Origin of the sequence: Sporosarcina highlanderae (genome assembly GCF_030433715.1) — a bacterium.
In the GTDB taxonomy this organism is placed as follows: domain Bacteria; phylum Bacillota; class Bacilli; order Bacillales_A; family Planococcaceae; genus Sporosarcina; species Sporosarcina highlanderae.
Genome location: NZ_JAROCC010000008.1, coordinates 1 through 57671, shown reverse-complemented (window position 1 = coordinate 57671; position 57671 = coordinate 1). Strand labels below are relative to the sequence as shown.

The 57671-nt window shown below is 43.2% G+C and carries 51 protein-coding genes (1 of these 51 running past the window's edge); 37 read left to right on the top strand and 14 right to left on the bottom strand.

Going from position 1 to position 57671, the window contains the following annotated elements:
• Positions 1-736 carry the 3' portion of an AAA domain-containing protein gene (locus tag P5G49_RS11210; RefSeq protein ID WP_301243833.1) on the top strand. It extends 3098 nt beyond the left edge of the window, so the window shows 736 of its 3834 coding nt (coding positions 3099-3834); its start codon lies off the left edge, out of view; it ends in the stop codon at positions 734-736.
• A complete protein-coding gene (locus tag P5G49_RS11205) occupies positions 737-1480 on the top strand; it encodes a hypothetical protein (protein WP_301243832.1) in 744 nt (247 codons plus the stop codon).
• A gap of 48 nt (positions 1481-1528) precedes the next feature.
• Here the strand turns inward: P5G49_RS11205 and P5G49_RS11200 are convergent, their stop codons facing one another.
• Positions 1529-1951, bottom strand: a complete 423-nt coding sequence (locus P5G49_RS11200; protein WP_301243831.1) for a YflT domain-containing protein — start codon at positions 1949-1951, stop codon at positions 1529-1531.
• Between the two features lie 161 nt (positions 1952-2112).
• Positions 2113-3429, bottom strand: a complete 1317-nt coding sequence (locus P5G49_RS11195) for a PQQ-dependent sugar dehydrogenase (protein ID WP_301243829.1) — start codon at positions 3427-3429, stop codon at positions 2113-2115.
• 103 nt (positions 3430-3532) lie between these two features.
• Between P5G49_RS11195 and P5G49_RS11190 the strand changes: the two genes are divergently transcribed.
• Together P5G49_RS11190 and P5G49_RS11185 are read left to right on the top strand one after the other, a co-directional pair.
• Positions 3533-4099, top strand: coding sequence for a YybS family protein (locus P5G49_RS11190; RefSeq protein WP_301243827.1), 567 nt, complete (start codon positions 3533-3535; stop codon positions 4097-4099).
• A 69-nt stretch (positions 4100-4168) separates the two neighbouring features.
• Positions 4169-4642 (top strand): hypothetical protein, encoded by a 474-nt coding sequence (locus P5G49_RS11185; protein ID WP_301243825.1) that lies wholly within the window; start codon positions 4169-4171, stop codon positions 4640-4642.
• Between the two features lie 722 nt (positions 4643-5364).
• Here the strand turns inward: P5G49_RS11185 and P5G49_RS11180 are convergent.
• Complete coding sequence (locus P5G49_RS11180) at positions 5365-5985, bottom strand: YflT domain-containing protein (RefSeq protein ID WP_301243824.1); 621 nt, start codon at positions 5983-5985, stop codon at positions 5365-5367.
• A 167-nt stretch (positions 5986-6152) separates the two neighbouring features.
• Between P5G49_RS11180 and P5G49_RS11175 the strand changes: the two genes are divergently transcribed.
• Complete coding sequence (locus tag P5G49_RS11175; protein WP_301243823.1) at positions 6153-7073, top strand: patatin-like phospholipase family protein; 921 nt, start codon at positions 6153-6155, stop codon at positions 7071-7073.
• Between the two features lie 42 nt (positions 7074-7115).
• Here the strand turns inward: P5G49_RS11175 and P5G49_RS11170 are convergent, their stop codons facing one another.
• Positions 7116-7796, bottom strand: a complete 681-nt coding sequence (locus tag P5G49_RS11170; protein WP_301243822.1) for a C40 family peptidase — start codon at positions 7794-7796, stop codon at positions 7116-7118.
• Positions 7797-8091: 295 nt separating this feature from the next.
• On the opposite strand from P5G49_RS11170, the gene P5G49_RS11165 reads away from it, so the two are divergent.
• The 9 genes from P5G49_RS11165 (at position 8092) to P5G49_RS11125 (ending at position 20476) form a co-directional block, all read left to right on the top strand.
• Positions 8092-8223 (top strand): hypothetical protein, encoded by a 132-nt coding sequence (locus P5G49_RS11165; protein WP_301243821.1) that lies wholly within the window; start codon positions 8092-8094, stop codon positions 8221-8223.
• A gap of 578 nt (positions 8224-8801) precedes the next feature.
• Positions 8802-10535, top strand: coding sequence for an AAA family ATPase (locus P5G49_RS11160; protein ID WP_301243820.1), 1734 nt, complete (start codon positions 8802-8804; stop codon positions 10533-10535).
• Between the two features lie 267 nt (positions 10536-10802).
• Entirely contained in the window at positions 10803-13601 is a 2799-nt protein-coding gene (locus tag P5G49_RS11155) for a lamin tail domain-containing protein (protein WP_301243818.1), read from the top strand.
• A gap of 180 nt (positions 13602-13781) precedes the next feature.
• Complete coding sequence (locus P5G49_RS11150; protein WP_301243817.1) at positions 13782-15365, top strand: ABC transporter substrate-binding protein; 1584 nt, start codon at positions 13782-13784, stop codon at positions 15363-15365.
• Between the two features lie 97 nt (positions 15366-15462).
• Positions 15463-16380, top strand: coding sequence for an ABC transporter permease (locus P5G49_RS11145; RefSeq protein ID WP_301243816.1), 918 nt, complete (start codon positions 15463-15465; stop codon positions 16378-16380).
• A gap of 13 nt (positions 16381-16393) precedes the next feature.
• Positions 16394-17317, top strand: a complete 924-nt coding sequence (locus tag P5G49_RS11140) for an ABC transporter permease (RefSeq protein ID WP_301243814.1) — start codon at positions 16394-16396, stop codon at positions 17315-17317.
• 12 nt (positions 17318-17329) lie between these two features.
• A complete protein-coding gene (locus P5G49_RS11135; protein ID WP_301243812.1) occupies positions 17330-18307 on the top strand; it encodes an ABC transporter ATP-binding protein in 978 nt (325 codons plus the stop codon).
• Complete coding sequence (locus P5G49_RS11130; RefSeq protein WP_301243810.1) at positions 18307-19374, top strand: ABC transporter ATP-binding protein; 1068 nt, start codon at positions 18307-18309, stop codon at positions 19372-19374. The genes P5G49_RS11135 and P5G49_RS11130 overlap by 1 nt, the downstream gene beginning before the upstream one ends.
• Positions 19343-20476 carry a M20 family metallopeptidase gene (locus P5G49_RS11125; RefSeq protein ID WP_301243808.1) on the top strand — a complete coding sequence of 378 codons (1134 nt, stop codon included), beginning with the start codon at positions 19343-19345 and terminating at the stop codon, positions 20474-20476. Before P5G49_RS11130 ends, P5G49_RS11125 begins: the two co-directional genes overlap by 32 nt.
• Positions 20477-20553: 77 nt before the next feature.
• Here P5G49_RS11125 and P5G49_RS11120 read toward each other — a convergent pair whose 3' ends face one another.
• From P5G49_RS11120 to P5G49_RS11105, 4 genes are all read right to left on the bottom strand, one after another.
• The gene (locus P5G49_RS11120) at positions 20554-21048 is read right to left on the bottom strand and encodes a VanZ family protein (RefSeq protein WP_301243806.1); all 495 of its coding nucleotides are present in this window, start codon (positions 21046-21048) and stop codon (positions 20554-20556) included.
• A 63-nt stretch (positions 21049-21111) separates the two neighbouring features.
• Positions 21112-22548 carry an S-layer homology domain-containing protein gene (locus P5G49_RS11115; RefSeq protein ID WP_301243804.1) on the bottom strand — a complete coding sequence of 479 codons (1437 nt, stop codon included), beginning with the start codon at positions 22546-22548 and terminating at the stop codon, positions 21112-21114.
• A 26-nt stretch (positions 22549-22574) separates the two neighbouring features.
• Positions 22575-23402 carry a hypothetical protein gene (locus P5G49_RS11110; RefSeq protein WP_301243802.1) on the bottom strand — a complete coding sequence of 276 codons (828 nt, stop codon included), beginning with the start codon at positions 23400-23402 and terminating at the stop codon, positions 22575-22577.
• Between the two features lie 97 nt (positions 23403-23499).
• Complete coding sequence (locus P5G49_RS11105; RefSeq protein WP_301243800.1) at positions 23500-23667, bottom strand: sporulation histidine kinase inhibitor Sda; 168 nt, start codon at positions 23665-23667, stop codon at positions 23500-23502.
• Positions 23668-24086: 419 nt separating this feature from the next.
• Between P5G49_RS11105 and P5G49_RS11100 the strand changes: the two genes are divergently transcribed.
• The 21 genes from P5G49_RS11100 to P5G49_RS10995 all read left to right on the top strand — a co-directional run bounded on the left by P5G49_RS11100 (position 24087) and on the right by P5G49_RS10995 (position 48624).
• Positions 24087-24638, top strand: a complete 552-nt coding sequence (locus P5G49_RS11100) for a DL-endopeptidase inhibitor IseA family protein (protein WP_301243799.1) — start codon at positions 24087-24089, stop codon at positions 24636-24638.
• Between the two features lie 261 nt (positions 24639-24899).
• On the top strand, positions 24900-26567 hold the full coding sequence (ilvD, locus tag P5G49_RS11095) for a dihydroxy-acid dehydratase (protein ID WP_301243797.1): 1668 nt from the start codon (positions 24900-24902) through the stop codon (positions 26565-26567).
• A gap of 381 nt (positions 26568-26948) precedes the next feature.
• Entirely contained in the window at positions 26949-28673 is a 1725-nt protein-coding gene (gene ilvB / locus P5G49_RS11090; protein ID WP_301244004.1) for an acetolactate synthase large subunit, read from the top strand.
• On the top strand, positions 28670-29185 hold the full coding sequence (ilvN, locus tag P5G49_RS11085; protein ID WP_301243795.1) for an acetolactate synthase small subunit: 516 nt from the start codon (positions 28670-28672) through the stop codon (positions 29183-29185). The genes ilvB and ilvN overlap by 4 nt, the downstream gene beginning before the upstream one ends.
• A gap of 36 nt (positions 29186-29221) precedes the next feature.
• A complete protein-coding gene (gene ilvC / locus P5G49_RS11080; RefSeq protein WP_301243794.1) occupies positions 29222-30256 on the top strand; it encodes a ketol-acid reductoisomerase in 1035 nt (344 codons plus the stop codon).
• On the top strand, positions 30243-31793 hold the full coding sequence (locus P5G49_RS11075; RefSeq protein WP_301243792.1) for a 2-isopropylmalate synthase: 1551 nt from the start codon (positions 30243-30245) through the stop codon (positions 31791-31793). Before ilvC ends, P5G49_RS11075 begins: the two co-directional genes overlap by 14 nt.
• 64 nt (positions 31794-31857) lie before the next feature.
• Positions 31858-32958, top strand: a complete 1101-nt coding sequence (gene leuB / locus P5G49_RS11070; RefSeq protein WP_301243790.1) for a 3-isopropylmalate dehydrogenase — start codon at positions 31858-31860, stop codon at positions 32956-32958.
• 24 nt (positions 32959-32982) lie between these two features.
• Positions 32983-34392, top strand: a complete 1410-nt coding sequence (gene leuC, locus P5G49_RS11065; RefSeq protein WP_301243789.1) for a 3-isopropylmalate dehydratase large subunit — start codon at positions 32983-32985, stop codon at positions 34390-34392.
• Positions 34393-34410: 18 nt separating this feature from the next.
• The gene (leuD, locus tag P5G49_RS11060) at positions 34411-34995 is read left to right on the top strand and encodes a 3-isopropylmalate dehydratase small subunit (RefSeq protein ID WP_301243788.1); all 585 of its coding nucleotides are present in this window, start codon (positions 34411-34413) and stop codon (positions 34993-34995) included.
• A gap of 205 nt (positions 34996-35200) precedes the next feature.
• Positions 35201-36481: an isocitrate lyase gene (gene aceA, locus P5G49_RS11055; RefSeq protein WP_301243787.1), complete on the top strand. Its 1281-nt coding sequence runs from the start codon at positions 35201-35203 to the stop codon at positions 36479-36481.
• A gap of 63 nt (positions 36482-36544) precedes the next feature.
• Positions 36545-38119, top strand: a complete 1575-nt coding sequence (aceB, locus tag P5G49_RS11050) for a malate synthase A (protein WP_301244002.1) — start codon at positions 36545-36547, stop codon at positions 38117-38119.
• A 286-nt stretch (positions 38120-38405) separates the two neighbouring features.
• On the top strand, positions 38406-39572 hold the full coding sequence (locus P5G49_RS11040) for a pyridoxal-phosphate-dependent aminotransferase family protein (protein WP_301243784.1): 1167 nt from the start codon (positions 38406-38408) through the stop codon (positions 39570-39572).
• A gap of 187 nt (positions 39573-39759) precedes the next feature.
• Entirely contained in the window at positions 39760-40998 is a 1239-nt protein-coding gene (locus P5G49_RS11035; protein WP_301243782.1) for a hypothetical protein, read from the top strand.
• 26 nt (positions 40999-41024) lie between these two features.
• Entirely contained in the window at positions 41025-42209 is a 1185-nt protein-coding gene (locus tag P5G49_RS11030; protein WP_301243781.1) for a hypothetical protein, read from the top strand.
• 23 nt (positions 42210-42232) lie between these two features.
• Positions 42233-43126 (top strand): ATP-binding cassette domain-containing protein, encoded by an 894-nt coding sequence (locus P5G49_RS11025; protein WP_301243779.1) that lies wholly within the window; start codon positions 42233-42235, stop codon positions 43124-43126.
• Positions 43098-43832, top strand: a complete 735-nt coding sequence (locus P5G49_RS11020; protein WP_301243778.1) for a hypothetical protein — start codon at positions 43098-43100, stop codon at positions 43830-43832. The genes P5G49_RS11025 and P5G49_RS11020 overlap by 29 nt, the downstream gene beginning before the upstream one ends.
• Before the next feature lie 198 nt (positions 43833-44030).
• Positions 44031-45269: a hypothetical protein gene (locus P5G49_RS11015; RefSeq protein WP_301243776.1), complete on the top strand. Its 1239-nt coding sequence runs from the start codon at positions 44031-44033 to the stop codon at positions 45267-45269.
• Between the two features lie 27 nt (positions 45270-45296).
• Complete coding sequence (locus P5G49_RS11010) at positions 45297-46454, top strand: hypothetical protein (protein ID WP_301243775.1); 1158 nt, start codon at positions 45297-45299, stop codon at positions 46452-46454.
• 23 nt (positions 46455-46477) lie between these two features.
• On the top strand, positions 46478-47182 hold the full coding sequence (locus P5G49_RS11005; protein ID WP_301243774.1) for a hypothetical protein: 705 nt from the start codon (positions 46478-46480) through the stop codon (positions 47180-47182).
• Positions 47183-47238: 56 nt separating this feature from the next.
• On the top strand, positions 47239-47415 hold the full coding sequence (locus P5G49_RS11000) for a hypothetical protein (RefSeq protein WP_301243773.1): 177 nt from the start codon (positions 47239-47241) through the stop codon (positions 47413-47415).
• 129 nt (positions 47416-47544) lie between these two features.
• A complete protein-coding gene (locus P5G49_RS10995) occupies positions 47545-48624 on the top strand; it encodes a CapA family protein (protein ID WP_301243771.1) in 1080 nt (359 codons plus the stop codon).
• Positions 48625-48654: 30 nt separating this feature from the next.
• On the opposite strand, the gene P5G49_RS10990 is transcribed toward P5G49_RS10995, so the two are convergent.
• A complete protein-coding gene (locus tag P5G49_RS10990) occupies positions 48655-49548 on the bottom strand; it encodes a C40 family peptidase (RefSeq protein ID WP_301243769.1) in 894 nt (297 codons plus the stop codon).
• Positions 49549-49913: 365 nt separating this feature from the next.
• Here P5G49_RS10990 and P5G49_RS10985 point away from each other — a divergent pair, with 365 nt between their 5' ends.
• Both P5G49_RS10985 and P5G49_RS10980 read left to right on the top strand, forming a co-directional pair.
• Complete coding sequence (locus tag P5G49_RS10985) at positions 49914-51017, top strand: glycosyltransferase (protein ID WP_301243768.1); 1104 nt, start codon at positions 49914-49916, stop codon at positions 51015-51017.
• Between the two features lie 82 nt (positions 51018-51099).
• A complete protein-coding gene (locus P5G49_RS10980; protein WP_301243767.1) occupies positions 51100-52203 on the top strand; it encodes an amidohydrolase in 1104 nt (367 codons plus the stop codon).
• Positions 52204-52247: 44 nt separating this feature from the next.
• On the opposite strand, the gene P5G49_RS10975 is transcribed toward P5G49_RS10980, so the two are convergent.
• From P5G49_RS10975 to P5G49_RS10955, 5 genes are all read right to left on the bottom strand, one after another.
• Entirely contained in the window at positions 52248-53822 is a 1575-nt protein-coding gene (locus P5G49_RS10975) for a SulP family inorganic anion transporter (protein ID WP_301243766.1), read from the bottom strand.
• Positions 53823-53946: 124 nt separating this feature from the next.
• Entirely contained in the window at positions 53947-55623 is a 1677-nt protein-coding gene (locus tag P5G49_RS10970) for an ABC transporter ATP-binding protein (protein WP_301243764.1), read from the bottom strand.
• A complete protein-coding gene (locus P5G49_RS10965) occupies positions 55620-56387 on the bottom strand; it encodes an energy-coupling factor transporter transmembrane component T family protein (protein ID WP_301243762.1) in 768 nt (255 codons plus the stop codon). The genes P5G49_RS10970 and P5G49_RS10965 overlap by 4 nt, the downstream gene beginning before the upstream one ends.
• A 24-nt stretch (positions 56388-56411) precedes the next feature.
• On the bottom strand, positions 56412-57014 hold the full coding sequence (locus P5G49_RS10960; protein ID WP_301243760.1) for an ECF transporter S component: 603 nt from the start codon (positions 57012-57014) through the stop codon (positions 56412-56414).
• 125 nt (positions 57015-57139) lie between these two features.
• The gene (locus P5G49_RS10955) at positions 57140-57487 is read right to left on the bottom strand and encodes an SCP2 sterol-binding domain-containing protein (RefSeq protein ID WP_301243758.1); all 348 of its coding nucleotides are present in this window, start codon (positions 57485-57487) and stop codon (positions 57140-57142) included.
• Between the last annotated feature and the right edge of the window lie 184 nt (positions 57488-57671).

Genomic DNA, 57671 nt, shown 5'->3' with positions numbered 1-57671 from the left:
CTTGCCGAAGCAAAACAAGGCGATGTTGGCTATTCAATACAGGATGCATGAGGAAATCATGGAAACGATCACTCCGTTTTATGTGGACGGAAATTATCGCCTGCAATGCGGGTTGATGGATTCGGACGCGGCGCGTGATCATATGCTTTCATCACAGTACGTTAGACGCGATGACCATCTGCTTTGGTTTGATATGCCAAACGAACCTTCATATTTTGAAGCGCAAGTAAAAGGCGGAACGAGTCTTTTTAATGAAGCGGAATTGCGGAGGATCAGGGAGTTGCTCCTTGATATCGAATCGGGAACGGAACTTGCGAAGCGCGAGGGACGAATGAAGGCGGATGCGAAGAAAAGTGTTGGTGTAATTAGTTTTTATGGTGAACAGGTGAAGCGGATTGACCGCTTAATCGAACAGGAACTCATGCCGAAGCATTTACACTGCCGGACGGGTTCCGTCGATAAATTCCAAGGGATGGAAATGGATATCATCATATTGAGCTTTGTCCGGAATCACCATCAGCCAAGTGGAACAATTGGATTTGCCGAAGATTACCGTCGATTGAATGTCGCATTATCGCGTGCCAGGGAATTGCTGATCATTGTCGGCAGTTCTGAAATGTTCATGAACCGGCCGAAAAAGGCAGAGACGAAGGCGATGTATACAAGATTGGTCGAAAAGGTGAAGCAAGGCGGGGGATTCAAGGAGTTTGAGTTGGCTGCGGAAAGGAATGGCTAAATGGATGGTCTAAAAAAACATCTTCGGAATGAAATACTACGGGACCCGAATGTGAAACTGCTTGCTACGGAAGAATGGACATTGCCGATTCAAACGATCGATGTCGAATTTGAAACAGTAAAGCGGACGAAGATGGATGTCCTGATGAAAATGTTGTTAATCGCATTTCGGACTTCGGGGTTTTCTGCAATCGAAGAAGTGAGCGAAATATTGGTCGTTGAACCTTTATTCATTCAAGATAGCATTGACCGGATGAGCCGGGCAGGATTGATAGTTATGAATGGCGACGTTTATTCCTTGACCGAAGCAGGCAGGCAACAATTAGATTCTGGTACTTTTGTCGAGTCCCCTGAGATAGAGGAAGCTACTGTCCATTATAGCCCGTCGCATGAATTGTTTTTGACAGGCGAGCCCGGGGATGACGAAGGGAAGACATATCGTTATGCTGCGGAATTCCGTCATGTAAATAAAATCAGGGAAAGTGAATGGCGGGCGGCGCTTGATCAGTTGGATATAACAATTTCGGAAGGTGATTCGCAAAAGGTTGTCCATGCCATACTGTCTGTGAATGAATTGGAGAGGGTATCGGTTCCATGTCTTGAGTTCCGTTTGCATCAGACCGCCGAGGACAGGTTGTTTGCGAGGGTTTGGAACACGATGACGGGTCAGTGGGATGAAACGCTTGAGAAACAGATTATGGAGAAGGAAATTGCAGAGTGGCGTGAGAGGTATTTGAAGGACTAAAAAATGAAGCACCCATGGAGTTAGTTGTTCCATGGGTGTTTTACATAGTCAATTTTCAAGCCCCACTTCCGATTCATCCAAAGGGATCAGTCCATAGTCTTCATAGCCATTTTCAATTGTCGGGCGTTCAATTTTACGCGCCTTTTCAAATACTCCATTCATGTAAAGTAATAGTGCACCTTCCTGAATGGCATTGAAATACTTTTTTGCCTCTCCATCCGTGAATCCGGAATCGTGAAGCATGCTGCGAACGTTTCTTTCGCCTGCAAGGAATCCCATGAAACGATTGAACAGATTGAAGGGGGAGTCCGCGCCAGCTTCGAATGCATGCCGCCTTAGCTCATCCACTGCTTTTTCATCTTTCATGACGACATACAAATCCTGCTCTTCAACGCCGTCGTCCATCAGTTCTTGAATTTTATTAATTAAACGATCTCGATTTGGAAAACTGCCGATAAATGTCTTTCTCATGGTTCTACCTCCTTGTCCATCGTTGTTTTCGAAAATACCCTTGTTGACGGAAAAGGAAACAAAATGATTTATTTTTATGAATGGGGCAAACTAAACTTAGATTTTGCTACGGCGCATTCACCTTGTGAAACGCCGTAACATGTTGTTCATCCTGACCTCACTCAAATCGTCTTTCTTATCCTCCAGATCACGCCGGATCGAGGCAATACTGAAACTTCCGAAAATACTCCGAAATCCGCTACATATAGGACATCTCCTGTACCGAAAACAGCATCGATTGGTCGTTCGAAACCACCGCTGTCCGATAAGGAGGCCGGGAGTCCTGTACGGTTGATTGCAAAAGGAAATATCTCTCCTGTTCGCATATCAATGCGGGAAATTCGATGCCCGACAATGGGAAGTGGTTCTCCTCCTGTTGTGACCGGTTCGTCTGCGCCAAACTCAGCAATATACACATCCCCGATTGGGCCGAATGCGGGTTTTTCATTGAAGCTGAAACCCATCGTTGCGGAGTGGGGAGCGAATACGGTGACCGGCATAGGTGGTTGCATCGGATGTTTCGCCAATAGGAATTCGGGTTGTGGCCCGTTTTCTGGCTTGAACTGTGGCATTGTGAGAGGAAGACCACCTGTGAAATCAGGGAATCCATACCACATTCCGGGACGGATCCATTGGAACTCATCAGGGGAGTTTGCGACGGGGCGGCTGCCTCTAACATCCATTCCATGGTTTGTGGAGAATAACCGGTCGAAACTGTCGAAATGGATTCTGAATGGGTTCCGCAATCCCCATGCGACAAGTTCCAAATCCGAGCCGTCAGGATTTGCACGCAAAATGCTACCGCTCGCTTGAACGATGCCATTCACCTTCTCCCCGGGATAGCTTGGGATTCCAAAAGGCGAATAAGCACCCGTCGTGGCTTCATGATTTCCAACAAAGGTTGTGGTTGTAAAGTTTTCCCCATTTAATGTAACATCGCTGCCCGGGTAATCATGGAAAAATGGATGATCTTTCACCCAGTCATTGTCTAATCCGACTACTCCGCTATTTGTTGCAGTTCCTTGGCCGAAATACATTTTTCCGTCCCGGCCGAACACTACGCGGTTATTATGGTGATCGCCATTGCTTGGCAGCCCAGAGATAATGTCCTTTTTTGTTCCGTCGGGCAGAATCATCGTAACAAACCGTCTGTGGGCCACGTAAATATTTCCTTGATACACGGTAATCCCCGTCAATGGTGGATTAAACCCATCTGCAATAACCGAAAAGCCATTCTCCGTCTGTTTTAACACTTTTCCATTCCCATCCGCTATACCTGAATCTGCGACAAGCATTTCCCCATTTTCTGTAAACGTTATGTTGATCGGCGTAGTTAAACCCGTTGCAAATACATCAATTTCAAAGCCCTCAGGAACTAAAATATCATCAGGATTCAGCTTTCGCGACGACAAATTAGTAATCAATTCTTGGTTAATCAAAACACGATGCCTCCCTTTTATACCTCTACCAATCTATTCAATAATCGGGTAACAGGTACCTATTGGGAAGGAATATAGTAGTAAGATGAAGAAAAAAGGAGGAATGGTTTTCCGGTTATCTAAATCCATGCCCTTTTATCCAAGGGCTGTTCATAGATCGATGTATTTCAAGTGGACCATAAATGAAAAAATGATGTTTGCAGCACTGATGTCTGCTCTTGCGGCGGTTCTTCAATCGGCTGGTGGTTTTTTGCCGGGAGTCGGATTTTTCATAAGCCCCCTTGCGACCGCTCCGGTGCTTATGGCAACGCTCATTACCTTTCGGTGGGGAAGTATGTCTTATTTATTAACAATCTTCCTATTGGTTTTAATTCAACCGAGTGAATTATTCATTTTTCCATTCACGACAGGTGTGTTAGGCATCGCATTGGGATGGGCATTACGTACACAGTCTAACCGACTGAATGCAATCTTCGTTGGTGGCATAGCGTTATTTATAGGTATTTGCATCCCGCTTTACGTGCTTGGTTTCCCTGTATTCGGCCCGGGCGTCTCTTCATTTAATTGGACCACAATCATTATCATTTTGGCTTTTTCACAAATTTACAGTTGGATTTGGCTGGAATTCGGCCTGTTATTAATACGTAGGCTGAAGCGATTTTTAACTTAGGACCGGAAGTGCACTTGACAGATAATTCGACATACAATAGGAAGAAGACCCAGTAGAGGAGTTTGGAAATTGGGAGAATCGAAAGTTCATTTAAACGGGTGGGTGGATGATTATTTGTCGAATCAAAGCCGGTTCGTTTGGAATCCATATTTGGCATTCATGAAGGAACAGCGTGAAACGAATGAGCACCTTGTCATTGTCGTCAATCGATTGGAGCAGCTCTGTGGGAAAATTCTCGATAGTGTCAGCCGCCAACAGATTAGTCATCGAAATCGTTACTTTCAATTACGAGACCGAATTTGGGAGGTCCATGAGAAACTGCAGTCGGATTCTGTTAAGCAAGATACGATACGGGAAGAGTTAGGCAAGCAAGGGGAGGCGGTTTTCCGTCTGCGGAAAAGCTTGCAAAATCACCGGGTGTCAATGCGCGAATTCACACTGAACCAGTATGATGACCTAGATGATATCCTAAGCATGTTAGAGCGAATTGATGCTGATAACGCGAAGATTATCAAGAAATTGGAAGATCAGGATCGTAAATAAAGCAAGAGGAAGCAGGCTAATAGAGCGGCTTGCTTTTTTATTCCAAAAGCGCATAAATTCGTGGAATCACGCATAAAGCCGGCCGAAAACGCATAAATCCGTAAATATACGCATAACTATTTTTTATGCGCTTTTTGGAAGATTTATGAGCTTTTAGTGGGATTTATGCGTCCTTAGAGGCATTTATGCGTTTTCCTTCTTAAAGAATAAATTATTTTCCGGACTGCCGTGTCGGCAACCTAAACAAAACAAGATCACTGTAATACAGTATAGAGATCCCTATTTTCGTAGGGATTATTAGTAGGTATAGGGTGAACAAGCTATGAGTAACATGACTATGATAAAAATGATCATATTTGCGAGTTGCTGTCGACATTGCCGCCGACCTAAACGTTGAAACAAATTGTTGTTATTGGCTCTTATGGACTTGCCCTGGACAAGCAACCCATAATTGTAATAATACGAAAAAACGGGCAGAGATAGCATCCAGCCAACTGAATCCCTTCAACCTAATGGCGTTAATGTCAATTAATACTGCAATGTCGTAAAAATGTCTGAAAATCATCTAAATCGGCAAGGCACTCGCAATTCATAGAATTGAGCTCACAAATTCACCCTTACCAAAGCATCACATCCTCATTGTGTCTGTCTCACCCTAAACGGACGGGGCACAAATAAGCCCGCAAAGCATGTCTGACTTTGCGGGCTCCCTCATTCAACGACTACTCATTATCCGGTTTATTTCGCATTATAGGTTCATCAACGAATTCTTCCCGTATATCGATTTCGCCATCTTTCTCGGTCTCATTGTCTTCATAGCCGCGGAAAGCTTCGCCACCGACTCGTCCGAAATTCGTGTCAGTCCCTTCGTACAAGGAGGAATCCTGGAAAGCCCCAGAAGTATAATATAATTCATTGGACTCGTAATCTGAAACCCGATTCGCACCTAAATTAGGATCGGATCCGGTATCCGATAGTCCAAAGCGACTAACGGAATTTGTATGAAAAAGATTCACTTCTCCTTGGTCAACGTAAAGCAGTTTCCCGCCATTCTTAATTTGAGTATAATAATTATCCATATCTCCCTCTGAAACACCGACCTCTTGAAGCATGCTTCTAACATGATCCTCGCCAGTCAGGAAATCAATGAATCGATTGAACCATGATTCTGGCGTTGTTTGTACATCCCCATATTTCATGCCTTGGAACATTCTCACATCACTATCATCCTGTGCAACCACGTAAATGTTCTCACCTTCAAAGCCTTGAGATTTTAATTCGTCTATTGTCGACATCAATTCCGAATCGTTATGGTACATGCCTACAAATTTCTTTTCTTTCATGTAGATAGCCTCCTTCTTACGGTGATGCTTAACCAAATACCCGTATTGGAAAATATGAAAACATTTTTCGTTACGAGTAAAGTGCAGGATCTGAACAACATATAACAGGCGGGTTCTACATTTCCTTTTCAAAGATTATAGTATAACAACGCCATGGGAGGGATGCTGTGGAAATAGATGGGGTATTTGCTGGTGGCGGGTTGAAAGGATTTGCTTTAGTCGGTGCGTATCAAGTTTTGGAAGAGAAAGGGTATTGTTTTAAGCGATTGGCCGGAACAAGTGCCGGTGCGATCATTGCAAGTTTCATTGCAGCAGGGTATTCTGGCCAGGAAATCGAGGTTATGATGCAAGAGGAGGATTTGCAGACTCTGTTAGATCCACGCAAAACGATTATTCCAATACCTTTTCTGAAATGGTTGCGATTGTATAAGCGCATGGGACTTTATCAAGGAAAGGCTTTGGAGGATTGGTTTTTCGAAAAGCTATCTGCAAAAGGGCTCTATACGTTTTCCGATTTGCCGCCGGGGTCGTTGAAATTGGTTGCGTCGGATTTAACGCATGGGAAGATGATCGTTCTTCCAGACGATCTCGTTCATTATGGCATTGAGCCTATGATGTTTCCTATCGCGAAAGCACTTCGGATGAGTTGCAATATCCCATTTTTTTTCGAACCAGTACGTTTCAAGGCGCCATCTGGTGAGACGATTGTGGTGGATGGGGGTGTACTCAGCAATTTCCCGATGTGGATTTTCGATGACGCCGAAGGGAAGCGTGAACGTCCCCTCATCGGTATGAAACTGAGCAGTAGCAGTGATGAGATGGGTGGAAAGGAAATTACCAATGCACTCAATTTGTTTGAAGCACTATTCTCGACAATGAAAAACGCACATGACGAACGATATATTTCACGAAAGCATGAAAAAGACATCATTTTCATCCCTGTTGAACAGTACAGCGCAACCCAGTTCAATATGGAGGACGAACAAAAAGATGCACTGATGGAAATAGGTCGATCACGAACAAACCAATTTCTGCGGACTTGGGAATATGCCAATAATGGAAACAGAAGGAATTTCAAAGTCATCTAAAATAAAACCGCCGGTACATATCCTGTACCGGCGGTTTTGTTATTAAAGACGTTTGAAACTATGGAATTTTGATTTCCAATAACTATTGCTCAAGCTTACCACTTGTGATTGCTTACCACCTGCATGAACGAATTTGTTATTCCCGACATAAATTCCCACATGTGAAATGCCTTTGCGGTATGTATTTTGGAAGAATACCAAATCGCCTGGTTTCGGGTCGCTCACTTTTTTGGATTGTGCAAATTGCCCCAATGTATCACGGGCAACCGATTTGCCGGATTGCTTATAAACATATTGGACAAACCCACTGCAGTCGAACCCTTTAGTAGTAGTTCCACCGAATTTGTAAGGAATGCCAGTCAATGACTTCGCTTTTTGAACGACTGTTGGATTGCTTGCAGCTACTTTAGTAGTTGCCCCATTCTTTGTTAATAAAGAGCTAAGCGCCCAGCCTGTTTTGCCGTTCACCTTAACATTATACCAAACTTCTTTTCCGACTTTTTTCTGGCCAACAACCGAAACTTTTGTCCCTTTTTTCGCCAATAGAACAACTTTATTGTTCGTTCCTGCACCGGAACGGATATTTACATTATACGCTGTTGTGTACGTGCCGTTATTTACTGATACCGATTGGGATGCTGGTGAACTTGCTTCTGCATCTCCAGTTGTAAATCCAAATGCCAATGAACCTGCTACGATTAACGATAAAGCAACTTTCTTCATGCTTTCCCCTATCTACCACTGATCTTAATGGCTTTTTATATTTTTTATAGTACGAAGCGGCAAATGCCCTTCGCTTTTGATTTGATCACCTTTCCAATTGTAAAGATTAAACATTACAAGTTGGGGGCAATTAAATTACAAATAGATTACAGCGGGGTTACAAAGTCCGGTTATTCTTGTAATCTAATTCATCCAAATAATTGACCACTTCTGAAAAGAATTATATTTTAACGATGTGTATCCTTTCTATTTTCAGCACATACTATGTAATGAACACTGGATTGGAGGGGTTACAATGGTTCAACTTATCTACATGATGGCTTCTGCAAACGATCATAGAAGAATTACAGAAACTATCCGCAAAACTACAGGGAAGATAAAAATAGAGGCGATGAAAGTGGAAGAGAAACGGTTGAGTGGGCGATAAGTCCATTCGACCGTTTTTTTATATAGAAAAAGAAATTGGAAAAGGGCTGCTCTCATTATGAGAAGCAACCCTTTGATTTATAGTAACTTTTTTAGTTGAAGTTCGTGTTCATCTTATGAATCCGTGATCCGAATTAGATTGAAAATGATCAGTGCCGCGGTCATTTTCCACTGGATGTCTTCTATCCTTAAGCAACGCAAGCCCTACCTACTCTTGCGTCCTTGCGACCCTTTAGCCGCGCCAGTGTGAATAAGTGTCTTCAAAAACAGTACGTAGAATGCCAAATGTCAAATATAAAGTTACTACGTTGTTAACCGATTTATTATAGCATGGAATTGATGCGGGCGCAAGTCCTTAGTTTCCCCGCAAACCGGGCAAGTCTCCCCGCACCCACTCTATTATATAAAAAAGTATACTATTTTCATTGCATAAACATTTTTTTACATAACAGTAAAATTAATAGAAACCTTACAAGCAAGTAAGTTAGCGAAATAAAATTGTCATTATTTCCACCTGTTCAATATATGTTTTTTATTATATAATAATAACATCTTACAGAAGGAGTTGGGGATGGCCTAATGCCTATTTCGAAATTTGCAACGAAGATTGTCGTCCTTGTCGTCTTAGCCATTGGGATTGTAGCAAGTGTCGGATGGTATGTTTCGGGTGCAAATAAAGGGATGAATGTTTCGTTTTCAGAGTTCGAGAAGACGATCCAAACCCAAAATGGCCAGCAGTTGTCTTTAAAAGAGAAGGCTGATGGTACATTGTATCTGCAAACGGCAGATGCAAAGTACGTTACGCAAGTCCGTCCGCAAAGCCAGTTAGCTGAACAATTAGTGGAAAAATATAACCTTTCATATAAATTTGTCGATAATAGCCAATACAGCGGCTTGATTATCGGTGGTTTGATTATTGCAACTTTCTTTACTTTGTTGATCCTTCATAAAAAAGGGAAGTTGGGTGCTGGTATTTCTTCAATGAAGAATGGAGCGTCTAAAGCGACTCCACTTCCAACTATTACGCTCGAAGACATTGGTGGACTTCCTGAAGAAATGAAAGACGAGATCCACCAGACTCTGTCGATTATTAAAGACCCAGTGCGCGCAACTCAATTAGGGATTCAGGCGCCAAAAGGGCTATTATTGTACGGACCTCCTGGAACAGGGAAAACATTGCTTGCCCAAGCGATTGCTCATGAAATCGGAGCAACTTTCTATTCGTCAAGCGGGTCCGCGTTCACAGAGTTGTTCGTCGGTGTTGGTGCATCCAGGGTAAGAACTTTATTCCAAAATGCACGAAAGCAACGCCCGGCCGTCATTTTCATCGATGAAGTCGATGCACTGGCAGGTAAACGTAAAGAGCATGGCGGGGAAGAATCGGAGAAAACATTGACGGAGCTGCTTGTTCAACTGGACGGTGGCAATGACAATGAAGGGATTCTTTTCATCGCAGCAACGAACAGGAAAGATATGTTAGATGAAGCATTCCTTCGTCCAGGTCGTATCGACTATACATTTAATGTGCCGTTGCCAGATACAAACGGACGCCGGGAGATCATCGATATTCACACGAAAGGCCGTCTGCTTGCTGATGAAGTTTATGCATCACTTGATGTATTGGCGGAAAGCACTTCCGGATTTTCGGGTGCGGAGCTTAGTTCTTTGTTTGAAACGGCAAGTAAACGTGCAGTCCGGGATGGACGTCAGCAGATTGATAAGGGCGATCTTGATTTTGCGATTGACCGCACAATCCTTGGTAGTACGTCCCGTGCATTGAATGATATCGAAACGAAAAGAAGAGTTGCAATCCATGAATCTGGTCACGCACTTATTGCAGCTCTGACGAAACCGGGTTCCGTTCGTAAAGCGACAATCATCCCGCGTGGACAAGCGCTTGGATATGTCGCCCCGATCCAGAAGGAACTTCATTTACAAACTGCGAGTGAATTGATGGACCAAGTAAGCATGATCCTGGCAGGTGGAGTTGCAGAACGACTTTACCTTGGTGAGCATAGCATCGGCGTCAGCGGTGATGTGCAGCAAGCGAAAGACATTATCGAGCGGATGGTGGACACTGGTCTATACCAAGACAGCTTTACATTGACGTTCAATAAAGGCGAGAAAGAAATGAAAATGCAACAGATTTTCGGTGAAGCGTTGCGTAAAACTGAAACGCTCATCCAGGAAAACACTGCGCAGTTTGAAGAGTTGGTCGAAGTTTTATTCCTTAAAGAAACATTGGATGGAACTGAAGTGCAACAGATTGTTGATAATAAAGCAGCAAAAATTGAAGAGTTAGTCGTCGTGTAAATAGGATAGATTGAAACATTAACACTCCCAATTGGGGGTGTTTTTTTAATTCTCTCTGCAACTAACCTCACCCATCCATTGGAATAAAATACTTCGAAAGCAATATGCAGTAATAGCGAAATATTACAAAAAGTCGCATGGTCATTGGGTGTAAGCAATGTTAGTATGAATATGCAATTCTATTAATCTGTCAATGGAAGGAGCGGTTTTCTTACGATCTATGACGCGCAGCACCATAATTTCGAAGGATGAGAGGAGAATGGTACCATGCGAAGTAAGAGATGGAGAAAGCGTTTGAATAGTTTTTTAGCGGTTGGATTGGTGGCAAGTATGTTAGTGCCTTCAATACCGGCGATTGCAAAGGCAGAGCCGGCTGTGTCCGATTTGTTCATTTCAGAGTACATTGAAGGCAGCAGTTTCAATAAGGCGGTTGAGCTTTATAACGGAACAGGGCAGACAGTGGATTTAAGTCAGTATTCGTTGGAGCTTTACGCAAATGGTGCGACCGTGGCGACCTCAAAGCTGACGTTGTCGGGGACATTAGGTCCAAATAAGACATTTGTCGTGTATCATCGCGACGCAGTTGCAGGAATTAAAGACAAGGGTAATCTTGAAAATATGAGCGTCATCAATTTCAACGGGGATGATGCGCTTGTTCTTAAAAAAGAGGATAAGGTAATCGATTCATTTGGACAAGTAGGGGTACGGAACAACTGGGGTATGGATGTCACACTCGTTCGAAAGGCTGCAATTACAAGCGGGGATTCGGTTCCGAATGATGCATTTAATCGGAATGATGAATGGAGCGTCTATCCGAAGGACACATTCGATTATTTAGGGTCACATGAAATGGATGGTACTGAACCGGGTGAACCAGGAAATCCGGATGAGCCTGGAGAAAGTTTGTTAATCCATGATATCCAAGGGGAGGGGCATGTATCTCCTTATAACGGTCAATCCGTGAAAGGCGTCGAAGGAATTGTCACATACAAGTATGTTTTGAACGGCTCGACATACTATCATATCCAAACTCCGGACGATAAGCGTGACGGCAATATGAACACCTCCGAAGCAATCGTCCTTTACAGTGGAAGGGATGCATGGAATCTTTCCGTTGGAGATTTAGTTTCCGTTACTGGAAAAGTAAGCGAGTATGCGATTGACGGGTATGCGGACCGCCAGGAAACGGACTTGAAAACGACACAGATCAATGTCCGTGATGACCAAGGTGGCAAAGTGAAAATTCTTGAACGCAACGTTCCACTTCCAACTCCTTTCATTATTAATGAAAGGAACCTGCCGCAAGATAAAATCGCAAGTTATCAGTTCATTGAATTCGATCCGACGAAATATGCGGCAGATTTCTGGGAAAGCCGTGAAGCGATGCTTGTGCAAGTCGGCAATGTGAAAGCGGTCGGACCTCAGGAGCACGGTGATCTTGTCACGGTGTTCGAAAATGCGGCAACGGAAACAGTAAATGGCGGCATCCTGTTGAAGGAAGACGATCAGAATGCAGAACGTGTCCAGTTCCGATTGGAGCCGAATGGACCTGCCCGTGATTTTGAAGTCGCGACTGGCGACCGTTTTGAAGGGCCGATTACAGGTGTTGTCGGCTATTCATTCCAAAACTATAAGATCTATACGTCTTTGAATGACATGCAGCAAGCGCATGTGAAAGGTGATGCAATTCCAGAGAAGACGACGATTGTGAAAGCGGAGGACAAGCTGACTATCGCTTCCTACAACTTGGAGAACTTCTCAAACAATACAAAAACAACTTCGATTGATAAAGCGAAAAAACTGGCAAGAGCATTCGCAGTCGATATGCAGAGCCCGGATATTATCGGCGTAACGGAAGTCCAGGACAATAACGGCCCGGATGCAGGTGATTCGAAGGCGAATCAAAGTTATGAGCGTCTAATCCAGGCGATTGTCGATGCAGGCGGTGTTAAGTATGAATACGTCAATATTGATCCGGTGAACAACGAGGACGGCGGACAGCCAAACGCGAATATCCGTGTCGGGTTCCTTTACAATCCTGCCCGTGTTTCATTGACGGAAGGAATTCCGCATGGCGATGCAACGACGGCCGTGGGATATGAAAATGGCAAATTGACGCTTAATCCCGGACGGATTTCGCCGAATGACCCTGCATTCAACAGCAGCCGGAAACCGTTGGCAGCGCAATTCGATTTCCAAGGGGAGTCCATTGTCGTGATTGCGAACCATTGGAACTCTAAAACCGGTGATACGCCATTATTCGGTTCCACTCAGCCGCCGATCTATGGCAGTGAAGTCCAACGGAAAAAGATTGCGCAACTTGTTTATGACTTTATTTCTGAAATCAAAACGGATAATCCTGATGCGAATATCGTTTCCCTTGGGGATTTCAATGACTTCCAATTTGCGGAGCCTTTGAAAATCCATGAAGGCAGCATCATGACGAATATGATCAATCATGTCGAAAAAGCTGACCGTTATTCGTACGTCTATCAAGGCAACTCTCAAGTGTTAGATCATATTTTAGTGTCGAATAATCTGGTGGACCAAACAGAAATCGACATTCTGCACATCAATGCAGACTTCACGGACATGGCTGGCCGTGCGAGCGATCATGACCCAGTCATGGTACAGATTGGATTCGAAGCCCCTGTCGTTTGGGAGCCGGTTCCAATTAAGAAAGTGTATAACCTCATTAATTATCATAAAAAGCAAGTGATGATTGCGGAACCAAATGTAGCCGTTTATATGGACGCGCAATCGTCTTTGAAGGACGGCATGTACTTGAAAGGGGACTATGCCGAGCTGACAGGTGAAGGATTTAAGACGAATACAGTCATCCTACAGCCTAAGAAAAAAGGTTTGATCGTCGATATGAAAGGGACGGAAATGAGCCATGTCATCGTAGAAGGCTCTAATCCGCTCGAAATTAGAGGCGCTGAAAACATTAAGAAGATCGATTTTGTAAAAGGGGCAGACGCTTCTAAAGTCATCTTCTACAACTCCAAAGGGAAGCGGATTACAGAGCCTACCTTTAATACGGAAAGTTTAAGAAAAGCCTCGTAATAAAAATGGCCCGGGGAGTGACATCCTCTGGCCTTATTTTAAAATCAGTGTTAGATATCAGTTGATTAAAATAATTAACTATATTCAGAGAAAGGGTATTGTACAATTCTGATAGTTCGGTTACAATTTGAATAAATATTCGCCCAACGAGGAAAATGGGTGTTGATAAGGGGGAAAAAGATGAAGATTAAAAGTCTACTAGTTATGGGAATCTTATTAGCCGTTCTTGCCCTAACGGCTTGTACCGGCAAAGAGGCCACTGACAAGCAACCATCACCAAATAAAGGCAATGAGACTCAAAAACCAACTGGCAAAAGTGAAGAGAACCGGGTTTTGACGATTGCAATGGGTTCGGATATCGTCAGCTTTGATATTCACAATCACAATAACACTTCTACAGAAGCGGTACATGATAATATGTTCAACTACTTATTCAAAAGGGATGATAATAACGTCATTCAACCTGAATTAGTGGATACATTTGAACAATTGGATGAATTGACTGTACAGATGAAATTAAAGCCTGGGGTGAAATTCCATAATGGGGACCCACTGACTTCCGAGGATGTAAAGTTCACACTTGAGCGTGTCGCCACTGACGACACGTTGAAGGAATTCCCGAACTATAAACAAATTAAGCAAGTTGATATTATTGATGAATTAACGTTTAAGATCGTTACTCATGCGCCGGAGCCATCCTTGTTCCATAGATTATCAAGGTTGGGTTCTGGAATGTTGCCGAAGAAGTATATTGAAGAAAATGGATGGGATCATTTCCTTGCGAATCCGGTAGGAACAGGACCATACAAGTTTAAGCAATGGGTTCGGGATGATCGGATTGTAATGGTTCCTTTTGAAGATTATTACGAGGGGAAAGAGGATGAGTGGGATGAAGTTGTGTTCCGTGTCATTCCTGAAAACTCCACGAGAGTATCTGAACTATTGACTGGCGGTGTTGACATTGCAGTCAACGTTCCACCAAGCGATTGGGATCGTGTCGATAAGAATGATGGCACTTCCATGAAGAAAGAAACATCCAACCGTACGATCATGTTGATTTTACGTTCTACTGAGGGATATCCGACGTCCGATGTCAGGGTGCGCCAAGCAATTGACTATGCAATTGATGATGGTTCTTTGGCTGAGTTTGCCTTAAAGGGTGGCGGAATTCCGACTACAACAAGGGTTGGTCCAGGAAACTTCGGTCATAATCCAAAGCTGTACAATACGTATAACTATGATTTGGAGAAGGCAAAATCGCTTCTTGCTGAAGCTGGCTATCCTGATGGTTTTGAAATGACATTGCATTCTCCACGCGGCCGCTATTTGCAGGACGCTGAAGTAACTGAAATGATTGCAGGAATGCTTACGCAAGCAGGTATTAAAGTGAATATCGAATTCATGGAATGGAGTAACTTTGTAGAAATGCGCTCAGCTAAGAAAAATAAGGATGCATATCTTCTTGGTTTAGGTAATTCCATGTTTGACGGGGCATATTCGGTTGACTGGTACCGTGCTGCGCGTTTTGAGGGAGAGACTGATTATAAGAATGATGAAATTGAAGAGTTGTTGAAAGCTTCAGCTTCTAACATGAATTCAGCTGAACGTGAGGCGCAAATCCAACGAATTGAAGAAATTGCTGCCGAAGATGTTCCGCATGTTCAACTTTACCAAGAAACGATTAATACAGGTGTAAGTGATCGAATTGTCTTCACTCCAACTCAGGATGAAATGATTTACGTACCAAAAATCAAGCGGAAATAGAACCTGATTGGGCCGGGGAGTTATTTCCTGGCCCATATCCTTTATACAAGGAAAGGGTAGGCGGGTAGAGTAAAGACTACATAAATAGGAGGCCGCTATGATTAAATTTCTATTTAAACGAATTCTTGAGTTCATTCCTGTTTTGATCATTATTTCATTTATTGTCTTTTCGCTTGTATTTGTGGCGGGAAATCCTGTTGCACTTATGTTGCCCGAAGATGCAAGCCAGGAGGATATTGAACGCTTGACTGTGGCGCTTGGTCTTGACCAGCCTTTCATCGTTCAATACGGAAAATATATGTTGGGGTTAATTCAAGGAGATTTTGGAAGGTCGTTCAGATACAATACGGATGCATTGCCACTTGTGCTTGAACGATTGCCTGCCACATTGGAATTGGCGGCAGCGTCGATGGTCATCGCAATCATCATTGCAATCCCGCTTGGTGTTTGGTCCGCAACAAGGAAAAATACGTCGATGGATTTACTTGCTACTGGTGGGGCGGTAATCGGTAAAGCGATGCCGAACTTTTGGCTTGGAATTATGTTGATTTTATTGTTTTCGGTTACATTAGGCTGGTTCCCGGTATCGGGCAGGGGAACAATGGCCCATCTTGTTTTGCCGGCAATTACGCTTGGAACGGGGATTGCCGCCGAAATGACAAGGCTGATCCGCTCAAGTATGGTGGAAATCTTGAGCCAGGATTATGTTCGAACCGCCAAAAGTAAAGGGCTACGGGATTTTTTCGTTGTCTATAAACATGCGTTTCGAAATTCACTGATTCCGGTTGTGACAATAACTGCATTACAAACCTCGACTTTGGTAGGCGGTGCATTGATTACCGAGACTGTCTTTTCGTGGCCGGGGCTTGGTCAACTTCTAATTCAGGCAGTGAATACAAGGGATATGGCAATCGTCCAGGCAAGCGTATTCATTATCGCTATACTTGTCATCTTGATGAATCTATTAGCGGACATCATTTATAGAATCTTGGATCCACGGATCAAGTATAGTTAAGGGGGCATAGGACATGTCTGCAAATCTTCAATCACATACAGTGGATAGCCACACGGATGTGAAAATTAAAAAGACAAATGCACTAACCCGTTGGACGAAGTCTTTAGTAAATAGTAAAACAGGTACGGTTGGGTTTATTATTGTCCTTTTTGTCTGTCTGGTGGCGGCTTTTGCAAATCACTTAGCGCCCCACGATCCTGCGGCAATCAATCCCGCAAAAATGTTAAAACCCCCTTCATGGTTAGAGGGGGGAGAAAAAGAATATTTTCTTGGAACAGATAATCTTGGCCGGGATATATTAAGCCGGATTATTTATGGTTCAAGAGTTTCCTTACTCGTTGGAATTTCCTCAGTTATATTGGCTGGCATAATCGGAATTGTAGTCGGACTTAGTTCAGGCTATTACGGCGGCTGGTTGGATACGATATTGATGAGAATAGTAGATTCATTCCTCTCCATTCCTAATATCCTATTTGCACTCGTCTTTTTAACTGTATTCGGGCCGAGTGTACCGACATTGATTGTCGTCTTAGGGGTTACGAACTGGGTCGCATACGCGAGGATTGTAAGAGGGGAAACGCTGTCGATAAAAGAACGGGAGTTTGTTCGTGCAGCAAAATCATTAGGCGTTCGTAATGTCACAATCATTAGCAGACATGTATTGCCGAATGTAATTTCCTCATTCATCGTCATCTCGACGTTAAGTGTTGCGACAACTATCATTTTGGAAGCCTCCCTAAGTTTCTTAGGTTTAGGTGTTCAGCCTCCAACGGTTTCTTGGGGTGGTATTCTGAGTGACGGACGCGACTACCTTGCAACAAGTTGGTGGTTGGCGACGTTCCCGGGAGTTGCAATTACAGTAACTGTTCTTGGAATCATATTCTTAGGCGATTGGCTGCGTGATGTTCTTGATCCACGTTCGCAAGGCAGAAGTTAAGGGGGTGTTGTGATGGCTGTATTGAATGTAGAGGATCTACATACCTATTTTAAAACGGAACATGGCATCGTGCCTTCGGTCAATGGGGTTTCATTTGAAGTGAAGGAGGGGGAGACGCTTGCCATAGTAGGTGAGTCTGGTTCAGGAAAAAGCGTCACCTCACTTTCGATTATGGGGTTGATCGATGCACCTGGAAAGGTTGAGAAAGGAAGCATCCTTTTTGAAGGAAGCGATTTGACTAAGATCGGGAAAAAGGAATACCGGAAGTTAAGAGGGAATGAAATTGCAATGATATTCCAAGAGCCCCTCACTTCATTGAATCCTTTATTTACAATAGGAAACCAGCTTTCCGAGTCGATTAAACTCCATCAAAAGGTGGACAAAAAAACTGCGAGAGTCAAAAGTGTTGAAATGCTTCGTCATGTGGGGATTCCACGGGCTGAAAAGGTCTTCAATTCATATCCACATACGCTGAGTGGCGGAATGAGACAGCGCGTCATGATTGCGATGGCTTTATCCTGCAATCCCAAGTTGCTAATTGCCGATGAGCCAACGACTGCTTTGGACGTTACGATTCAAGCGCAGATCTTAGAATTAATGAAGAAGTTAGCCAAGGAGCACAGTACTGCAATTCTTTTGATAACCCATGATTTAGGCGTGGTTGCGGAGATGGCAGATAAAGTTGTCGTGATGTATGCAGGTCAGGTCGTCGAATATACTGACGTCTACACATTATTCAGTAACCCAAAACATCCTTATACGAAGGGATTGTTGAACAGTACTCCGAAATTCCATGAAATTGAAGAAGAATTGGAATCAATTAAAGGAACGGTGCCAACACCAACAAACATGCCGAAAGGATGTAAATTCAACCCAAGATGCCCATTTGCCATGGATGTATGCACGATGAATGAACCGGCCTTGAATGAAACGAGCTACGACCATAAAGTAAGATGCTGGTTGTATGAGGAGAAGGAGGCTGTTATTTAATGGTTACAGAGTCATCCTTGAATGAATCTCGGACTTTATTGACGGTGAAGGGGTTAAAAAAGCATTTTGAAGTTTCGGAAGGCATTGGGAAGAAGAAATTGCTTAAGGCAGTGGATGGCATTGATTTCAGTGTTGTTGAAGGTGAAACATTGGGGATTGTCGGCGAGTCGGGATGTGGAAAATCCACTACTGGTAATCTTTTAATTAATTTGCTTGATAAGACTGAAGGCACAATCGTATTTAATGGTAAAGATATGGATTCCCTTACAAAAGAGGAAGTCCGAAAATCGCGTGCCGATATTCAAATGATCTTCCAAGATCCATTTTCATCATTGAATCCGCGTATGCGCGTCGTCGATATTATTGGTGAACCGTTAAAGACGCATACGAAGATGAGCGGGAAGGAGATTCGGGAAGAAGTATTTAAACTTATGGATGCAGTTGGTCTTGATCGATCCTATGGGAAACGATTCCCACATGAATTTAGTGGCGGTCAACGACAACGTATTGGAATAGCACGCGCGATTGCACTCCGTCCGAAATTAATCATTTGCGATGAACCTGTATCAGCGTTAGATGTTTCGATTCAAGCACAGATTCTAAATCTACTTATTCAATTGCAGAAGGACTACAATCTCACTTTAATTTTTATCGCACATGGTTTGCCTGCAGTAAAATACATCAGTGATCGGATTGCTGTTATGTATTTAGGGAAAATTGTAGAAATCACTACGAAACATCAATTATTTGAAAGGCCGATGCACCCGTATACAGTGAGCCTTGTTTCTGCCGTCCCACTTCCCGATCCATTCATTCGGGAACGGGAACGAATCATCTTGGAAGGCGATATTCCAAGTAATGTGGATATCCCATCCGGTTGCAGATTTCGGACGAGATGCCCGTATGCGCAAGATAAATGCGAACTTGTTGAACCAGAATTGATGGAGCTTGAAGATGGACATTATACGGCTTGCCACTTTCCTTTAATTAATGAAAGAATTGGCGTCCAGCTTGGCGGGGAAGGGATGGAAGATCGTGAAGGAATTTTTGCAAACGAAGAAAAATGAAATGCTATTATTACTTGAAAGACTTGTAAATATAGACTCTGGCTCATCTCATAAAGAAGGAATCGATGAAGTCGGCGGGATATTGAAAGAGCTCTATGAGGAAATGGGATTTTCCGTTGAAGTTCATGAAGAGTCCTATAATGGGAATAACTTGGTGATCACCTATGGTGAAAATCCATCCATCATAGCTGTCGCGCATATGGATACTGTTTTCCGTGTGGGCACAGCGAAAGATAGACCATTCACGATTGTTGGAGATTTGGCGTATGGACCTGGAGTTATTGATATGAAAGCAAGTCAAGTCGCGCTCTTGTATGCGATGAAAGCTTTGAAGGAAGGAAATCCACAAGCACTTGAAAGCATGCAGATCGTATTGAATGGTGACGAGGAAATTGGATCGGATACATCAAGGCCGTTAATCGAGAAGTATGCCGAAGGGAAAAAATATGCGTTAATTATGGAACCTGCCCGGAAGGATGGTTCTTTAGTGACCGCCCGGCGAGGAGTAGGACGTTATTCCGTTTACGTCAAGGGTAAAGCTGCTCACTCCGGCATTGAACCGCAAAATGGCATCAGCGCAATCGAAGAGTTGGCTCATAAAATCATTAAATTGCATGCCTTGGCTAATCATGAAGAGGGGATCAGTGTGAGTGCCGGACTCATCGAGGGCGGCGAATCTGTAAACACGATTGCCCCAACGGCTGCTGCACATGTCGATGTGCGAATCAAATTTGCCGAACAAGCTGAAATCATTGATGGCAAGATAAGGGAGATCTGTTCCACATCCGACGTTCCTAAAACTTCAATTACACTTGAAGGCGGCATTAACCGGCCCCCAATGGTGAAAAATCAGCAAACGATAGAGTTGTTGGAAATCATCAAGGAAACGGGCGCTGAGTCGGGGATTGAAATAACTGATGTGTCAACCGGCGGCGGCTCCGATGCATCCTTCACTTCGGCGATGGGGATTCCGACAATCGATGGGTTAGGCCCCGTAGGTGGAGACGCTCATAGTGAGAAAGAGTATTTAGAGATACCGTCATTAGTGGAAAGGACGAATTTGCTTGCGGAATTGATTGCAAGACTTTCTGCGAGGGAATGAATGAAGTTAAGAAGGTTCCAAGAGGGAGAGGCCCTCTTGGGATCTTTTTTTGCGTGAATGAAAAAATAACCCCCTATTCAGGGAGTTATCATCCGATGTTTTTTCCATTTGCCTTTAATCATCATAATAATCTGAGCAAGAATGAGGAACGTAAATGCGCCTGATACATCAAGAAAGACATCTTGCATTGTTGGGGTCCTTCCGCCTGTCAAGGATTGATGATATTCATCTAACGCTGCTACTATTGCAGTAAATATAAGTGATAGGAAAAACCGGGGCATACGTCGTACTCGTTTCGACAGCATCCAATAGATTACGATAGATAGGCAGCCGAAAATGAGGAAATGTGCGCTTTTTCTAAGAAGAAATTCGACAAAATGATAATAGCCCCTTTCTTCTATTGAAATGATTCTGCCCCAATAGGGGATCTGGAGTTTATCAAGCAAAGAATACATCGGTTGGTTTGGAAGCCATGTTTTCAGTGTAGGGATGAGTGATTGTTGTTCATAGGTTTGACCGGAAGAGATAAAGAGAATGCCGACGATAATTAAAAACGCTACTATTTTTTTCATACATGAATTGTACCATAATCCTATCAGCAATCTAAATAAAAAAACCTCCTGTTGGAGGAGGTTTTAGTTCAAATTCAGTACATCGTCGCGATAGTTCTTCTGTAAGTCATCTTCAAGGAAGTCAACGAATCTTTGTAGCATGGCGGATGCTTCGGCTCTTGTTAATGCTTGCTGTGCCTTGAAATTGTTATTGGCGTCACCGTTAACTAAACCGATTTCATTGGCAACGTATGCGCTATTTTTTGCCCAAGCTGGAATGCTTCTGTCGTCGGCGAACTTGCTGTATCCGTAATTCGGTGCTCGTCCTTCCATGCCCAATGCCCGGACCAAAACTGCCACTGCTTGTGCTCTTGTTAATGGGTCGTCCGGTTTGAAAAGTTCGGGTGTGAAGCCGTTGATGATCCCTTGATTGACGGCGCTTTCGATGTACATATATCCTTTATCCTTCGCTGAAACGTCTTTGAAAATGGATTTGGTAGTTGTTTTTTTAGTTGGTGTTTCGAATACCCGTGTGTCGACTGCTTTTAACACGCCGATTGTGAATTGATAGCGTGTCATTATCGCACCCGGTAGGAATTTATCGGTTGATTCATCAAATACCCCGACGGAATAAAGTTTTTCAATGGAGTCTTTCGCCCAATGATTCCTTAAGTCTTGGAACTTGGGGACAACCAACCTCTCTAATGTAGGCGTATTTTGCTTGGCAAGCTGATAAGTCCCGGTCCTTAGATAATACGGGTATGAATACGTATACTCGCCAACCATGTCGGAATTGCTAACGATGATATGCCCACCAGAGAAACTGGATAAAGACGGGTCATGTGGTCGATATTCAAGCTTCTTCGTTTTGCTGTCTGAAACTTTACTTGTCACGTAAGTCGTACCGTTATTGCCAGTAATTTCGTAATCGATGATTTGCGTTTCAGTTGCTCCCCAGAAGTTTTCATAACCAACATTCCGTCCGGTCATATTAACGATTATCAGCTCATCTTTAGCCAATGGGATCAATGGCCGTGTCACTATATATCTTTTTGTGGCAATTAAATCACCAGAATAAAAGTCAGATGCAGCCCGATTGTCGATTAATGTCGACTGGGTGAATTGAAAATCATCCAACGTGAAAACGGTTTTTGTTGTAGTGGTTATCTTTTCGGAATAGCTTTTTACAATCGTCTGTGAGGTAGTTTGTCCTTTATCCGTATGATTGTCCAAAGTTGTTTCGAATACTACATTTCGCACCAATTTGTCGCCTTGCTCACTTGTTAAGTTGAAACGATAGGTCGTAGTGATTTTGTCTTTGGCTACACGTTCAGTCACCGCGGGCTTACCGCTGAATTTAATTGGATAACTCTCTAAAAAGAAGTATTCTTCATATGTATATTCATTCATAACCCCGCCGTTATAATCGGGTGGCCTTGCCTCCACACGATCCGCAAGCAGTATGAATGAAATGAATGCGACACAAAACAGTACGATTTGTTTTAATTTGGAATTCATCATGGATGCTTTTTCTCACCTTTTCCAATTTATTTTGAAATATAAACGATACTTGCATATAACTTTCCGTCTATAGTATCAGTCGTGACGAATGCCTTATCGCCCTTTGTAATGCTGATCGGATCGACAATTCGATTATTCCGAATGAAAATAGTACCTTCGTGGAAAAGAATTCTGCCTGTAGACTTTAATTCAATGTATTGCTGCCGTTGATTCAACGAAGTGATTTCCTCTTGAAGATCTTTTCCACTGATTTGATTAATAATGACGCGCTGAACAGTTTCGTTCGTAAAATTCATTGTTGTAACGAAATAGGCATCGAACTTTGAATAATAGCGGAACTGGGATTTATCGACTAACTGCCCGCCGTAATAGACCAATGCATCTTTCGATAATTGAAACGTACTGTTCCTATTATAATAGGACTGAAAGCCCCACGAATAATGAGTGTACTTGCTGTTATCGCTAAGCTTAATTTTCCCAGATAAGGCATCTAACTGGTGGATTTTGCCCTTCCGGATCGCTTCGATTTCTTTTTCTCCATTTAACACTTCGACCTTGTCCATATGAGCGGTACCGGTTTCAAGAAATTGCAGCCTAAGCCGATCTCCTTCTATTAGAGCGCTGAAGCCGGCTATCCCTTTATCGTTAATAATCTGTGTTCGACGTTGGAAATAGTAATTTTCCAGTTTCCCATCATCTCTTTTTAACGTTAGATACCTTCCGTTTTTATCTAAAAACTGTAAAGTTCCATAAATGATTCTGCTCTGTTCAGTAATAGTTGCGGCATTCACCGGTTGCATCGTACTGCCTAAAAGGAAAACGATGAGTAACGAACTTAAGATTCTTTTAATCAAACGATAACACCTCCATTAAACTTAGTCCTTATTCTGTATATCGGCCGAATGTTGTGAGAGTTAAGGTGTAAATTAATCAAAAAAAGAGCTTGTCCTTTTATTGAAAGGATGAGCTCTTAATGATGCTTTGGTAGGATTCTATGTCAAGTTGTAATGAACGGCGTTGAATTTCCTTTTCCAATAATCTTATAAACCCGGGACAGAGATTCAGTACGATTGCTTGTTTATAGGCTTCGACCAGTAAATCGTCCGACATTCTCGACATTGCATAGACTCCTTCATAAAAAGATTTTTTGTAGCATACAGTAAAGATTCGGTATGTATACAATATCAGACTTTCATTTTTAGAACAATCGTTCTCTTATCCACAGATGTCAGTGGATAAGTTGTGGTTAACTTGTTTGTAAAGCTGTTAAAGCGCATGTGCCAATGTGTATAACGTGGACAAAGTTATCCACAGGTAGATGAAGCGCGAAATTTGTCGAAATGTTTTTAGGGGGTCGGTCAATTTATTATGCATAAAAGCCAAAGTCCTATGAAATAGTATACAACTTCCGAAGTATTCAAGTAAGTTTAGTGCTCATAATCCTGAGTATCCAACTTTCAGTTCGTGCAAGTAGATTGGCGTATTTGATCTCGAAAGTTCTCATAAGTTAAAGTATCAGCAAGTAAGGGGGTTTGATGTTGGTAAATAAAAGTGTACGTGTTGCATCGATTTTGTTTTTATTGATCATATTGTCTGCTTGTGGAAAGGACTCAAACCGAACTGCGTTAGCGCCTAAGAGTGCTGTGGAATTGGCGACTGCATGGGTGGAGGCTGAAAACATTATAGGTGCTGGTGGTTTGTATAGGGAAAACGAGTATACGGCCTTTACGCATGAAAATAACACGGAGTACCACTATTTGGCGGGATATTTGGATTCGAAGAAAAAGCTTAAAGTGGAAATGCAGAAAGTTGTGACGAAGAAAAAGGCAAAACGGTTCATCCGGGACCATGGGATTATAAAACATAAGGGGAAATTGGCACAGCCGGAAATGGAAGTGGATGCAGTCGAGGATGAAGATTCACTTTTGCAATGGGATATCGCCACAGCGAGGGAGTTGAAATCAAAGAGTCGAAAAATGACATTCGAATTGACTGTCCCTATTGGAGATACTCGAACGGCAAAAAAGTTCCTTGTCACTTATGTCTATGTGAAAAAAGCCGGGTGGCGTATTGATAAATTCAATGAATGATGAGTTAAATCAGGCAACTCCAATTAACAATGAAAAAATATTTCAAAACAGACATATTTTTAGCAAACCGCAGACTGTTGAGGATGTAAGCGGATACAAAATTAATTATAATTCATAATTGATAAATTATTTGAAATAATAGGGTTGACTCTAAGAATTATCCGATATATGATAGCAACAATCTATTTTGATTTGTGATTTATTTCACACACTTCCAACAATATTTGGAGCTGATAGATGAATTGACAAGGAGAGATTGCCTTGAGAAGTGACATGATTAAAAAAGGAATCGACCGAGCCCCTCATCGAAGTCTGCTATACGCGACCGGTGTGAAGACAAGGGATTTGGAGAAACCTTTCATAGGTGTCTGTAATTCATATATTGATATTATTCCCGGACATAAACATTTGAATAAATTTGCTGAAATTGTAAAAGAGGCGATTTGGGAAGCAGGCGGTGTACCATTCGAATTCAATACGATTGGTGTCGATGATGGAATCGCGATGGGGCATATCGGAATGCGTTATTCACTTCCGAGCCGTGAACTAATCGCTGATTCAGCAGAGACTGTCATCAATGCACACTGGTTCGATGGGGTATTCTACATTCCGAACTGTGACAAAATCACACCGGGAATGCTTATGGCCGCGGTACGCACCAATGTCCCTTCCGTATTTGTTTCGGGAGGACCAATGGAAGCGGGAGTTTCCTCAACGGGAGCACAGCTATCTCTTACGTCGGTGTTCGAAGGTGTCGGAGCATATAAATCCGGCAAGATGACTGCAGAGGAACTCCTTGATATTGAAAACAATGCATGCCCGACTTGCGGATCGTGCTCGGGAATGTTCACGGCAAACTCCATGAACTGCCTGATGGAAATGTTAGGCATGGCTTTACCAGGCAACGGAACGATTGTCGCCACTTCGGATGAGCGCCATAAGCTCATCAAGGAAGCGGCAAAGAACTTGATCCGCATGGTGAAAGAGGATGTCAAACCGCGTGACATCATCACGAAGGAAGCAATCGACGATGCATTCGCGCTTGATATGGCGATGGGCGGATCGACGAATACGGTTCTACATACATTGGCGATTGCACATGAAGCGGAAATCGAATACAGCGTTCAAGACATTAATAAAGTTGCAGAGCGCGTACCGTATTTAGCGAAAATCATGCCTGCGTCCGATATATCGATGGATGATATTTTCAAAGCAGGCGGCGTCAGTGCCATCATCAATGAACTAACAAAAATACCTAACGCCATCCATCCGGATCGAATTACGATTACAGGAAAAACGATGAGAGAGGACGTCCAGGATTATCATATTACGAACGATCAAGTGATACGGACGAAAGATAATCCATATAGTCCAGTTGGCGGTTTATCCGTATTATTCGGAAATATCGCTCCTGAAGGCGGAGTCATCAAAGTTGGGGCAGTCGATCCATCCATCAAGGAATTCACTGGTGAAGCGATTGTCTTTGAGTCTCAGGAGGCTGCGCAGGAGAACATCGATAACGGCAATGTCCGCGAAGGCCATGTCGTCGTCATCCGATATGAAGGTCCGAAAGGCGGGCCCGGTATGCCGGAAATGTTAGCTCCGACTTCAGCGATCCAAGGAAGAGGTTTGGGAACGAAAGTGGCTCTCATTACTGATGGCCGGTTCTCAGGCGCATCCCGTGGGATATCCATCGGGCATATATCACCGGAAGCGGCAGAAGGCGGTCCGATTGCTTTGGTGGAAGATGGAGATATTATCTCCATTGATTTAAAAAATAGGACAATTGAACTGAAGGTTGCAGACGAAGTTTTGGCAGAGCGCAGAAGTAAATTGCAGCCATTCGAACCGAAAATCAAAAAAGGATATTTAGCAAGATATTCAAAACTTGTTACGTCAGCAAGCACTGGTGGCGTAATGAAAATATAATGAAAATCGATGATGGGGTAAAAGTTGATAGAACCTTGCATTCACAGAGAGCCGGTCGTGCTGGAAGCCGGCAATGCAACTATCCGCGACATCTCCCTGGAGTGGGTTGCTGAAAGGAAAATCCAAGTAGGCAATCCCGGGCTTATGTAAAAGTGAGCCCGTTATCAATGAATGGACAGTTTTTTGTCCATTCGCGAGGCGGCGATTGCTGCGAACAAGGGTGGTACCATGAAAAGTTTTTTCATCCCTTACATGAAGATAGGATTTCTTTGTGTGGGGAGAAAAGGCTTTTTTTATTTTTAATCAATGAGAATAGCAAGGAGGAGTTTGTTGATGGGTGCGGAAGTTCAAACGGAAACTAAAATGAAGCAAGCAGCAGTTATGGAGAGGGCCCATGAGCCTCTGGAGCAGCAACAAAATAGTCGACCGATGGATGGGTCGGCCGTTTTAATTCAAGGGTTGAAGGAGCAGGGGGTCGAAGTCATTTTCGGTTACCCAGGGGGTGCTGTCCTGCCGATATACGACGCATTATACAAAGATCCGATTCCCCATGTGCTTGCCCGTCACGAACAGGGAGCCATCCATGCGGCAGAAGGGTATGCTCGAGTGTCCGGCAAGCCGGGGGTCGTCATTGCGACATCGGGCCCGGGGGCGACGAACCTCGTGACAGGCATTACGGATGCAATGATGGATTCGTTGCCACTTGTTGTTTTCACGGGGCAGGTGGCAAGCACGGTCATTGGCACCGACGCATTCCAGGAAGCGGATATCGTCGGCATCACCCAGCCAATCACGAAGCATAACTACCAAGTGCGGGACGCGGCGGATTTGCCAAGGATCATTAAAGAGGCGTTCCATATCGCTTCAACGGGTCGTCGAGGTCCAGTCGTTGTTGATATTCCGAAAGATATTTCAACGGCGATGTTTGTAGCTGCGGACGTAAACGCTGAAGTGAATCTGCCGGGCTACCAACCGACGACAACTCCGAATTACTTACAAATACAAAAAGCAGCAGAGGCGATTGCGACAGCAAAAAAACCACTTGTCTTGGCAGGTGCGGGAGTGCTGCACGGCCAGGCGATGGAAGAATTGAAGACGTTCGTTGAGGCGAATCGCATTCCCGTGACGAATACATTGTTAGGATTAGGCGGAATCGCAGGGGACCATGAGCTGTTCATAGGTATGGCAGGCATGCACGGGACGTATACAGCGAATATGGCAATCAGCGAATGTGATGTGCTCATCAATATTGGGGCGCGATTCGATGACCGGTTAACCGGCAATCTGAATTCATTTGCTCCGAATGCAAAAGTCATCCACATCGACATTGATCCTGCTGAAATCGGCAAAAACGTCCCCACGGAAATTCCGATAGTGGCGGACTCGAAAGAAGCTTTGAAGGCATTGCTTGTTCAGGAAATCAAAGCCCCTGATACTGATGAATGGTTGTCTTATTTAAACGATCTAACAGAGGAAGCGCCACTCTGGTACAACGTGGATGAGCATGAACTTCTTCCGCAAGAAGCAATCCAAATGGTTCATCGCATAACGGAAGGCAATGCGATCGTCACGACGGACGTCGGACAGCACCAAATGTGGGCGGCACAGTATTACTCACTGAACAACCCGGATCATTGGGTAACTTCCGGAGGTCTTGGAACGATGGGCTTCGGATTCCCAGCAGCGATTGGTGCACAAATTGCGAAGCCTGAAGCGCGAGTCGTTGCAATCGTAGGGGATGGAGGATTCCAGATGACGGCGCAGGAGTTATCGCTCTTACAGGAAATGAGGATTCCGGTAAAAGTCGTCATCTTGAACAACGGAGCATTAGGCATGGTGCGCCAGTGGCAACAAACGTTTTACGAAGAACGTTATTCACAGTCATTGATGCCTGTCCAGCCGGATTTCGTCAAGCTTGCCGAGGCGTATGACATAAAAGGCTACCGGGTTTCGAAGAAAGGGGATGCTGAAAGGATTTTCAGGGAGGCCCTTCTATCGGATGAACCGGTGCTCATCGATTGCCGGGTGAAAATGTTAGAAAACGTCTATCCAATGGTGGCGCCAGGAAAAGGAATTAATGAAATGATCGGGGTGAAACGTGCATGAGAAGAGTCATAACCGTTACCGTTATTAATCAAAGCGGGGTGTTAAACCGGGTGACGGGATTGCTGATGAAGCGGCAATTCAATATCGAAAGCATTACTGTCGGACACACTGAACAGCCCGGTATGTCAAAAATGACATTCATTGTGCATGTGGAAGACGAACAGAAAATCGAGCAATTGGTTAAACAGCTCCAAAAGCAGATTGATGTCCTCAAAGTGAATGACATTACCGAGAAAGCGATTGTCATGCGTGAACTTGCATTAGTGAAAGTCGTCTCTCCACCGCAAGCACGAAGCGAAATTAGCAGCATCGTCGAACCGTTCCGCGCAACGGTCATCGATTCAAGTAAAAACGTCGTCACCTACCAAGTGATCGGCGCACCCGAGAAGATTGAAGCGTTCATTGATCTTGTAAAACCTTATGGAATCAAAGAATTATCAAGAACCGGAGCAACAGCATTCACCCGTGAAATACAGAAAGTGAACTCACCTCAGTTATCGATATTGAAATAAAAAATATAAACCTAAAAACCCAAGGAGGAATTTACAATGGCTAAAATGTATTACAACCAGGATATCAATGAAGGACTATTAGAAGGTAAAACAATCGCAGTGGTCGGATACGGTTCACAAGGCCACGCACACGCACAAAACTTAAAAGACACAGGATTCAACGTAGTCGTCGGCGTCCGCCCGGGAAAATCATTCGACCAAGCAAAAGAAGACGGCCTTGAAGTGAAAACAGTACGCGAAGCTGCTGAACAAGCGGACATCATCATGGTCCTGCTTCCAGACGAAAGACAGAAAAAAGTTTACGAAGAAGAAATCCAACCAGCACTTAAAGCAGGTAAATCTCTCGTTTTCGCACACGGATTCAACGTCCACTTCAGCCAGATCGTGCCTCCAGCTGATGTTGACGTATTCCTTGTAGCACCGAAAGGACCTGGTCATCTTGTACGCAGAACGTATGAAGCAGGCGCTGGCGTACCGGCATTGTTCGCAGTCCATCAAGATGTATCCGGTCAAGCAAAGGACGTTGCACTTGCTTACGCTAAGGGAATTGGGTCAGCGCGAGCCGGGGTACTTGAAACTTCATTCAAAGAAGAAACTGAAACAGATCTTTTCGGGGAGCAAGCAGTACTATGCGGCGGCTTGACATCACTTGTCAAAGCTGGATTCGAAACATTGGTGGAAGCGGGCTACCAGCCGGAACTTGCATACTTCGAAACGATGCATGAATTGAAACTGATCGTAGATTTGATGTACGAAGGTGGCATGTCAGGAATGCGCTACTCTATTTCCGACACAGCAGAGTGGGGAGATTTCGTTTCAGGCCCACGCGTAGTCGATGCTGATACGAAGGCCCGTATGAAAGACATTTTGACAGATATCCAGGAAGGCAAATTTGCAAAAGGTTGGATTGAGGAAAATGAAAACGGCCGTCCGAACTTCAATGCATATGAAGAATCGGAAGCAAAACATCAAATCGAAGAAGTCGGCGCAAAGCTTCGCGCGATGATGCCGTTCGTGAATGAAGGTGCAAAAACAAAACAGAAGGAAGTGGTGGGAAGTGCGCAAAATTGACATCTTTGATACGACACTACGTGACGGTGAACAGTCAGCTGGCATTAATCTGAACACGGCTGAAAAGATGGAAATTGCCCGTCAACTTGAACGGTTTGGCGCAACGGTGATTGAAGCAGGGTTTCCTGCTTCATCGCCTGGTGATTTCGAAGCTGTACAACGAATTGCCAATACAGTGAAAAACTCAACAGTGACAGGCCTTGCCCGAGCGATGAAAAGTGACATCGATACAGCGTGGGAAGCGTTAAAAGGCGGTCAACAACCCCATCTTCATGTCTTTTTGGCAACATCGCCGATCCATATGGAATACAAATTGCAAAAAACTCCCGATCAGGTTGTAGACATCGCAGTTGAAGCTGTTAAATACGCGAGAAAATTCTTTCCGCTCGTTCAATGGTCAGCAGAAGACGCATTCCGTTCAGACCCGGAATTCCTGGTCCGCATTATCAATCAAGTGATCAAGGCTGGTGCAACGACGATTAATATCCCGGATACAGTTGGTTATGCGACTCCGCAGGAATATGGTGCTTTATTCAAATTCCTAAAAGAGAATGTGACGGGTATCAATCGTGTGAAACTATCGACACATTGCCATAACGACTTAGGAATGGCAGTCGTAAACTCGATTGCAGCAATAGAAAATGGCGCCGACCAAGTTGAAGGTACGATTAACGGGATCGGTGAACGGGCAGGAAATGCCGCGCTTGAAGAAATTGCTGTCGCTCTCCATATACGCAAGGATTTCTATGGTGTTGAAACAGGTGTCAATCTTCAAGAAATCAAACGCACAAGCCAATTGGTCAGTCAATTGACCGGCGTCGTCATCCAGCCGAATAAGGCAGTTGTCGGAAAAAATGCCTTCGCGCATGAATCGGGCATCCATCAGGACGGCATGCTGAAAAATCGGGAGACGTATGAAATCATCACTCCGGAACTGATCGGTGAAACGACAGCGCCTCTTGCTCTTGGCAAACATTCAGGACGCCATGCATTCAAGGACCGTGCAATAACGATGGGCTTTGAGCTGAACGATCAGCAGTTGAATGAAGCTTTTGCAGAGTTCAAGAAGTTGGCCGACCGCAAAAAGGAAATCACAGAAGACGATCTATTTGTCCTTTTTACTGGTAAGCAAATTGAAAACTCGGATGCATCTATCTACGAATTGACGAATGTGCAAGTACAATACGGAACTTCCAATGTACCGACAGCAACAGTCGCCGCAAACGTGCCGTCTGGAGAGAATGTCGTCGTTGCAACAACCGGAGCTGGATCCGTCGAAGCGATCTTCAACGCGCTGGAACTTCTTGTCAAAGGGCATGTCAATATATTGGATTATCGGGTAACTTCCATTGGTAAAGGCCGTGATGCACTTGGAGAAGCAGTCGTCAACTTACGATTTAATGGGGAAACATTCACGGGACGCGATATATCACAAGACGTGTTGGAAGCATCGGCTAAGGCATACTTGAATGCGATCAATCGGAAGTTAGTGAAGGATCAGACGCAGGTTAGGGTTAAGGAAATGGTAGGACAGTGAGCAGTATCTTATACATCTTCGAGACTGAATATTTAACTTAATTACAACGAGGAGGAGAAGTACTATGGAAAAAAGAGTGGCTGTATTACAAGGTGATGGAATCGGACCGGAAGTGACTGAGGCTGCAGTAAGAGTACTTGAGGTAATTGCAAGAAGGTTCAACCATACATTCCATTTCAACTATGGTTCAATCGGTGGGGAAGCGATCGACAAGTTCAACAATCCGCTGCCTGAAGAGACAATCGCTCTCTGCGAATCAAGTGATGCAGTCCTCTTAGGGGCAGTCGGTGGACCCAAATGGGATCAGAATCCATCCGAATTGCGGCCGGAAAAAGGGCTGCTTGCAATCAGAAAGCATTTTGATTTATTCGCAAACCTTAGACCTATAAAAGCTGTCCCTTCCTTACTTCATGCATCTCCTTTAAAAGAAGAAATCGTTCGGGACGTTGACATGATGATTGTCCGCGAATTGACAGGCGGCATTTATTTCGGGCAACCGAGCCGAAAGACTGATACATCTGCTGTCGATACACTCGTCTATACGCGTGAGGAAATCGAGCGGATCGTCGAAAAGGCATTTGAACTTGCCCGCTTGCGGAAAGGGAAAGTGACATCCGTCGATAAGGCGAATGTGCTTGAATCCAGCAAGCTTTGGCGGGAAGTCGTTGAGGAAAAACGAAAAAGTTACCCCGATATCGAAGTCGAGCATCAGTTAGTTGACTCCGCAGCGATGAAATTAATAACAAATCCAGCTGCTTTCGATGTTGTCGTCACTGAAAATATGTTTGGGGATATTTTGAGTGATGAAGCTTCCGTCATCACTGGATCTCTTGGTTTATTGCCTTCCGCAAGTGTTCGTTCAGATGGCTTTGGCCTGTACGAACCTGTACATGGATCTGCCCCGGATGTAGCCGGAAAAGGAGTTGCGAATCCGGCAGCGGCAATTTTGTCAGCTGCGATGATGCTTCGCTATTCATTCGGCATGGAGGCGGAGGCGGCCGCAATTGAGAAAGCGGTCAACACGGTGTTTGAAGACGGACATTTCACAGCGGATCTATCGGGCAATCTTGACCGGGTCCATTCGACAAATGAATGGACGGAAAAAGTCATTGGCGAATTGGATCTTCAGTTCGTTTCAAATAGCATCATGTTTTCTTATGTGTAATTAAATCATGGAAGGAGAAGCGCAATGGCGAAAACAATCATTGGAAAGATTTGGGAACGGCATATCGTCTATGAAGAACAGGGGAAGCCGGATTTACTGTACATTGACCTTCATTTATTGCATGAAGTGACTTCTCCCCAGGCATTTGAAGGATTACGGCTTGCGGGACGGAAAGTTCGTCGCCCCGACCTCTGTTTCGCAACGATGGACCATAATGTACCGACACGAAATTTGCCGGTAATCAACGATCCAATCGCTAAAAAACAGATCACTACTTTGGAAAAAAACTGTGCGGAATTCGGCATCCCACTTGCGGATATGGAGCACCCCGACCAAGGAATTGTTCATATTATCGGCCCAGAGCTTGGATTGACACAACCCGGAAAGACGATTGTCTGCGGGGATAGCCATACGTCAACGCATGGGGCATTCGGTGCGATTGCGTTCGGTATCGGTACGAGTGAGGTTGAGCATGTCCTTTCGACACAGACTTTATGGCAATCAAAGCCGAAAACGATGGAAATCCGCATTACGGGAGAGTTAGGATTTGGCGTAACGGCGAAAGATGTAATCCTTGCGATCATCGCGAAATTCGGAATTGATGTCGGAACTGGCCATATCGTTGAATACACAGGTGAAGCGATCCGTTCGATGACGATGGAGGAGCGGATGACAATTTGCAATATGTCCATCGAAGCGGGGGCAAAGGCAGGTTTGATCAGCCCGGATGAAACGACGATCGACTATTTACGTGGCCGCCGAAATGTCCCGGAAGGCGCTGCATTCGAGGAAGCAACGGAAAAATGGCTCGCCTTAGCTACTGATGAGGGCGCAGTTTACGACACTGTCCTTGAAATCGATGCAGAGAAAATCGAACCATTCGTCACATGGGGAACGAACCCATCCATGGGATCTGGCATCAGCGACACAGTTCCAAAAGTCTCGGATTTTGAGAATGAATCCGATAAAGAGGCTTTGAAAAAAGCACTTACTTATATGGGACTTGAACAAGGGACCCCACTGTCTTCAATCGAAATCCAACATGTTTTCATCGGATCCTGTACCAACGCCAGACTAAGCGATTTAAGGAATGCTGCTGAAGTGACTGCAGGACAAAAAGTGCATCCGAATGTCACAGCAATCGTCGTTCCAGGGTCACGAACAGTGAAAAGGCAGGCGGAAGAGGAAGGTTTGGATAAAGTTTTCCTTGAAGCGGGCTTCGAGTGGCGCGAATCAGGCTGCAGCATGTGTCTCGCGATGAACGATGATGTCGTCCCAGCAGGAGAAAGATGTGCGTCAACATCGAATCGTAATTTCGAAGGCAGACAAGGCGCGGGATCACGGACACATTTGATGAGCCCTGCAATGGCAGCCGCTGCCGCGATTACAGGTCGGTTCACGGATGTACGGACAATGAAGTTCGCGCATGTATGATGAAGAAAGGATGAGACGATGAAACCGATTAATGAAGTACAAAGCGTCATGACTCCTCTTGACCGGAAGAATGTCGATACTGACCAGATCATCTCGAAGGAATTCCTAAAGCGGATTGAACGGACCGGCTTCGGAAAATATCTCTTCTATCATTGGAGAATCAATGCGGATGGCACAGAAAATAAAGACTTTGTTTTAAACGATGAGCGATTCAAGGACTCCAAAATCCTTGTCGCTCAAGAGAATTTCGGCTGCGGTTCTTCAAGGGAGCATGCGCCATGGGCTATTTTAGATTACGGATTCCAAGTTGTTATCGCACCGTCATTTGCGGATATTTTCCATAACAACTGCTTCAAAAACGGTCTACTTCCTGTCCGTCTTGAGGTGGATGAAATCGAAGAGTTATTGGCAAAAGGAAAGGCAGCACCATATAGTTTGGAAATTAATCTTGAGCAACAGACTGTTACAGGTGATGATGGTAAAACCTATTCATTTGAAATCGACCCGTATTATAAACAAATGTTGTTGAATGGCTGGGACGAAATCTCCCTAACCTTCCAGTACGAAGCACAAATTGCGGAGTATGAAAAACAGCATGCCTGATAATAAAACCGTAGACGAAATCGAAGGGATGATTTCGTTTATGGTTTTTTTTGCTCCCAAAAACGGCCCACTTCCCATAGAACCCCCACCGGGCACTTCCACAACTTGAATTGCTACTTTCCTACTGTGCCATAACAACAAAACGCCAAATACATTACTATATAACAGATGAACCGACAACTCATCGAAAGGGTGGAATTCATTCATGAATCGAATTGAACAGGTAAAGCAGTTGGAGAAAAACTGGCGTGAGGATGAAAGATGGGCGGGAATCGAGCGGGGGTATACAGCTGAAGAGGTCGTCAAGCTCCGTGGTTCCATCCAGATTGAACACACATTGGCGAAAAAAGGCGCAGAGCGACTTTGGAAATCGCTGCATGAAGAGAATTTCATCAATGCATTGGGGGCACTAACCGGCAATCAAGCAGTCCAGCAAGTGAAGGCTGGTCTTCAGGCGATTTACTTGAGCGGTTGGCAAGTTGCTGCCGATGCGAATTTGGCGGGGCAGATGTACCCGGACCAAAGCTTGTATCCGGTAAATAGTGTGCCGAATGTTGTTAAGCGCATCAATCAGGCATTGCAGCGCGCGGATCAAATCGATCATGTGGAAGGAAGAGAAGACGGGTTTGATTGGTTTGCCCCGATTGTCGCCGACGCGGAGGCCGGATTCGGCGGTCCTTTGAATGTGTTCGAATTAATGAAGGCGATGATTGAGGCTGGGGCAGCGGGTGTCCATTTTGAAGATCAGCTTGCATCCGAAAAGAAATGTGGTCATCTTGGAGGAAAAGTTTTGCTGCCGACGCAAAACGCTGTTCGAAATTTGATATCCGCAAGGCTTGCTGCTGATGTCTTAGGCGTGCCGACCGTAATCATTGCGCGGACGGATGCGGATGCTGCGGATCTGATTACAAGCGATATCGATGAAAGAGATCATGAATTCATTACGGGTGAGCGCACGCCGGAAGGATTTTTCCGAACGAAAGCAGGCATCGATCAGGCGATTGCCCGTGGTCTTGCATATGCACCTTATGCAGATCTTATCTGGTGTGAAACATCAACGCCTGATCTTGACGAAGCGAAGCGGTTTGCGGATGCAATTCATGAAAAGTTCCCTAACAAAATGCTTGCTTACAATTGCTCTCCTTCATTCAATTGGAAAGCCAACCTTGATGATGAAACAATCGAGAAATTTCAGCGCGAGTTAGGTGCGATGGGATACAAATTCCAATTTGTCACATTGGCAGGATTCCATTCACTGAACCACAGTATGTTCGAGTTAGCGCATAGCTATAAGGACCACGGAATGGCGGCTTATTCGAAGTTGCAAGAGGCGGAATTCGCGAATGAATCGAAGGGATACACGGCAACTCGCCATCAGCGCGAAGTCGGTACTGGATATTTTGACGAAGTGGCTCAAGTTATTTCAGGCGGAACCTCGTCTACAACTGCGATGAAAGGTTCAACGGAAGCAGCGCAGTTTATTTAAATAATTGTTTAATTTAAAAACGAAAGGATGGTTGAACTGACTGCTGAACAAATTCGTTTCAATATGGATGTTATTGGTGAAATGACCGCGGGAACGGAAGAAATCCTGACCCCGGAAGCACTTGAATTCCTCTACAGCCTGCATGATTCGTTCAATGGAAGACGAAAAGAATTGCTTGAAATACGGGAAAAACGCCAAGAGCTCCTTGATAAGGGGCAAAAACTTGATTTCCTTGAGGAAACGAAGCATATCCGGGAGGGGGATTGGACGGTTGCCCCCATTCCCAACGACTTGCAGGATCGGAGAGTCGAGATCACAGGACCGGTTGACCGTAAAATGATTATCAATGCGCTGAATTCGGGTGCAAAGACGTTCATGGCGGACTTCGAGGATGCGACTTCGCCGACTTGGTCGAATATGATCAATGGGCAGGTCAATCTGAAAGATGCTGTAAGGCGGACAATTGAGTTCGAACAGGTGTCGAATGGAAAAAAGTATTCATTGAATGATGAAACAGCCGTTTTAATGGTGAGGGCACGTGGGCTCCATTTGGATGAAAAGCATATTTTGATTGACGGTGAGCCGATGGCGGGTGGGCTTTTCGATTTCGGGCTCTACTTTTTCCATAATGCGAAGGAATTAATCGCAAGGGGTACGGCGCCATATTTTTATTTACCTAAGCTTGAAAGCCATTTGGAGGCAAGATTTTGGAATGAAGTGTTCGTCTTCGCACAGGAAAGGATCGGAATTCCGGCCGGGACGATACGCGCTACGGTTTTGATCGAAACGATTACTGCTGCGTTCGAAATGGATGAAATCCTTTATGAATTACGTGATCATGCAGCGGGTCTGAATTGCGGCCGCTGGGATTATATATTCAGCTTCATTAAAAGACTTCGTAACGAGCCGGATGTCATGTTACCGGATCGAGGGCAGGTAACAATGACATCGCCTTTCATGAGGGCTTATACTCAGCTTTGTATCCAAACATGCCATAAGCGCAATGCACTTGCGATTGGCGGGATGGCTGCGCAAATTCCGATCCGCAATAATCCCAAGGCAAATGAAGAAGCGTTCCGGAAAGTTGCTGAAGATAAACGCAGGGAAGTGACGGATGGCCATGACGGGACGTGGGTTGCCCACCCAGGACTTGTCGCTGTGGCACTGAAAGAGTTCGATGAGAAGATGGAAGGTCCGAATCAAGTTCACCGGAAACGTGAAGATGTGAAAGTGGTGGCGGACGACTTGCTCGAAGTGCCAACCGGGACGATCACCGAAGAAGGATTGCGTTTGAATTGCAGTGTCGGGGTTCAATATATCGCTTCCTGGTTGAACGGAAATGGAGCTGCGCCGATCAACCATTTGATGGAAGATGTTGCAACCGCGGAGATATCCCGTTCACAAGTGTGGCAATGGATTCGTCATCCTGAAGGAAAGTTAATAGATGGAAGGAAAATCACTGTTGATTTATTCCATGAAGTGTTTGAAGAGGAAATGGAGAAGTTGAAAGCAGCGATTGGGGAGAAGGAATTCCGCTTTGGCAAGTTTAAAGAAGCGAGCGAGTTATTTGTTGAATTGACATTGCAGGAGGAGTTCGAAGAGTTTTTGACGCTTCCGGGATATGGAATTTTAGATTGAAAAAGGAGGGATTCAATATGGAAACTCAGATAAAGTCAAAAAAGTACTGCGTGGAATGCGGTTGCGAAATCGTGGAGCAAGTCGAGTCTCTACTATATGAATGTGAGCGCTGCATAGGTAAGCATATCGAGTGACAGGAAGCCCGTTTCCATTGTAGTTTGTACATGGAAAACGGGCTTTTTGATTAGGATCCACCATTTATGCCATTATAAAGAGGGTATTCATTGTACTTTATCGAATGAAGGAATTAGAGAAGAAAAATGACTATAGGGAGGATGTTTTCAATATGCGTAATGAAGAAATGCTTTTGATACCGGGACCGACTCCGGTTATTGACTCGATTTACGAGGCAATGTCAAGTGAGACGAGAGGGCATACGGATCCGCGGTTCGTTGAAATTTACAAGCGTTCGATCGAGAGGACGCGCGAGATGTTCAAGACGGATGGAGAGGTGTTCGTCGTTTCCGGATCAGGGACGATCGGGATGGAAATGGCGCTTGTCAATACGGTCGCTGCAGGTGAGCGGTTGTTGGTGGTCAGTCATGGATATTTCGGGGATCGATTCATTCAGTTAGCGAAGGCATTCGGGATTGAGATGGACGTTCTTCAAGCCGAGTGGGGAAAACAGGTGTCACCTGCAGAAGTGGAACAGAAGTTGTCGGAGAATACATACAAGGCGGTAACGATCACTCATGCGGATACGTCAACCGGAGTAGCGGCCGATTTGGAGACACTCGTTCCGATTGTTAAGAAACATGGTGCGCTTGTTATTTTGGATGGCGTCTGTGCGACTGCTGCAATGGAAGAGGATATGAGCAAAGAATATGGAGGTCCGGGGAACAAGATTGACGTCGTCCTAACAGGTTCACAAAAGGCGATTGGCGTTCCTCCTGGATTGGCGATTGTTGCCTTCAATCAAACCGCTTTGGATGCACGTGAAAAAATGGAACATATTCCGGCGTATTATTGTGATATTCAAAACTGGATTCCAATCATGCATGACCCTTCAAAATACTTTGCGACACCACCAGTGAACCTTGTCTATGCATATGATGAAGGCATGAAATTGGTTATGGAAGAAGGATTGGAGAAACGATATGCGAGACATACGGCTTTCGGACGAGGAGTCCGGGGTGCACTTCGTGAATTTGGCATGACGCCATTGGCCGAGGAAGATGTTGCTGCATCAACATTGAGCTGCATCCTCTATCCTGAAGGTTTGAATGACGCGGAATTCCGCAGTGTGTTGGCGAAAAAAGGCGTTATCGTAGCGGGCGCCTTGGCACACTTGGGTGGTAAAGCATTCCGGATCGGGCATATGGGTAACACAACGGAAGCAATGCTCATTTCTGCAATCGAAAAAATTGGTGAAACACTGAATGAAGTCGGTCATGAAGTTACAATTGAAAATGCTGTAAAACGCTTCAAAGAAGAAGTTTCTGCAAGCGTGTAATTCAGAAAAAACGATGGTAAGTTGAATGACGGAACCCCTATTTGCGAAATTGCAAGTAGGGGTTATTTGGTTTTAAATTATCAGAAACTATTGAACTATTAAACTTAACTATGTATATTAGAATGTAATATATTATTTTGAGACAATACACAAATTAAAATATACAAATAAAAAAGGGGAAGCTGGGATGAATCGAAATTATTTAGTGCATGAATTCTTAATTACAGCAAGAAGTAGACGAACGATTCCTTTTGTTTTCTTCATCACCGTTTTATTGTTTTGCTATTGTTTAATTTTGTGGCCGTATGCGAATACGAAGGAAGCATTTGATAAAAAGAAGACTCACGAGTATTTAACTTATTTGGAAAACCAGCAAGATCTATGGGAAAGTATCGGGAATACCGGTCTTGTTTTTAATAGGAAAAGCATTGATGTTTATTTTCAGGTAGGTAATCCCGTCTATGCAAAAAATGCTTACAATTATAATTTGTTCTTAGCTATGTCACAGTCTTTTGAAGATCGAAACTTTGAGCGCATGCTACAACTAAGAACATTTTATCTGCAAAATAATCCGAATGAATATTTGGAGGATCGCTTTTTATTTCAGAAAGCACCATTTCCCAGTAAAGATCGGAAGCATGCGTATTACCAAACGATGATGAAGTATGATGACTACCTTAATAAGGATCACCCAATCACATTTGGTTTGATGTATGAAAAAACCGGTTTGCAAACATTGAAGAATTTCCTTCAAAACTACGGGATTTACATCCTGTTATTTTGCGTCATTTATTTTAGTAGCGATATTCTCTCGAGGGATCGAAAACATCAGGCTGTCCTTCAAGGCTTACCAATATCTTGGTATCGCCAATTGAATCTGAAATCGTTGTCGGCATTTCTTTACTCAATGGCGTTCATTCTTAGCATTATCGTTGTTGGAGTGTTCATCATGACGATTCAGTTCGGATTCGGGTATTTCGATTTGAATGTCCCAATTATGATTAAGCAAGATACGTTTACACCCGAAGATTATAGTGTCATTTCAATGGCAGCATACTTAGGAAAGACACTCCTTGCCCTGCCGTTGTTAGTCATCCTATTCGTTCGGTTAAATATCGTTTTAAGTTTACTTTTTAAGAATGAATGGATTGTCTTATTTATAAGCAGTTTGATCCTGTTTTCAGAACGCCTTTATTTCACGCGCTCAACAAGGGAATTGTTCGGTAAGGACATTAGCCTATTCCCGCAGACTTATTTTGATTTCGGGAAGATCGTTGATGGGGAAAAGAACTTTTTGTTAAATACAGAAGCTATTACCTATTCAAATGGTATTACCGTGTTACTTATTACATACCTCGTCATCGAGGTCATCCTGTTTATCGTTTCCCTTATTATTAATAAACGCCGATTCTATCTTGCAAGTTAAAAGCGGGAAAGGAGGAAGAACAAAGTATGTTCCGGAAATATTTATTGTTTGAGATAAAGTTATTAGTACTAAACAAAAAAAATTGGTTGTTAGGATTTGCGTTAATTCTATTTTTCCCACTTTACTATTCACATTATAGTCAATTGGATATTGTTGATATGAAAGAAGAGATAACTGATAAGTCCGAAACGTTCTATGAGGTTTTCAATTCGTTTCCTGGTTCTGTTTGGCAAACTCAAGAAGGTAAAGAAATCTACGCTAATTTATTAGAACAAGTAGGATTGTTATTTTGGCAAAGACTTTACTTAAGTAAAGAGGTAGACAATCCTGAAAGCTTTTTTAGTGCAGGACCTAACTTTCAAAAGTTTTTTGATGCAGGACTTAAGCTGAATGAGTTGCGATTAGATTTGCACCAACGTGGAAATAAAGGGATACATCGGGATCATATTATTCCAGTTAATGAAATTCTAAAAGAAAATGCACTCTACGAGTATCACAAAGAGCATGAACTTTCCCTCGTCCAGGATCCATTCAAAGCAAGCAATTTCGTACCTGTCGCATTGAATCTAATAAGCGGAACATTGTTTTGCATTCTCGTATTGTTAGCCGGAAGTAGCATGCTTGTAAATGATCAACTTCATCCTTCTGTCTTGTTCGGGTTTCCTGTTTCGTTCATGCAGAAAGCAATTAGTAAGGTAGGAGTCCATTTTGTTCAAATTATGCTCTTTCTTTGCATAGCTATATTGATAGGCAGTTATTATGTAGCAGGAAAAGCGGGATGGGGAGATTTTAGAGCTCCTGTACTCATTTATCAGGACGCGGATTTTATCGCAATATCCATGCTGCGCTATTTGTTTTACATGTTAGTGGCATTTGGATTAATAGCTCTATTACTTTTGTTCACGTTCCTGTTAGTTAATCTTGTGACGAAAAACCTGTACGCGGCAATTGTCATTATCCTATTTGTATTGCTTTCCCCACAACTTCTTCAAGCTGCCGGAGTGGAGACGAATTGGCTCTATCCACTGAAGTTCATTGATATCGGCGCAGTTTTAAGTGGGGATGCGGCTAAAGAATATGGGATTGAAAAGCTTGATTTTATGCATGCGTATAGTTGGCTTGTCGGTCTGAATTTGCTTGTCGTTGGAATTTTATATGGTAGGAATAAGCTCTTGCATATCCGAAAAGTGGAAACCATCTCAATAAAATAAAGTTGAAAGGTTAGGGGAAGACGATGCTGAAATTATCAAATGTAACAATTGCCTATAATGATAAAATCGTGTTGGATTCATTGGATTTAACAGCGAATAAAGGGGAAATCATCGGTGTAGCAGCACCGAATGGAACGGGCAAGACGACGATGTTCAATGTGATGGCGAATTTTGTGAAACCCGATTCTGGACATGTGTTTTTTGATGGGAAGTATACGTATCGGAATGAAAAAGAAGAATTGCATATTCACCGGATGTTGGCGACATTCCCCGAACAAAAAGATCTATTTGAGGAATTATCCGGCGTCGCTCATATGAAACTTTATGCAAATATGTGGAAAGGGTCGACGAAGCATATACGTCCCATCATAGACCGTCTTCATATGGGGCATTATGTGAAACGGAAAGTCCGAACGTATTCATTAGGAATGCGACAACGATTATGCTTCGCAATGATGATGGCAGCCGACACGCCGATTATGTTGATGGATGAAGTGATGAATGGGTTAGATGTCGAGAATGTCGCCCTCATATCAGAATGTTTAATGGAAATGAAGCAGGATAAGCTCATATTTGTCGCATCGCATTTGTTGTCAAACTTGGACCTTTACGCAGATCGAGTTCTTTTTTTGAAAGATGGAAAGTTTGTCCATGAACGAAAATTTACAGGTGAAAACGAGACTTTTCTCAAACTGGAAGTGAGTCCTGAACAGTACGAATCGATTAGTAGTGAACTAAGCTTACCAGACGGCCATATGTTTATAGCCAATTACTTATTATGCATTCCGTTACTTGGGATGAGCGAGTCTGAACAAACGAAATGGATGGCACAGATGCTCAAGTATAATAAAGAAATGACAGTTGGGCCATTGGGGACGGTGGAGTATTATGAAAAGTATTATGCAAAGACAGTTTAATGCCAAGGGAATAGTAATTGGAATTCTTGTCTCTACGCTTGTATTGTCCGGGTGTCATAATTTACAAGGAAAGAAATCGGAAATGATAAGCGTATATGCCGACAACTATGAAATCACAGGAACTACAAGAGATGCAATCGTCGGAACGATTCATCCGGCAATCTTTACAACAGTGAATCGGGGTAATATAGAAGCAAAAAGAACGTACGGACCAATGCCGACAAAAAGAGGAGCAAAGTTAACTATCGAGGCTGGAAGGTATTCATTTACTGGTTACCCATCAGGGAATATTTATATTTACGATAAAGATGATAACTTGCTCATTCGAGAAATCGTAGGAGATAAAGCCGGTGTGCCAACATTAACCGCTGATATCGATTCAACGTTCTCTATTATGTTTGACGGTGGATATAATACGGTGACCATACAACCTGTAAAGACAAAACTTTCCACAGAGTTGACTACAGGCATATGGGATGTCGGGTTGGACATTGAACCTGGGGACTATACAATAGGAATCCCATATGGGTATGGTTTTGTACAAATTTTGGAACAGGGAAAAGACCCTCAACTATTTGAATTGACGGGAGGCGGATTGACAAACTCCAAAAGTCTCGTTCAGTTGAAAAAAGGGCAGAAAGTGCGTGTGTCAAAAGTTTCTGTTGTTTACTTTGAAACGGTAAGTGAAGAGGATGGGCATGAATAATATGGTAGAAGTGATGGTGGGGTCCAGTAGCCAAGAATGGCTACTGGTTTTTTTATTTGGGTATGCCCGTAGGGAGGATAGTGTACAGTTACCAGAAACTATTGAACTATTAAATTATATGTGTATAGTAGAATGTAATGAATTATTTCGAAGAGCCAAATAACTTATAAAATATAAATAAATGAGGGGAAGCAGAGGATGAATCGAAATTATTTAAAACATGAATTTTTAATCACAGCAACAAGTAGACGTACGATTCCATTTGTTTACTTCATCACCGTTTTATTGTTTAGCTATTGTTTAATTTTTTGGCCATATGCGAATACGAAGGAATCATTTAATAAAAAGGAGACGGAGGATTATTTAGACTACTTGGAAGACCAGCAAAAACTATGGAGAAGTATCGGTAATACCGGCTTTGTTTTTGAATGGACGAGCATAAACTACCATAAGCAGAGAGGTTATCCCGTTTATGCGACGAATGACCATAATCATGATTTGTTTTCTGGTATGTTGAAGTCTTTTGAGAATCGAGACTTTGGACGCATGCTCAATTTAAGGACACTTTATTTGCAAAATAATCCGGATGAATATTTAGAGGATCGTAATTTATTTCAGATGGCGCCATTTCCTATTAAAGATCGGGAGCATGCGTATCATCAGACAATGATGAAGTATGAGGATTATCTCAATAAGGATCATCCCATTACGTTTGGTTTGATGTATGAGAAAACAGGGTTGCAAACATTGCAGAATTTCTTGCAAAACTATGGAGTTTACTTCCTTTTATTCTGCGTAATTTATTTTAGCAGTGATATTCTTTCGAGGGATCGAAAACATAAGGCTATCCTTCAAGGCATGCCGTTATCTTGGTATCGCCAACTGAATTTGAAATCAGTGTCAGCATTCCTTTATTCAATGGTGTTCATTATTGGCGTTATCGTTGTCGGCGTGTTAGCCATGACCATTCAGTTTGGGTTCGGCTATTTCGATTTGAATGTTCCCATCATGATTCGGCAACTAACGTTTACTCCCGAAGATTATAGTGTGATTTCTTTAGCCACCTATTTAGGAAAGACACTCGTCGTCATACCGCTATTAGTCATCCTTTTCGTGCGGTTGAATATTGTTTTAAGCTTGCTTTTTAAAAATGAATGGATTGTTCTATTCATTAGCAGTTTGCTATTGTTCTCTGAACGCCTTTATTATACACGCTCGACAAAAGAATTATTCGGCAAGGACATCAGCTTGTTCCCACAGACTTATTTTGATTTTGGAAAAATAGTTGATGGGGAAAAGAATTTTTTATTGAACACGGAAACGATTACTTATGCTCAGGGAATCCTCGTTCTTCTCGTTACATACTTCATCATTGAAGTCGTCCTGTTTATCGTTTCCCTTATCATTAATAAACGCCGATTCTACATAGTCAGTTAAAAGTGGAAAAGGGGGAAGGACAACTATATGTTTTGGAAATATTTATTATTTGAAACGAAGCTATTACTGTTAAATAAAAAAAATTGGTTGTTAGGACTTGCGTTGATTCTCTTTTTTCCTCTTTATTATTCATATTATAGTAAATTGGATTTGGTGGACATAAGGGAAGAAATGGATGAAGAAGTAGATAATCTTCATAAAACTTATGATAAATTTCCAGGTTCTGTTTGGCAGACCAATGAAGGAAAAGAAATTCGCGCCAATTTAATAGAACAATCTTCTTTGATTAATATGAAAAGGTATGCCTTATGGAAAGATAGTGATTTTCATGAGTTTTTTGACGCAGGACTCAAGTTGAATGAATTGCGTCTTGAGAATCATCAACGAGGGAATAAAGGGATACAAAAGGAGTATATAATTCCAGTTAACGAAATCCTAAAAGAAAATGCCCTTTACCGGTATCATAAAGAGCATGAACTCCCCTTTATCCAGAATCCATTTGAAGCGAGCAATTACATACCGGTAGCATTGCCTCTTATAAGCGGAGTTATGTTTTGCCTTTTCGTATTGCTGATGGGAAGCAGCATGCTTGTAAATGATCAACAGCATCCTTCCGTCGTGCACGGGTTTCCCATTTCGTTCATGCAAAAAGCAATTAGCAAAGTCGGGGTCCATTTCGTGCAAGTTATGCTCTTTCTATTTGTAAGTATAGTGATAGGCGGTTATTATGTCTCAAGAAAAACAGGGTGGGGAGACTTTAGAACGCCTGTACTCATTTATCAGGACGCGGATTTTTTCGCAGTATCGATGCTACATTATTTGTTTCTCATGTTCATTGCTTTTGGTTTGATTGCTCTATTGCTGCTATCTGCTTTTCTGCTCATTAATATCGTGACGAAAAACTTATACGCGACAATTTTAATACTACTATTTGTGTTGTTGTCCCCTCAACTTCTTCAAGTTGCCGGAGTGGAAACGAACTGGCTATATCCACTGGAAATCCTTGATGTAGCCGCAGTTTTAGGTGGAGAAGCTGCTAAGGAATTAAGCATTGAAAAACTTGATTTCAAGCATGCATTTAGTTGGCTTGTGGTCCTTAATTTAGTTGTCATTTCGATATTATATGGAAGAAATAAGTTAGTGAAAATTCGAAGAGTGGAAACGGTCTCAATTAAATCAAGTTGAAAGGTTAGGGACGGTGAAACAGTATGCGGAAATGGTTTAATGCCAAAGGAATCGTAATTGGAATTTTTAGTTGCGCGCTAATTTTGTCTGGCTGCCATAATTTACAAGGTAAGAAGTCGGAAATGATAAGCGTATATGCTGACAACTATGAACTTACAGGAATTATAAGAGATGAAATCATCGGAAAGGTTCATCCTGCAATTTTCACGACAGTCGATCGGAGTAATAAAGAAGCAAAAAGATTGTTCGGACCGATGCCGACAAAAAGAGGAGCAAAGTTATATCTCGAAACTGGAAGGTATGAATTGACTGGTAATCCATCAGGGAATATTTATATTTACGATAAAGATGATATCTTGATCCTTCAGGAAATCGTAGGAAAACATGCAGGTGTGCCTACATTAACCGTTGATATCGATTCAACATATTCAATCGTATTTGACGGTGGATATAATACAGTAACCATCGAACCTGCAGAAACAGTGCTCTCCACAGAGTTGACCGCAGGTATATGGGATGTCGGGTTGGACATTGAGCCGGGAGACTATACAATAAGCATCCCGGTTGGGTATGGCTATGTACAAGTTTTGGAACAAGGAAAAGAGCCTTGTCTATTTGAATTAATGGGAGGCGGATTGACAAACTCCCAAAGTATAGTTCAGTTGAAAGAAGGGCAAAAGGTGCGTGTGTCAAAAGTTTCGGTTGTTTACTTTGAACCTTCCGATTAAAAGAAAGATTTCAGGGAATCGTAAAAGGGAGACCACAATCGAAGGAGTTGTTCAACATGAAAGACGACCGTTTCCAAACAAGTGCAGGCAAGGAAGACAACGGATTCACCGGAATGCCTAATGCAAAGTATCCCGACTTCGAACCTGAACAAGACGGTGAGAAGCAAGTGAGGCAATTTCAGAATTCCACGGAAGTAAGGAAAAATCCACCGACACCACCTGACAAGAAATAATAGTAGAAACCTATACGCGTTGCTCACCAATGTGTATAGGTTTTTAATTGAGTACTTCCGTAATTTTATTCCCTGGAGTATAGTGGAAATATATGCTCTTTTATATGAAGGCAGACAGGGGATAGTTCGTTGACAAGGATCATTATGCTGTTCTTACTTATGGGCTGTTTTTTAACGGGGTGTTCGCAAAATGAAGAAATTATTGTTCCGGATGATTTTGCTGCAATTCAAGTGAATCCATCAGAGATTGAGCTGCAGATGTTATACTCGGAAATCACGGTAGGGATGATCGGTGACATTCTTTTGCATCACCCCCTATATACATACGACAACTATGATGCTTCATTTAGCGCTGTAAAGGAGAAGATGACTGGTATCGACTTTTTGATAGCTAACCAGGAATCCCTACCAGGTGGTGTCGAGTTAGGGTTATCGGGTTATCCGCGGTTTAACAGCCCGAAGCATATTATCCGAGATTTAAAGGCAAACGGTGTAGATTTGCTGTCCATCGCGAATAATCATACGATGGATAAATCTGAACGGGGTTTGCTGAATGCAATTAGTTACATGAATGAATACGGAATGCCATACGTTGGGGCATATGAATCTGCTGAGGATCGTAATAAAAAGAGGATTTTCAATGTGAAGGGGATCCAAGTTGGTGTTTTATGTTACACATTTGGTCTGAATGGATTGCCTGTTCCGAGAGGTAAAGACTATATGGTTTCATTGATTGATAGGGAACAGATGGAGATCGATATACGGGAAGTGAGGAAAGAGGCGGATGTGACGGTCGTTTCAATTCATTGGGGCAATGAATATGCATTGCAGCCTTCCGAGTACCAAAAGGAATTTGCCGAATGGCTTGCCGCGCAACAAGTGGATATCGTATTCGGCCATCACCCCCATGTCCTACAGCCTTACTCTGAAATTGGCAAGACGAAAATCTTTTATTCATTGGGCAACTTTTACTCTGCACAGCAATTCGATTCCACCTATATTGGTGGCATTGCGGAAGTATCCGTTGCAAAGGGGCAATATGCCGGAAAAAGCTTTATCGAAGTAGGGAATTCAACGTTCTACCCGACAGCTGTCGTTCGCGATGAGACAAGAAGATTTGTAGTTGTTCCCTTACAGCGGGATGGAGTAGGGTTCGATGCGCAGTGGGTAGAGAGGCATGTTGGCTTGCCGAGTGAAAATAAAAAGTAGAGGGTGAGATTTCCCCTCTACTTTTTGCATTTATTTTGAAAGTCTATTAATAAATAGTTTGAATTCATTTGATGTAACATTTTTAGTCGTCCCGTAAGTTCCGTCGGCATAGCCCGCGGTTAATTCATTTACGTAGAGCGTGTTAATATAGTCATTTGCCCAGTTCGATGTTGAGACGTCCGTGAAAGGGGTTGTCCCAGATACAAGCGAGAGGTCGAATGCTCCGACCAAAACTTTCGCCAGTTCACTTCTTGTCAAATAATCATCCGGCTTGAACTGCCCTGCATTATTACCGGAAAAGATACCTGCTTCCGCAACTGCGGCAATCGCAGCGAATTGTGGATGCGACGTTGAAATGTCAGTGAATGGCGCAGAGTTTGCAGTGCTTGAAAGATGTAATTCCTTTGCAAGGATTTCCGCAATTTCAGCTCTTGTTGCATATTCAACTTGCTTGACGGATGCAATTTTCGTCTCTGCCGAGAAGTCTTTCACCCGACGAGCTCCGATATATCGTTTACCCCAATAAGCAGGGTCATTAATAGAAGAAATCATAACACCTCTACTTGTAGAAGCATGAATGAATTTGCTTGATCCGACATAGATTCCGACATGTGAAACTCCGCGTCCTGATGTGTTGAAGAATACAAGGTCACCAGTTTGCAAATTGCTTTTTGCGACGGCTTTTCCAGTGGAATATTGTTGATCAGTAGATCTTGGAATTGAAACTCCTTCTTTTTCGAAGACGAATTGTGTATATCCTGAACAATCGAACCCGGAAGTTGTCGTCCCACCATATCTATAAGGCGTTCCCATATGAGCTTTTGCGCTCGTTATGAGAGATGCAGACGTGCTTGCAGAGGCCGTGGATTGGGCGGACGTTGAGATTAATAGGCATGCAAAAACCAAAAACATGAGTCTTTTCATATGTTTCTCAATTTCCCCTTTCGCACATTTCTATAGGTGTGCTTTGTCTGTGAACCAATCCTAACATTTTTAAACCTCTATTTTGGTTACAGTCGCATTACGTTACGATTACAGCTGACAAAGAACACTAAAAAAGCTTTCATACCAACGTTTTAAGTTGATAAATAAATTCATTGAATCAATTAAAATAGCTTTTTCGACATAATAATAGATGAAATACTGTAATTCTATTAAGCTTCTTGTAATATGTCAGTAATATTGCTGGAAAAGATAAGCAGATTGTTCAAGGATTTGTTGTATATGGTATAATTGTCGGTAATTCATCGTGAAAATGATTATGGAATTTGAAGATGGGATGAAAATAGATGCAAAAAATAATGATATTCAGCAATATGTACCCGACTCAAAAACACCCGACATACGGTATTTTTGTGAAGAATCAAGTGGAGCTTCTACGATCCAAAGGGCTGGATGTAGAGGTTGTTGCAATTACAGATCCGGCAAAAGGAAAACTTCCCAATTTGAAGAAATACCTCTTCTGGTTTATCCGGTCAATGATGCACATGATAGGGGATAAGCGTAGAACTACATTGACACATGCACATTACGCCTTTCCGACAGGCGTTCTTTCTTTGATAGGGAAGAAACTTTTTCGTTTGCCATATGTCGTCACTGTCCACGGCGGGGATATCGACAAGATGGCGGCAAAGAATGAAAAGATTCGTGCAGCTACGCAGAAAATCCTTCAAGGTGCTGACGCTGTCATCGTAGTAGGGGACCGACTGAAGAAGGACGTCATTGAGCGGTTTGGTGTGGATCAAAAGCGTGTTCATGTAATGAGCATGGGTGTTGATAAAGAAGTGTTTAAACCGATGCAGAAATCTAAAGCGAGGCAGGAACTTAATATTCCGGAGAATGAAAAAACGCTTTTATTCGTCGGAAATATGATTGAGGCAAAAGGCGTCCTTGAGTTGGTTGACGCTTTCAAAATTATCCAAGAAAAATATCCGGTCGCAAAACTTCATATGATTGGGTCCGATAAAGACGAAGCATTCATGCATATTTTTGCCAAGCGTTTGCTTGATAATGATGTCCGGATCATTCATCATCTGCCAATGCCGCAAAAGGAAATTGCCAAATGGATTGCGGCGGCTGACGTTTTCGTTTTACCTTCCCATCATGAAGGATTTGGCCTCGTGGCACTCGAAGCAATGGCGGTTGGTACTTCTGTTGTCGGCACGGATGTTGGTGGGCTTTCGTATTTACTTTCGGATGGAGCGGGAATCCTTGTTGAACCAAAAAATCCGCAATCACTTGCGGAAGGCTTAATTCAGGCTTTATCAGAACCGGAAGACAAAAGATGTAATGTGATGCAGCGTACAGCGGCGAACCACTCTTATGAAGTGATCGCAAAACGATTAATGACGATTTATGAAGAGATTGAAAAGACACGAATGAAGAAATCGTGAAGCCGGAAAAATCCGGCTTTTTTTCTTTGCCGAGGTAAGCTATTCTTTATAGAGAAGATAGACGGGGATTGGAGAGATTGTGATGTTGATCAATGAACAAATCGGAGAGTGGTTCGACCACTTTCATAAAAATCCTGAAATCAGTTGGAAGGAAATTAAAACGACGAAAAAGATTTCTGAAATCCTGACGGGAATGGGTGTGCAGCATCATACTTTCGATGATGTAACTGGGGCTGTGGCGGAAATCGGTGAAGGTGATCGGATTATTGCCGTTCGTGCCGATATTGACGCCCTTTGGCAAGAGGTTGATGGCGTTTTCCGTGCCAATCATTCATGTGGACATGACGCCAATATTTCAATGGTCTTAGGAGCGCTTGCTTACTTGAGGGAGCAGGAACTTGGTGGCCGCATCCGTTTTATCTTCCAACCTGCAGAGGAGAAGGGCAATGGCGCCATTTCGATGATTGAAAGGGGAGCAGTTGACGGGGTATCGCATCTGTTCGGCGTCCATCTTCGACCAAAGGAGGAAATTCCGTTCGGTAAAGTGTCACCCGCTATTCATCATGGAGCGGCGATTTTCCTTGAAGCAAAGGTAACTGGTGAGGATGCCCATGGCGCGCGCCCACAACAGGGTAAGAATGCACTTGATCCGATATTTGCTATAGCTTCATTCATTAAATCAATACATTTCTCACCTTACGAAGCCTATTCTGCAAAGATGACAAAGATCCAAGCGGGCGGGGAGAGCTTGAATATCATTCCTGGTAACGCGGTGTTTGCGGTTGATGTACGAGCGCAGTCTAATGCTGTATTGGAAGAGTTGAAGGAACGCATCGATACTGGCATCCGCTCCATAGCAAGTCTGCATAATGTTGAAATTGAAGTGAATTGGTCAGATTACACTCCTGCTGCGGAAGTTTCGGAAGAGGCGGCTTTGATCGCGAATGAAGGCATTATGGAAGAGGTTGGTGCAGAAGGATTATCACCTGCCATTATTACATCTGGAAGTGATGACTTTCATTTTTACACGATTCACCGACCGGAGATCAAGGCGGCGATGATTGGCGTGGGGGCCGACCTTGGACCTGGCCTCCATCATCCGAAGATGACGTTCAATCATGATGCTTTAGATAGAGGGGCAAGGGTGTTAGCTGCGACATTGGCAAAGGCAACGTTTTTAGAATGAAAAATGCCGCCACACGATTTGTATGTGTGGCGGCATTTTATTTATCACATAAAGAAATTCTCTTCTCCGATACGATCATGCAATCCGCTCTTCTTAAACATGGCAAGCTTCTGCTTTGGTAACTTCTTAACGATTATCTTCACATTCTTTTTATCGGCATCGTCCAATAATGTAAACAATGCGGCCTCCCCTGTGGCGTCAATCATTGAAAGATGTTCCAAATCCAAAATGACTTTGCTTGTTCCCTTTGAAAGAATGCCTGGCATTTTATCCTCAAACGCCTTTGCAGTACCAAAGAATAAAGGGCCATCCATAATAAACTTCGTCACATCTTCTCCGAATTTATGAACCTCTACATCGGAAAGTTTACCAACAGAAATATCTAACTTTCCACTCATTTTACGCAGGAATGACAAAGCCGACAGCAGGATACCAATTTGTACAGCAACTGTAAGGTTGATGAAAATAGTAAGTAAGAATGTTGTAACCAGTACGATTGAATCGCTGGATCTGATGGATAAAATATGAACAAACGCTTTCCTTGCGCTCATATTCCAGGCGACAAACATCAGAATAGGGGCCATCGCTGCCAAAGGAATATAGGAAGCGTAAGGCGCGAACAATAAAAGGAATAAGAGTACGAAAACACTTTGAACGATGCCAGAAACAGGGCTGACGGCGCCTGACCGGATATTCGTCGCTGTCCGGGCTATCGCGCCGGTTGCTGGAATACCGCCGAATAATGGCGAAACGATATTGGCAATTCCCTGTCCGAACAGTTCCCGCTTGGAATCATGTTTCTTTCCTTCTTTCATTCCGTCTGCAACAACTGCCGACAACAGAGATTCGATTGCGCCTAACGCAGCGATGATCAACGCAGGCTGCCATAAGGTCACTAACTTCGACAGCGTGATCTTAGGTAACTGGAAGCTTGGCAATGTTTGCGGAATTCCACCGAATGCCGTACCGATCGTCTCAACTTTTCCCGGAAATAATAGGACAGATATAATCGTTGGGATCAATAGCGCAACAAGTAATACAGGTAGCCGTGGAGCTATTTTGGGCAATATGAAAATCATAGATAGGCCTATGACTGCTATAAGAACACTATATAGATTAATTGTATGCAGGTGTTTTGCTACGTCAATCATATTTTCATGGAAGAATTCCTTGCTTTCCAAACCAGAGAGTCCGAAGAAATTCCCGAACTGACCTGTGAATATAATAATTGCGATTCCTGAAGTGAAGCCGATTGTCACGGATCGAGGCACGAAATGAATAAGGTTGCTGACACCTAAATAGCTCATTATGACAAGGAAAATACCTGCAAGGAATCCGGCAATTAAAAGATCCTCATAGCCATATTGAAGGACGATTGCTAATAGAATGGGGATGAATGCGCCCGTAGGTCCCGCGATTTGAAAGCGCGAACCTCCTAATAACGCAACGAGGAACCCGGCAATGATCGTTGTGTATAAACCATATTCGGGTTTAACGCCTGAAGCAATTGCAAAAGCCATCCCGAGTGGAATGGCTACGATACCTACAGTGATCCCTGAAAGCAAATCTTTCCGAAACTTAGGTGCATTATAATCAACAAACCGCTGATCTTTGAACAAATTGGGTCCCTTCTTCCACCGTATTTTTATAAAATACTTTCTATCTTTATTATATGTGACAAATATAGAGTTGACAAGGGTTCTACCCCTTAAGTGGAAGTAGAACCAAAAATTTCCAATACAGTCATATAGACGAAGTGGCAGTTCCCAATTCGGATTCTTTTAGTATAATTTCGGAGTATCCCAACTTCTTAATGATTTGAGTAATATGTGGCTGTTCGACCTTGGCATCTCTAAGTGCCTTTTCTTCGCCGAATGCGACACGGGTCGGTCCGTCAAAAAGCATTTGCCCGTTGCTGAAAATAATCGTCTTTCCAAACGTTTCAGCTACGAAATCCATGTCGTGTAAAATGCAGATGACCAGTTTCCCTTGTTTATAAAGTGATTGGATAATTTCTATCACTTTCGACTTGCCTTTGAAATCCTGTCCCATCGTCGGCTCATCGAAAATGACGATTTCTGTATCCATCGCAAGGATTGACGCCATAGCAATCATTTTACGCTCCGCAAGACTTAAATCATATGGATTTTCCTTTTCTTTATCTACGAGTCCCACAAGTTCAAGCATCGCTTTGGCATTGGCCAATGCAGTCTCATATGATTGGCCGATATTCAGCGGGCCGAACATCACTTCATCCAACACTTTATTTTTAAAAATCTGGTCGTTCGGATTCTGGAAGATGAGGCCGATATGCTTTGCTAAATTGGCCGCTGTCGAATCGGCCGTACGGATGCCGTTTATGAGGATTTCTCCTTGTTGTGGATTCAATAAAGCCTTTAGTAATTTCACAAATGTCGTTTTTCCAGCCCCGTTTTGGCCGATAATCGCTATCGGCTCACCGCGTAATGACAAATTCAGTCCTTTGATGACGCGACCTCCTTTTTCGTAACCGAAATGAAGGTCGCGGACAATTATTTCAGGAGTCTTTTGCAAGTTTGCAGCTGACTCATCCATCTTTTGAAACTGCAACTCAAGTTCCGTAGGCATTTCCTCTAATCTAATTGGGTAAAGCCCCGTCTTTTCATTTCTCAGTCCGAGTGCCCGTGCAACCTTAACATACATAGGTGGTTCGACTCCGAATCGACCTAAGTCCTCTCTAAGAAAGACTTCTGAAGGCGTTCCATACTGGACTAATTTTCCTTCATGCAACAATAAAATCCGATCCGCATATGCAGCCAATTTCTCCAATTTCTGTTCCACCATAATGATTGTCATTCCGCCTTCAGCAAGTCTTTCGACAACACGGAACACTTCTTCGGCGCCTTCGGGGTCCAATTGGGAAGTTGGTTCGTCAAGGATGAGAATATCAGGTTGCATCGCAATAACACTTGCAAGCGCCACCCGCTGCATTTGGCCCCCCGACAATGAAAACGGGTTTTTATTCCGCAAGTGTTCAATATCAAGCAATTGCATAGTCTTTTGGATTCGCTTATGCATATCTTCACGTGATACTCCGTAATTTTCCAATCCAAAAGCGATTTCATCATAGACCGTAAGTTTTGCCCCGGTCATTTGGGAAAATGGATTTTCAAAAACAAGCCCTACTTTTGCTGCAATATCGCTGATTTCATTCGATAAAACATTCATGTCGCCAATGAGCACTTCACCGCCATACGCCCCTTTGAAAAAGTGGGGGACAAGCCCGCAGAGTGCATAACATAATGTTGTCTTTCCAGCTGTATTCATCCCAGCAATCCCAATGAATTCTCCTTTTTTCACCGTGAATGAAATATCATTCAGCGCTAAATTTGAACTATCGGGGTACTTATATTTCAAGTTCTTAACAGTTAGGGCATTCATGAAACGAACCTCCAAACGACGACAGCTATAAAAATAACAGTCATTAAAATCTTCAAAAACAGACCATATTGATAGAATTCGGTTTCACGTATAAATGTCCGCTGTCCTTTGGCATTGAATCCGCGTATTTCAAGAGCGATGGATCGCTCCCGTGTTTCACTCAATGAATTTAAGACAACAGGTCCCAAAAGGGGAATGAACGATTTGAACCGCATCCATAATCCGCCTTCCGTCTCCATTCCACGAGCACGTTGAGCATCCGTAATTTTACCGGTTAAGGAGGCCATTTGCGGAATAATCTGCAAGACAGAAAGTAACACATAGCCGAATCTTGGAGATAGCCCTTTACGGAGCAATGAGTCCACTAAATCATCCGGTTTTGTCGTTAGGATGAGCACCCCGAAAGCGGCTACCATATTAATGACGCGAAGAGCGATTAAAAATGCGATCAAAAAACCTTCTTTATAAATAGAAATTGGGCCGACTTCAAAGAGGACCGTTGCTCGGGTGGGATGAAAAAAACCTTGGACAATGATAATGGAGAGTATCAGTAGGAAACTAACACCAATTACCGGCAAGATGTATTTAAACACTTTGCCGGCAAGTAGAATAATTAATGTACTTAAAAGGATCAGTAAAACAGACAGGTGGCTTGAAACGATGTATGTCAAAGTTATGGAATAAAATGCGAATAATAGCTTTGTCAGTGGATCCACCGAATGGACGGGCGAATCCTTTTTTACATACAATGTCATGTTGGTCATTCCAAAACCTCCCACAGAAATCTCTTAGAGCCGTTCAATTTCACCTGTATTGTCATACATGTTTTTTACATTTTTCGGCAGACCTTTAAAGATCAGGAAACTAAGCAGGACAGTGACAATTTTGTCGGGTACATCTACGACAATGCTATCCGCAAACGATGCCAGCCAAAGGGGCATATCCTTCGCAAGCATTGCAGCGAACAATGCATCACCCCATACGTTTCCTGTCGTCCCTTCCCAGAACATGATATTAAGGGGCGTTGAAACAGTAGCAGCGATTAAACCGACGACAAGCCCAAGGACAATGGCTTTCCCAACATTCGAGATCCAGCCTTTATAAGCCATGATCCCCGCAACTAAACCGATGACGGCTGAGGTGATCGCGTATACAAAAGAAACGGGATCGGTTGTAAATCCATAGACGAGATTATTGACGATACCGGCAATCGCACCAACAACCGGACCCGCAAGCATACTGGATAGGACAGTTCCTATGGAGTCCACCCATAATGGCAGCTTTAGTAAACTTGCAAATAACTTTCCAAGGAAATTGATACCGACCGCAGCAGGAATTAATACTAACGCGGCAGTTGAAAGTTTCAATGACCACATATTATTCTTTGTCATTTCCCCAAGCTCCTTTTTAATCATGATAGTTGTAAAGACACATGTATATACTAATCTATAATTAGAAAATAAGGAAGTCTTTTTGGAATAAAAAATAAGCGACCCTTGAAAGAGCCGGTGAAAAATCAGAACTGGTATTGTTTCAACAAGTTTTCAAGCTTCAAAGCTAACCCGATATTACCTTTCACTTTCAATTTCCCCATCATGAATGAAGCGGTCGAATTCAAATTGCCGGCTAACAATTTCTTGAAATCTCCGACGCTCATTTTCAAAGCGCAGTCGATTTCGCCTAAATCGCCCTTCACAATTTCGGCTTTCCCGTCCGAAAATTTAAGTCCGTACATGCCGCCTTCTTCGCCGGTTAATTCTAAAGAGTAGGTTGTGTTCATGCCTTCGATGGGACCACGGTTTTCATTCAATTGTTTGTCGATTTCCGCCCAAATTTCTTCCATGCTCATCTCTACAAGATTCATTCCAAACACCATCCCTAAAAATAAATGAGTGATTATTCACTCACTATACCATACTTGCAACATTCTGATAAGCACCTTATAACAAAAAAAAGCCCCGGGCGTCTTTAGAGGCCACTGAAAAAGTCCACTTACGAGGGCTTATGCTGGAACTGTTGATTTTCGTTCCGAGCGGACGCTTTCCGTG

What these genes read in the sequence shown, in the direction of transcription:
- P5G49_RS11190 (WP_301243827.1), top strand. Translation starts at nt 3,533, where the DNA reads ATGGTTTTCCGGTTATCTAAATCCATGCCCTTTTATCCAAGGGCTGTT.
- P5G49_RS11130 (WP_301243810.1), top strand. Translation starts at nt 18,307, where the DNA reads ATGGTTACAGAGTCATCCTTGAATGAATCTCGGACTTTATTGACGGTG.
- P5G49_RS11180 (WP_301243824.1), bottom strand. Translation starts at nt 5,985, where the DNA reads ATGAAAGAAAAGAAATTTGTAGGCATGTACCATAACGATTCGGAATTG.
- P5G49_RS11000 (WP_301243773.1), top strand. Translation starts at nt 47,239, where the DNA reads ATGAAAGACGACCGTTTCCAAACAAGTGCAGGCAAGGAAGACAACGGA.
- P5G49_RS11205 (WP_301243832.1), top strand. Translation starts at nt 737, where the DNA reads ATGGATGGTCTAAAAAAACATCTTCGGAATGAAATACTACGGGACCCG.
- P5G49_RS11115 (WP_301243804.1), bottom strand. Translation starts at nt 22,548, where the DNA reads ATGATGAATTCCAAATTAAAACAAATCGTACTGTTTTGTGTCGCATTC.
- P5G49_RS11035 (WP_301243782.1), top strand. Translation starts at nt 39,760, where the DNA reads ATGAATCGAAATTATTTAGTGCATGAATTCTTAATTACAGCAAGAAGT.
- leuD (WP_301243788.1), top strand. Translation starts at nt 34,411, where the DNA reads ATGAAACCGATTAATGAAGTACAAAGCGTCATGACTCCTCTTGACCGG.
- P5G49_RS11015 (WP_301243776.1), top strand. Translation starts at nt 44,031, where the DNA reads ATGAATCGAAATTATTTAAAACATGAATTTTTAATCACAGCAACAAGT.
- aceA (WP_301243787.1), top strand. Translation starts at nt 35,201, where the DNA reads ATGAATCGAATTGAACAGGTAAAGCAGTTGGAGAAAAACTGGCGTGAG.
- leuC (WP_301243789.1), top strand. Translation starts at nt 32,983, where the DNA reads ATGGCGAAAACAATCATTGGAAAGATTTGGGAACGGCATATCGTCTAT.
- P5G49_RS11105 (WP_301243800.1), bottom strand. Translation starts at nt 23,667, where the DNA reads ATGTCGAGAATGTCGGACGATTTACTGGTCGAAGCCTATAAACAAGCA.
- P5G49_RS10990 (WP_301243769.1), bottom strand. Translation starts at nt 49,548, where the DNA reads ATGAAAAGACTCATGTTTTTGGTTTTTGCATGCCTATTAATCTCAACG.
- leuB (WP_301243790.1), top strand. Translation starts at nt 31,858, where the DNA reads ATGGAAAAAAGAGTGGCTGTATTACAAGGTGATGGAATCGGACCGGAA.
- P5G49_RS11030 (WP_301243781.1), top strand. Translation starts at nt 41,025, where the DNA reads ATGTTCCGGAAATATTTATTGTTTGAGATAAAGTTATTAGTACTAAAC.
- ilvC (WP_301243794.1), top strand. Translation starts at nt 29,222, where the DNA reads ATGGCTAAAATGTATTACAACCAGGATATCAATGAAGGACTATTAGAA.
- P5G49_RS10965 (WP_301243762.1), bottom strand. Translation starts at nt 56,387, where the DNA reads ATGACCAACATGACATTGTATGTAAAAAAGGATTCGCCCGTCCATTCG.
- P5G49_RS11020 (WP_301243778.1), top strand. Translation starts at nt 43,098, where the DNA reads ATGAAAAGTATTATGCAAAGACAGTTTAATGCCAAGGGAATAGTAATT.
- P5G49_RS11150 (WP_301243817.1), top strand. Translation starts at nt 13,782, where the DNA reads ATGAAGATTAAAAGTCTACTAGTTATGGGAATCTTATTAGCCGTTCTT.
- P5G49_RS11200 (WP_301243831.1), bottom strand. Translation starts at nt 1,951, where the DNA reads ATGAGAAAGACATTTATCGGCAGTTTTCCAAATCGAGATCGTTTAATT.
- P5G49_RS11140 (WP_301243814.1), top strand. Translation starts at nt 16,394, where the DNA reads ATGTCTGCAAATCTTCAATCACATACAGTGGATAGCCACACGGATGTG.
- P5G49_RS11010 (WP_301243775.1), top strand. Translation starts at nt 45,297, where the DNA reads ATGTTTTGGAAATATTTATTATTTGAAACGAAGCTATTACTGTTAAAT.
- P5G49_RS11155 (WP_301243818.1), top strand. Translation starts at nt 10,803, where the DNA reads ATGCGAAGTAAGAGATGGAGAAAGCGTTTGAATAGTTTTTTAGCGGTT.
- P5G49_RS10985 (WP_301243768.1), top strand. Translation starts at nt 49,914, where the DNA reads ATGCAAAAAATAATGATATTCAGCAATATGTACCCGACTCAAAAACAC.
- P5G49_RS11025 (WP_301243779.1), top strand. Translation starts at nt 42,233, where the DNA reads ATGCTGAAATTATCAAATGTAACAATTGCCTATAATGATAAAATCGTG.
- P5G49_RS10980 (WP_301243767.1), top strand. Translation starts at nt 51,100, where the DNA reads ATGTTGATCAATGAACAAATCGGAGAGTGGTTCGACCACTTTCATAAA.
- P5G49_RS10970 (WP_301243764.1), bottom strand. Translation starts at nt 55,623, where the DNA reads ATGAATGCCCTAACTGTTAAGAACTTGAAATATAAGTACCCCGATAGT.
- P5G49_RS10960 (WP_301243760.1), bottom strand. Translation starts at nt 57,014, where the DNA reads ATGACAAAGAATAATATGTGGTCATTGAAACTTTCAACTGCCGCGTTA.
- P5G49_RS11005 (WP_301243774.1), top strand. Translation starts at nt 46,478, where the DNA reads ATGCGGAAATGGTTTAATGCCAAAGGAATCGTAATTGGAATTTTTAGT.
- ilvN (WP_301243795.1), top strand. Translation starts at nt 28,670, where the DNA reads ATGAGAAGAGTCATAACCGTTACCGTTATTAATCAAAGCGGGGTGTTA.
- ilvB (WP_301244004.1), top strand. Translation starts at nt 26,949, where the DNA reads ATGGAGAGGGCCCATGAGCCTCTGGAGCAGCAACAAAATAGTCGACCG.
- P5G49_RS11160 (WP_301243820.1), top strand. Translation starts at nt 8,802, where the DNA reads ATGCCTATTTCGAAATTTGCAACGAAGATTGTCGTCCTTGTCGTCTTA.
- P5G49_RS11165 (WP_301243821.1), top strand. Translation starts at nt 8,092, where the DNA reads ATGGTTCAACTTATCTACATGATGGCTTCTGCAAACGATCATAGAAGA.
- P5G49_RS11040 (WP_301243784.1), top strand. Translation starts at nt 38,406, where the DNA reads ATGCGTAATGAAGAAATGCTTTTGATACCGGGACCGACTCCGGTTATT.
- P5G49_RS11145 (WP_301243816.1), top strand. Translation starts at nt 15,463, where the DNA reads ATGATTAAATTTCTATTTAAACGAATTCTTGAGTTCATTCCTGTTTTG.
- P5G49_RS11170 (WP_301243822.1), bottom strand. Translation starts at nt 7,796, where the DNA reads ATGAAGAAAGTTGCTTTATCGTTAATCGTAGCAGGTTCATTGGCATTT.
- P5G49_RS11120 (WP_301243806.1), bottom strand. Translation starts at nt 21,048, where the DNA reads ATGAAAAAAATAGTAGCGTTTTTAATTATCGTCGGCATTCTCTTTATC.
- P5G49_RS10955 (WP_301243758.1), bottom strand. Translation starts at nt 57,487, where the DNA reads ATGAATCTTGTAGAGATGAGCATGGAAGAAATTTGGGCGGAAATCGAC.
- aceB (WP_301244002.1), top strand. Translation starts at nt 36,545, where the DNA reads ATGGATGTTATTGGTGAAATGACCGCGGGAACGGAAGAAATCCTGACC.
- P5G49_RS11135 (WP_301243812.1), top strand. Translation starts at nt 17,330, where the DNA reads ATGGCTGTATTGAATGTAGAGGATCTACATACCTATTTTAAAACGGAA.